Below are 57671 nucleotides of genomic sequence, written 5' to 3' on the forward strand. Positions count from 1 at the left end.
GTGTGCTTGGACGTCGAACACTCCCAGCCGGCGATGAAGCCTGCGAAGGCGTCGATGACGAAGGCCCTGTAGGCGAACGTGCCGGCGGCCAGCCGCACATAGGTGAAATCCGCGACCAGGAGCCGGTTCGGTGCCGGCACCCGGAACTGCCGGTTGACCAGGTCCGGAGCTCGGGTCGCGGACGGGTCGGCGACAGTGGTGCGGACCTTCTTGGCCCTGCTCACGCCACGCCAGCCGTTGAGACGCATCAGCCGCTCGATGGTGCACCGCGCCACCTGGATGCCTTGCCGTTGCAGGTGGGCCCACATCTTCAGCGATCCGTACAGCGACTCCGGCGGGCGTCGGCCGTCGGAATCGGGTTCGTAGCACCCGGCCAGGATCTCGGTGACCGTGGTGTCCCACAGAGCCCGCCGCGACGGCGCCCGCCTGGCCCAGGCGTAGTAGGTTCTCGGGGCGATCGTGCAGCCGTGCGCGGTCAGCGCGGCACAGATCGGAGCGACCCCGAACCGAGCCTTGTGCTCGGCGATGAACTCACAGATCACCGCTGTCGCGGGTCGCTCTCCCGCGCGAAGAAACTGGTCGCTGCCTTGAGGATCTCAATCGTGCGTTCCAGTTCGGCGTTCTTCCGCTTCAGCTCCCGGATCTCCCGCGCCGACTCCGACGACACTCCGACGGCTTGACCGGCATCGATCTGCGCCTGCCGAACCCAGCGGCGCAGCGTCTCGGCCGTCATCCCCAACCGGGCCGAGACCGCCTTGATCGCCGCCCACTCAGAGTCGTAATCGTCAACATGATCGATGACCAGCCGGACCGCCTTGGCACGGGTCTGCTCGTCGTACTTGCTCGGCATGAATGCCACCTTCCCAACGAAGGAGGTGCGCATCAAACCCGGGGTGGTTCAGGCCGCGTGTGCGGCGGGTTGGATCATCTCAAACTCGATGGGTGTGAGTTTGCCGAGGCGGCGTTGTCGGCGTCGTCGGTGGTAGCTGGTTTCGATCCAGGCGACGATCGCGAGTCTGAGTTCGTGGCGGCTGGTCCAGCGTTGCCGGTCGAGGACATTCTTTTGGAGTAGGGCGAAGAAGGATTCCATCGCGGCGTTGTCGCCGCAGGCACCGACTCTGCCCATCGACCCGCGCAGTGCGTGGGCTTTGAGTACGCGGATGTACTTCTTGGACCGGAACTGGCTACCGCGGTCGCTGTGGACGATGAGTCCGGCAGCAGGTGTGCGTTGGGCGATCGCGTTGCGAAGGGCCGACACCGCCAGCTGTGCCTTCATCCGCGAATCGATGGAGTAGCCGACGATCCGGTTGGAGTAGACGTCCTTGATCGCGCATAGATACAGCTTGCCCTCGGCGGTGGCGTGTTCGGTGATGTCGGTCAGCCAGACCAGGTTCGGTGCCGGGGCGGTGAACACCTTCTTCACATGGTCGTCGTGGACCGGCGGGCCGGCCTTACGGTTCAGGCCGCGTTTCTTGGCGTGGACCGACCAGATCCGCTCCTGGCTGCATAACCTCGCAACCCGGTTCTCGCTGGCCACATGGCCTTGGCCTGTGAGTTCGTCGGCGATGAACCGGTACCCGAACGCCGGGTCGTCGGCATGGATGTCACGGGCTGCGTTGATCAGGTAAGCGTTGTCGAAATCTCTTGGTGTGACAGGATCTTTACGCCATTTGTAGAAGGCTTGCTTGGAGAAGCCGAGCACCCGGCAGGTCACCGCGACAGGGACGCTGTCGGCGGCTAGATCGAGGACCAGCGGGTACATCATTTTGGGTTGATGTCGCGGGCGAAGTAGGCCGCGGCCCGGCGCAGGATCTCGTTCTCCTGTTCCAGTTGCCGGACCCGCTTCCTGGCCTCCCGAAGTTCGTCGGACTCGGCCTGGGTCGCTCCGGGCCGGTTGCCGTCTTCGATCTCGGCCAGTTTCAGCCAGCGCCGCAGGCACGATGGAGAGATCCCGAAGTCCTTCGCGATCTGGCTGACCGGCGCCTCACCTTTGCGGGCCAAGGCGACCACATCGCGGCGGAACTCCTCAGGCAACGCTTTCGGCATGACAGACATCCTTCCAGCAAGGACCCAAGTCCTCACAGATCAGGAGTCAACCGAACCGGGGGCAGTCCCTCCGGCCAAGAACCCACTTTGTGCACTGGCCAACCACCCAACGCCCCCACAGACAACCGATTAGCGCACAAAGTCGCCCGAGACGCCGACCTTGTGCACGGGGTAGGCAGGCAAAGGCGCCGGAATCGACCAGTACGTGCTCAAAGTCAGCAGCCGGCCGTGCAGTGCGGGTAGGTGATGCCGCGGCGGGCCGGGCTGGCGGGTATTCAGTGGGGGTGGTGCCCGGGGCTGGCGGGCTGGCGGGCTGGCGGGCTGGCGGGCTGGCGGGCTGGCGGGCTGGCGGGCTGGCGGGCTGGCTGGCGGGCTGGCGGGCTGGCGGGCTGGCGGGCTGGCGGGCTGGCGGGCTGGCGGGCTGGCGGCGGTGAGGGTAGCGAGGTCGGGAGCCTTGCACGTGGGGGTCGGCCGAGCCGTCGGTGTGCGTGAGCATGGGTTGTGGCCGACGTTGTCTGTGCACGTGGGCTGCGACGGCCATGCAACCAGCGCCGCACCATACGAGCGCGGCACCGTACGAGCCCCGGCACCATACGAGCCCGGCAGCGCACGAGCCCGGCACCGCACGGGGGACGGGCACCGCACGAGCCCGGCACCGCACGGGGGACGGGCACCGCACGAGCCCGGCACCGCACGGGGGACGGGCACCGCACGAGCCCGGCACCGTACGGGGACGGCCGCGGCCGCAGCGGGTGAGGTGAGTGTGCTCCTACGCCCAAACGTGGGTGTGCGTAGGAGCGGGTAGGCGGTACAGCCTCGTTTACGCGGCCAGCCCCGCGTCAGGCCAGGCATCAGGCCAGGCGTTCGGCGTGGTTGGTGGCGCGGGTGCGGAGTTCGGTGAGTTGGTCGGCGACTCGGGCTTGGGCTGTGCCGCCTCGGCTGTTGCGGGAGGCGATGGAGCCTTCGACGCTCAGGACGGACCGGACTTCGGGGGTCAGGTCCGGGGAGATGGCCGCCAGGTCCTCGTCGGTCAGATCCCACAGCTCGATGCCGCGCTTCTCGCAGGCCTGGACGCAGGCGCCGGCGAGTTCGTGGGCGACGCGGAACGGGACCTTCTGGCGGACCAGCCACTCGGCGATGTCGGTCGCCAGCGAGAATCCCTGCGGGGCCAGTTCGGCCAGGCGTTCGGTGTCGAAGCGCAGCGTCCGGATCATCCCGGTGAACGCGGGCAGCAGGACCTCGAGGGTGTCGACGGAGTCGAAGACCGGCTCCTTGTCCTCCTGCAGGTCCCGGTTGTACGCCAGCGGCTGGGCCTTCAGCGTCGCCAGCAGGCCGGTCAGGTTGCCGATCAGCCGGCCGGACTTGCCGCGGGCCAGTTCGGCGATGTCCGGGTTCTTCTTCTGCGGCATGATGCTCGACCCGGTGGAGAACGCGTCGTCCAGGACGACGAAGCCGAACTCCTTCGTCGCCCAGATGATCACCTCTTCGGCCTGCCGGGACAGGTCGACGCCGATCTGCGCGGTGACGAAGGCGAACTCGGCGACGAAGTCCCGGGCCGCGGTGCCGTCGATCGAGTTCGGTGACGAGTTCGTGAAGCCGAGCTCGGTCGCGACGTACTGCGGGTCCAGGCCGAGTGACGATCCGGCCAGCGCGCCCGACCCGTACGGCGAGTCGGCGGCGACGCGGGCGTCCCACTCGGCGAGCCGGTCGAGGTCGCGGATCAGCGGCCAGGCATGGGCGAGGAGTTGGTGGGACAGCAGTACCGGCTGGGCGTGCTGCAGGTGGGTCCGGCCGGGCATCGCGGCACCGAGGTGCTGCTCGGCCTGGTCCGCGAGGGTGTTCACCTGGTCGAGGACGAGCCGGGCGATGATCCGGCCGTGGTCGCGCAGGTAGCTCTTGAACAACGTGGCGACCTGGTCGTTCCGGGACCGGCCGGCCCGCAGCCGCCCACCGAGCTCGGGACCGAGCCGCTCCACCAGTCCGCGTTCGAGCGCGGTGTGGACGTCCTCGTCGCCGTCGGCCGGCAGGAACTTCCCGGCCAGCACGTCGGCCAGCAACTGGTCGAGCCCGGCCAGCATCCCGGTCAGGTCGTCGTCGGTCAGCAGCCCGGCCCGGTGCAGCACCTTGGCATGCGCCTTCGAGCCGGCGATGTCGTACGGCGCCAGCCGCCAGTCGAAGTGGGTGGACTTGCTCAGCGCCGCCAGGGCGTCGGCCGGTCCACCGCTGAACCGGCCACCCCACAGGGCAGCACTCTCTCCCGCGCTCATGCCTTCGATCCTCTCAGCGCACCCGGCCGGTGACGCGGGTGGGTCACTTGGTCTCGTCGTGTTTGGCGTCGCTCCGGGCCGCCAGGGCCAGGAAGCGGGCGGCCAGCGCCTCGCCGCCGGTGGGGTTGCGGGACACGACCATCACCGTGTCGTCCCCCGCGATGGTGCCGAGCACGTCGTCCAGACCGACATGGTCGATCGCGGACGCGAAGTACTGCGCGGCGCCCGGCGGGGTCCGCAGGATCACCAGGTTCGCACTGCCCTCGGCCGACACCAGCAGCTCGGACGCGACCCGGGCGAGCCGGGCCTCGAACGCGGCCGCCTCGCCGGCGCGCGGAGTCCGGTCGCCGCCCTCCCCCGGTACGGCGTAGACCTGCTGGCCGGACGCGTCGCGGACCTTGATCGCGCCGATCTCGACCAGATCCCGCGACAGCGTCGCCTGGCCGACGACGAGCCCGGCGGACGCCAGCAGCTCGGCCAGCTCGGTCTGGGAACGGACCGGCTGCCGGCCGAGCAGCTCGACGATGCGCTGCTGGCGCGCGGTCTTGGTGGTCGGGACGGCGATGCTCATGCGGTGAAGTTCCTCGCCAGCAGCCAGGACAGCAACGCCTTCTGCGCGTGCAGCCGGTTCTCCGCCTCGTCCCAGACGACCGACTGCGGACCGTCGATGACGGCGGCGTCGATCTCCTTGCCCCGGTACGCCGGCAGGCAGTGCAGCACGATCGCGTCGGCGGCCGCCTTGCCCATCAGTTGCTCGGTCACCGCATACGGGACGAACGGCGCCTCCCGCTGCTCGGCCTCGAACTCCTGGCCCATCGAGACCCAGGTGTCGGTCGCGACCACGTCCGCGCCGTCGACCGCCTCCAACGGGTCCGCGGTCCAGCCGGCCGAACCACCCGTGGTCGCGGCGATCTCGACCGCCTTGGCCAGGATCGCGGCATCCGGCTGGTACTCGGCCGGCGAACCGATCACGACGTGCATGCCGGCCGTGACGCCGCCGAGCAGGTACGAGTGGGCCATGTTGTTCGCGCCGTCGCCGAGGTAGACGAGCTTCAGGCCGGCCGTCTTTCCCTTGTGCTGCCGGACGGTCAGCAGGTCGGCCAGGATCTGGCACGGGTGGAACTCGTCGGTGAGCGCGTTGATCACCGGGACCCGGGAGGCGCCGGCCATCTCGTCGATCCGGACCTGGCCCGCGGTCCGCCAGACGATCGCGCCGACCTGGCGGTCGAGGACGCGGGCGGTGTCCGCGATCGGCTCACCGCGGCCGAGCTGCGAGGTCTGCGCGTCGATGATCAGCGGGACGCCGCCGAGCTCGGAGATGCCGACCGCGAACGAGATCCGGGTCCGGGTCGAGGTCTTGTCGAAGATCACCGCGACCGTCTGCGGACCGGCCAGCGGCTGGTGCCCGAACCGGTCGGTGCTGAGCTGCTGGGCCAGGGTCAGGACCTCGTCCTGTTCCACCGGGCTCAGGTCGTCGTCCCGGAGGAAGTGTCTGGTCATGGAACCTCCACGGCGTCGAGCAGGGCTGGCAGCGCGGCGACGAAGCTGTCCGCGTCGGCCTTGGTCAGAATGTACGGCGGCGCGAGCCGGAGCGCATCGGGCACCGGGTTGTTGACGATGAACCCGGCCTCCAGCGCGAGCGCGGTGACCTGGTCCGACACCGGCGCGGTGAGCTGGATCGCGAGCAGCATCCCCCGGCCCCGGACCCCGGCCACCAGCGGGTGATCAAGCGCTTGCACAGCCGCCGCGAGATGGTTGCCGACGGCACTCACGTTGGCGAGCAGGCCGTCCCGCTCGATCACGGTGAGGACCGCGAGCCCGGCGATCGCGGCGACCGGGTTACCGCCGAAGGTGGTGCCGTGGTTGCCCGGCTGGAGCAGGTCCGCGGCCGGGCCGAAGCCCAGGCAGGCCCCGATCGGGATGCCGGCGCCGAGGCCCTTGGCCACCGTGACGAGGTCGGGCGTGATGCCGGAGTCGAAGTGCGCGAACCAGTCACCGGTCCGGCCGACCCCGGTCTGGATCTCGTCGATCCACAGCAGCGCGCCGTGCTGCTCGGTGATCTGCCGGGCGGACTGCAGGTAGCCGGCCGGCGGGACGACGACACCGTTCTCGCCCTGGATCGGTTCGAGGATCACGGCCGCCGTCTCGTCGTCGACCGCGGCGGCCAGCGCGGCCGCGTCGCCGTACGGGACGAAGGTGACGTCACCTGGCAGCGGCGCGAACTGTTCGCGGTACGCCGGTTTCCAGGTGACCGCGAGTGCGCCCATCGTGCGGCCGTGGAACGCGCCGACGGTGGAGACGATCTTGGTCCGGCCGGTCCGCCGGGTGATCTTGAACGCGGCCTCGTTCGCCTCGGTGCCGGAGTTGGTGAAGAACACCTTGCCCTCGGCATCGAACAACGACAGCAGCTTCTCCGCCAATGCGATCTGCGGCGCGGAGGCGAAGAAGTTCGACACATGGCCGAGCGTGGCGAGCTGGCTGGTGACCGCGGAGACGACGAACGGGTGGGCGTGGCCGAGGCAGTTCACCGCGAGCCCGCCGAGCAGGTCGAGGTACTTGCGGCCGTCGGCGTCCCACAGGTACGCCCCCTCGCCGCGGACCAGGACGCGCTTGGGAGCGCCGAAGGTGTTCATCAGGGCGGCGGAGTACCGGTCGGTCAGCGCCGCACCCGAGCCGTCGACGGTGAGCAGTTCGGTCATGACGGAATCACCTGGGTCCCGTTCCCCTCGTCGGTGAAGATCTCCAGCAGCAGCGAGTGCGGTACCCGGCCGTCGATCACGGTCGCCCGGGACACGCCGGACTGGACCGCGCGCAGGCAGGCCTCCATCTTCGGCACCATCCCGGCCGCCAGGGTCGGCAGCAGCTCGGCCAGTTCGGCGGTGTCGATCTGGGTGACGATCTCGTCGCTCTCGGGCCAGTTCCGGTACAACCCGGCCACGTCGGTCAGGACGACCAGCTTCTCGGCGCCGAGCGCAACCGCGAGCGCGGACGCGGCGGTGTCGGCGTTCACGTTGTGCGCCTGGCCGTCCTCGTCCGGCGCGATCGTGGACACCACCGGGATCCGGCCGGCGTCGATCAGGTCGACCACCGCCTCGGGCCGGACGTCGACCACGTCGCCGACCAGGCCGATGTCGACCGACTCGCCGTCGACGGTGGCGGTCCGGCGTTCGGCGGTGAACAGGCCGGCGTCCTCGCCGGACATGCCGACCGCGAATGGGCCGTGCGCGTTCAGCAGGCCGACCAGCTCGCGGCCGACCTTGCCGACCAGGACCATGCCGACGACGTCCATCGCCTCCGGCGTGGTCACCCGCAGGCCGCCGCGGAACTCGCTGTCGATGCCGAGCCGGGCCAGCATGTCGCTGATCTGCGGCCCGCCGCCGTGCACGACGACGACCCGGACACCGCAGTGCCGCAGGAACACGATGTCGGAGGCGAACGCCTGCTTGAGCTCGTCGTCGACCATCGCGTTGCCGCCGTACTTGACCACGATCGTCTTGCCGTGGAACTGCTCCAGCCAAGGCAGCGCCTCGGTCAGGACGGCCGCCTTCTCGACGGCGGTGGCGTGCGGGTGGTTGGTGGACCCGTCGGGATCGGTGGGGACTTCCAGCGCGGTCATGAGGAGTAGGCCGAGTTCTCTTCGACGTAGGCGTGGGACAGGTCGGTGGTGAGCACGGTCGCGGACGCGTCGCCGGCGTGCAGGTCGATCACGACGTCGATCTCCGGGCCGCTCAGGTCGGCCTCGGACCGGTCGACACCCTTGCCACCGGCCACACAGATCGCCGCGCCGTTCAGGGTGATGTCGAGCAGCTGCGGGTCGAACACGGTGGGCGCGTTGCCGATCGCCATCGCGATCCGGCCCCAGTTCGGGTCGGAGGCGAAGAACGCGGTCTTGCAGAGGTTGTCCTGGGCAACCACCTTGGCGGCGGCGACCGCCTCGGCCTCGGTGGCGGCGTGCTGGACCGTGATGCTGACGTGCTTGGTGACGCCCTCGGCGTCGGCCTGCAGCTGCTTCACCAGGTCGGCTGCGAGCGTGGTCAGGGCGGCCTCGAACTCGTCCGGGCTGACGGTGACACCGGAGGCGCCGGAGCTGAGCAGGAGCACGGTGTCGTTCGTCGACGTACCACCGTCGACGTCGAGCCGGTTGAAGGTCTTGCCGACCGCGTTCCGGAGCGCGTGGTCGAGGTGCGGCTGGTCGACGATCGCGTCGGTGGTGATGGTGCTGAGCATGGTCGCCATGTTCGGCGCGCACATCCCGGCGCCCTTGGCGAACCCGCCGATGCTCCAGCCGTCCGGGTGGGTCAGGAACGCCTGCTTGGCCACGTTGTCCGTGGTCATCACCGCGGTCGCGGCGGCCAGACTGTGCTCCGGTCCCTCGCCCAGCGCGGCCACGGCCGCTTCGATGCCGGGGAGCAGCTTGTCCATCGGCAGCCGCTCACCGATCAGGCCGGTCGAGCACACCCCGATCTCGGCCGCTCCGACGCCGAGGACCTCGGCCAGCTTCTCGGCCGTCTTGTGGGTGTCCTGGAAGCCCTCCGGTCCGGTGCACGCGTTGGCGCCGCCGGAGTTGAGGACGACGGCCTTCAGCTTGCCGGCCGTGAGCACCTGCTGGGACCACAGCACCGGGGCGGCCTTCACCTTGTTGGTGGTGAAGACGCCGGCGGCGACGTCGTGCGGGCCGTCGTTGACGACGACGGTGAGGTCCGGCTTGCCGGCCGGCTTGATCCCGGCGATCACCCCGGCCGCACGGAAGCCGGCCGGCGCGGTGACTCCGGCGCTCCGATCGACCTGGGTGGGCGGGGTGACTGCGAGCGTCACGGGGCTACTCCTACGAGGGGAAGGGCCAGGGTCTCGTCGAGACCGGCGGCCAGGTTCATGCACTGCACGGCGGCGCCGGCGGTGCCCTTGGTGAGGTTGTCGAGGGCGGCCACGACGACGGCGCGGCCGGTGCGCTCGTCGAGGGTGACCTGGAGCTGCACGGTGTTCGCGCCGAGCGTGGCCTGCGTCTGCGGCCACTGTCCTTCGGGGAGTACGTGCACGAACGGCTCGTCGGCGTATGCCTGCGTGTACGTCTCGCGGAGCTGCTCGGCGGTGGTCCCGGCGGTGACGGGTGCGCTGCAGGTCGCGAGGATGCCGCGGGCCATCGGGGCGAGGACGGGGGTGAACGAGACGCTCACCGGCTGCTCGGTGACCTGGCCGAGGTTCTGCTCGATCTCCGGGGTGTGCCGGTGCACGCCGCCCACGCCGTACGCGGTGGCGGAGCCCATCACCTCGGCACCCATCAGGTACGCCTTCGGTCCCTTGCCCGCCCCGGACGTCCCGCTGACAGCGACCACCACCAGTTGGCCGCTGTCGACGAGACCCGCCTGGACCGCGGGGAGCAGGGCCAGGGTGGACACGGTGGGATAGCAGCCCGGGACGGCGACCCTGTTCGCGCCGCGGAGCTTCTCCCGCTGCCCGGGGAGCTCGGGGAGTCCGTACGGCCAATGGCCGGCGTGCTTGCCACCGTAGAACTCGATCCATGCTTCGGAGTCGGTCAGCCGGAAGTCCGCGCCGCAGTCGATCACGGTGACCTCGTCGCCGAGCTGCTCGGCGATCTCGGCGGACTGTCCGTGCGGGAGGGCCAGGAACACCACGTCGTGGCCGGACAACGTCGCGGCGGACGTCTCTTCCAGGACCCGGCCGGCCAGCGGTGTCAGGTGTGGATGATGCACTCCGAGCAGGCTGCCCGCGTTCCCACCCGCGGTCAGCGCCCCGATCTCCACCCCGGGGTGCGTCGACAGCAACCGGAGCAGCTCACCCCCGGCATACCCACTGGCACCAGCGACCGCGACCCTGAGCGTCATGTGAATGAGTATGTCATGGACTGAAAGAATATCCAACATCCGTCCGCTCTGCGAGAGACCGTACCCGGGCGCCGCTGGATCACTCCGGCTGTGACGCGGGTCATGTCACACCCGGCCGGTGCGGGTTGTCCGGAGAGGGAGCAAGCTGGAGGTACGTGATGACTGTTCGGACTGTGCGAAGGTGTCGCCACAGTGATGCCGACCCTGACTTGGAGCGCGCGGTGACGGAGTACGCAGACACGTTGGCGGCCGAGTTCGCCGAGCGCCGCACGGTCCTGGTCGGCGCCGCGTACCGGGTGGTCGGCAGCGTGGTCGACGCGGAGGACGTGGTCCAGGAGGCGTGGCTGCGCTGGTCGGCGGCGGACCGCGGTGAGGTCCGGGACGTCCGCGCGTACCTGATCCGGATCACCACCCGGCTCGCGCTGAACCGGCTCCGCCAGCAGAAGTCGCGGCGGGAGCAGTACGTCGGGCCGTGGTTGCCCGAACCGATGATCGCGGCTCCGGCCGAGCAGGACCCGGCCGCCCTCGCGGAGCTGGCGGACTCGGTCTCGATGGCGATGCTGGTCGTGCTCGAGACCTTGTCGCCGCTGGAGCGCGCGACCTTCGTCCTGCGCGAGGTGTTCGACCTGCCGTTCAGCGAGATCGCGGAAACCCTCGGGCGCTCCGAGGCGGCGGTCCGCCAACTCGCGCATCGGGCCCGCGCGCATGTGCATGCACGCCAGCCGCGGCATCAGGTGGACAAGGAGCGGCACGGCAAGGTGACCGAGCAGTTCCTGCGGGCGGCGTGGAGCGGCGACGTCCAGGAAGTGGTGTCGTTGCTCGCACCTGACGTCGTCCTGGTCAGCGACGGCGGCGGCAAGAAGAGCGCCGCGTTGCGCCCGCTGCACGGCGCGGAGAAGATCGCCCGCTGGCTGGTCGCGATCGCCACCGACGAGGACCAGGCGGCCCTGTTCGAGATGCGCCGGATGGTGGTCAACGGCGAGTTGGCCTTCGTCGCGTACGACGGTGACGAGGTGGACAGCGTCGGCTACTTCGACCTCGACGAAGCCGGCCTGATCAGCACCATCTACGTCGTCCGCAACCCCGACAAGCTCACCGGCATCCCGACCCGCGACCAACTCGGCTGAAAGACCCCCTCGTTGCCGCGTCGGTCGTTGCCTGGTGCACTGGGGTGGAGGGGGGTCGCGATGACGACTGACGAGGTACGCACGCGGAACAGAGCGGTCTGGGCGGCGGGGAGCTGGGACGACATCGCCGAACTGGTCAAGGGGGTCGGGCCGAAGCTGCTCGACCTGGCCGAGGTGGATCCAGGGATGGAAGTCCTGGACGTCGCCTGCGGGTCCGGGAGCTCGGTCGCTGTCCCGGCGGCGGAACGCGGAGCGCGGGTGGTGGGTTCGGACCTCACCCCGGAGCACTTCGACGCGGCCGAGCGGCGGGCGACGGCGGCCGGCGTCGTCGTCGAGTGGGTCGAGGCCGACGCCGAGGACCTGCCGTTCGAGGACGGCCGGTTCGACCGGGTGCTCTCCACCTTCGGGCACATGTTCGCGCCCGACCAGGACCGCGCCGGCGCCGAACTGGTCCGGGTCTGCAAGCCCGGCGGTTCGATCGCGTTGGCGACCTGGACACCGGACGGGTACGGCACCGCACTGCTCGACGTGATCGGCCGGCATCTTCCGCCCGCACCGGGGAGCCGGTCGCCCGGGCGCTGGGGTGATCCGGACGAGGTCCGGCGGCTGCTGCCCGGGCTGGAGCTCACGTTCCACCGGGACCAGGTGGACTTCCGGGCGCCGTCGGTCGACGAGTTCGCCCGGTTCTACGACGAGAAGTTCGGCCCGTTGGTGATGGCCCGGCAGGCGCTCGGCCCCGGCTGGCCGGCGTTGCGGGACGACGTGCTCGCCTTCGACCGGGCCTGCAACACCGCGTCCGACGGCTCCTTGCACATCGTCGGCGAGTACCTCGTCACCCTCGGCGTGAAGCCGGCGACCGGTTAGGCTACTTGCAACTCGGTCGCATCTGGGAGGGCCTGTGGAGTACGTTCTGATCGCGCCGGACGCGGTATCGGATCCCGGTTTGCGGGCTGATCTGCTGGATACGTGGGTCGCCGTCACGGATGCAGGGGGCAGTGTCGGGTTCACTGCGCCGGCACCGGTGAACCGGGTTGCCGAGACGCTGGAGCTGGCGTTGGAGCGGGTGGCCGCAGGGACCGACCTGCTCGGCGTACTGCACAACGGGGAGCGGTACGTCGGGATGGGGTTGCTCGTCGCGAACAGCGGGCTGCTGAGTACGCACTGGCGGACCGTGTTGCGAGTGATGGTGCACCCGAAGTACCAGGGCGGCGGGTCGGGGCGGTTGCTGATGGACGGGCTGCGGCGGAGTGCGGTCGAGCTCGGTCTGGAGCAGTTGATGCTGACGATTCGCGACGGCAACACGCTCGAGGGGTTCTACCAGAAGCTCGGGTACCGGATCGTCGGCAGCCACCCGCGCGCCGTTCGCGTCGCGCCGGACGACTACCGCGACGAGATCATGCTGGTCACGGACCTCCGCTGAGGCTTCCGCGGGTCGAGGGCGAGGCACCGGCCGGGCCCCGCTCCTCAGCAGGTCCCGGCCGGCGCGGTCTCGCCGCCGACCCGGCGTCCGCTACTGGCGTCGGCTTCGGTAAGCCACGGTGAGCAGGGTGACGCCGAGGGCGGCCAGCAGGGTTCCGAGGGTGAGCAGCATGACGGGAGGACCTCCGGTATCGGGGAGGGGGCCGGAGGCGGCGACCGGGGTGATGGCCGGGGCCGGGCGAGCCCCGACGGTGACCTTGACGTGGGACTCGACGGTGACGCCGTTCGTGTCGGCCACGCGGTACAACTGCTTCGCCGTACCGCGGAAGCCGGGGGCTGGGACGAGCTGGATCGTGCCGGCGGTCCCCACGGTCCACACGCCCGTCCCGGCGACCTCCACCCGCTTCGCGCAGGTCGCCGAGTCGGTACGCAGACAGACGCTCGCGCGGTCCCACTCGGCGCCGTCCGTCGGTGCGTCGTTGAGCAGCGGGTTCACCACGACCGGGTTGTCCGGCGTCCCGGTCCCGCGGTCCGCGGCCGCCTTCGCGCCGAGCGGACCGTCGACGGTGACCTCCATCCGCGCGGTGTCGGAGGTGCCGTTCGCGTCGGTGATCCGATAGGTGATCGCGCGGGTGGTCCCGGTGAATCCCTTCGCCGGGGCGAACGCGACCGTGCCGTCCGGCTTCGCGGTGAACGTCCCCTCCCCCGCCACCGTCACGGCCGTCTTCTCCTTGCTGTCCACGGGATCGCGGAGCAGGACAGACGTCACCGTCAACGGCGCCGACGGATCCCCGGCCTTGTCGTTCGCGAGCACCCGCAGCACCACCGGGACGCCGTACGCGGTCCGCGCCTCGTCGTCGGCGGCCATGGGCCGGACCGGGACCACGGTCACCGACACGGTCGAGCGGGCCGCGTTCCGGTTGGTGTCCTTCACTTCGTACCGGACGGGCGTCGCGGATCCGGTGAACCTACGGTCCGGTGTCACCGTGAGCTTGCCCCCGGCAACGACGTACGCGCCCTGGCCCGGGACCGTCAGCCGGTCGACCAGGTCGCCACGTGGATCCACCAGCAGCACCGAGGCCGGGTCGAGCGAGGCACCCGCACCGGCCCGGTCGTTCGTGAGCGGGTCGATCGTGACGGAGCGGGCCTGCTTGGTCTCGACGACGTCCGGGCGAGCGACCGGCCGCGCTCCCACCGTCATCGTGAGCATCGCGGTCGCCGTGGTGCCGTTGCGGTCGGCCACCTGGTACGAGACCGGTGTCGCCGCGCCCGTCCAGCCGGGCACCGGGGCGAACCGCACCCCGCCGTCGGGCTGGGCCGTGTACGTACCCTGCCCTGCAACCTGCACCGACGGGACCGGATCACCTGTCGCCGCGTCGACCAGGCGGACGCTCCCCGGGACCAGCGGAGCCGTCGGATCACCCGGCTTGTCGTTGGCGAGCACATCCACGGTGAGCGCGCTGTCGTACGCCGTGGTCGCCGCGTCGTTCACCGGGGTCGGCACGATCGCGTCGACCGTCACGGTAAGCGTCGCCGCTGCCTCGTTCCCGCTGGTGTCGCGCACCTGGTACGAGACGGAACTCGGGCCGCTGTACGACCGGACCGGGGTGAACGTGATCTTCCCGGTCACCTCGTCGACCTCGAACGTGCCCTGCCCGGCGACGGTGACCCGGCGACCCCACGCGCGGTCGGTGCCGAACATCCGCACCGACGCCTTCTCCAGCTGCGCGTCCGTCCCGGGCACGTCGTTGCCGAGCGGGTCCACCGTGACCTTCACGTTCTGCTTCGTCGTAGCCGTGTCCGGCTTCGCCTGCGGGCCCTTCCCGACAGTGAGGAAGAGCAGCCCTTCCGCCGTGGTCCCGTTGTCGTCGGCCACTCGGTACGTCGCGGGGGTCGTCACGCCCTGGTAGTCCTTCGCCGGGCTGAACGTGATCGCGCCGCCCTCACCGACGACGTACGTCCCCTCCTTCGGCTGCGTCACCTGCTTCCGGTAGCCACCGTCGGCCGGATCCTTGAGCAGCAGGCTCGCCGGGACCAGCGGCGCACTCGGGTCGCCCGGTTCGTCGTTGGCCAGCACGTTCACCGTGATCGGCCGGTTGAACGGGGTGATCCCGCTGTCGTCCACGGTGAACGGGTCGATCGCGACCACCGTCACCGCCAGCGTCGAACTCGCCGTACTCCGGTGCGAGTCGGTGACCTGGTACTTCACCGGGTGCGCCTTGCCACGGAACGCGGGCACCGGGTCGAACACGATCATCCCTGTCGGCTGGACCGTGTACGTGCCCTGGCCGGGAACGGTGAGGGTCTTGCCCCAGTCGCCGCCGCGGAGCACCGCCGATCGGAGGACGACCGTGGCCGCGTCCAGCTTGGCGTCGGTGCCAGGGCTGTCGTTGGAGAGCACGTTGACCGAGACGGTGACGTCCTGCCGCGTCGACGCCGTGTCCGGTCGCGCGATCGGCGGTGCGCCGACCGTGATCCGGAGGACGGCCGTCGTCGTGGTGCCGTTGCGGTCAGCCACCCGATACGTCAGCTCGGTCGCGGATCCGGTGAACGACGGCAGCGGATCGAAGACCACGGTCCCCGCGCGAACCGTGAACGTGCCCTCCTTCGGCAACGTCACCGCGGTCTTGAACGCGCCGTCCGCGGGATCCTTCAGCACCAGGCCGGCCGGGACCAGCGGCGCGCTCGCGTCTCCGGCCTTGTCGTTCGCCAGCACCTTGACGGTCGCCACCGTGTCGTACGGCGTGGTCGTGTTGTCGTCCACGGCCACCGGCTGCACCGCGGCGACCGTGATCGCGAGCGTCGAACGCGCCGGCTGACCGAACCGGTCGGCGACCCGATACCCGATCCGCGTCGCCGCCCCCGTGAACGCGGGCCCCGGGGCGAACCAGACCCGCCCGTCGGGCATCACCTGATACCGCCCTTGGCCGGCCACGGTGACCAACTTCTTCGGCGAACCGTCGGCCGGATCCACGAGGACCAAGCTGGCCGGGTCGAGTGCGGTGCCGCGGCCGGCCGTGTCGTTGGCCAGCGGTTGGAGGGTGACGGGGACGCCCTGTTTGGTGGACACCTCGTCGGGTTCGGCGGTCGGCGGGGACGGTTTCGCGATCGTCACGGTGAGGGTCGCCCGGGCCGTGGTGCCGTTCACGTCGGTGACCGAGTACGTCAGCGCGGTGCCGACTCCGGTGAAACTCGGCAGCGGGTCGACCTCGACGGTGCCGTCGGCCTGTGCCTTGTAGGTGGCCTGGCCCGCGACGGTGACGACGGATTTCGCCCCGCCGCCTACCGGGTCGATCAGCCGCACGCTGCTCGGGACCAGCGGGACCGCGGGATCACCGGACGTGTCGTTCGCGAGGACGGACACGGTGATCGTCTTGTCGTACTCCGTGGCCGCGGTGTCGTCGGTCGCGTCCGGCTGGACCCGGTCCACCTCGACGGTGAGCATGGACCGCCCGACCGACCCGTTGCCGTCGGCCACCTGGTACGCGACCGCGGTGGCCTTGCCGTGGAAGGTGGGCACCGGATCGAACCGGATCCGCCCGTCCGGCATTGCGGCGTACCGGCCCTGACCGGGGACGACCAGCGAGGTCCCCGGCGTACCGCGGGTCGGTGGGACCAGCCGGACCGAGCCGGGGACCAGGGTCGACCCGGTCGGCCCGGGCTTGTCGTTGTCGAGCACCGGAACCGAGATCGGCCGGCCCTGCGGGGTCGTCACGGTGTCCGGGTTCGCCACCGGCGGACCCGGGGCCGCGACCGACACGACGAGCTCGGCGCGGGCGGGAGTGCCGTTCTTGTCCAGCACCTGGTAGGTCAGCGCGGTCGTGCTGCCCTGGAAGCCACTGACCGGGCTGAACGTCACCTTGCCGTCGAGGACCTGGTAGTTGCCTTCGCGGCTCACCGTCACCTTGTCGGCCGGGTTGCCGGTCGCCGGATCCACCAGCCGAAGGGTCGCCGGGTTGAGCGGGGCGTCCGCGGATCCCGGGAGATCGTTGTCGAGCACGGACGCGACGACCGCGGTGTCGAACGGCGTCCCGACCGAGTCGCCCAGTGCCTTCGGCGTCACCGCGGTCACGGTGACCAGCAGGGTCGATTCGGCGGTCTGCTTCGTGCTGTCGGTGACGCGGTACCCGATCGTGGTCGCGACGCCGGTGAAACGCGGCAGCGGGACGAAGTCGACCACACCGGCCGGCTTGACCGTGTACGTGCCCTCGGCCGGGATCGTCACTTTCGGCTTGAACTTCGCGTCGGCCGGATCGCGGAGGACGAGCGAGCGCGGGTCGAAGGTGACACCGGCGGCCGGCTTGTCGTTCGTGAGTGGTCGCAGGGTGAGGCTGACATTCTGCGCCGTGGTCGCGGTGTCCGGGGTGGCCACCGGCTTGTCCGGCAGCGCGACCGTGACGGTGTAAAGGGCGGTCGCCGTGGCTCCGTTGCTGTCGGCAACGCGGTACGTCACCGGCTTGCCGCGACCGACGAACCCGGGCACCGGGTCGAAGTCGATCCGGCCGTCCGGTTTCGCCACGTACTTGCCCTGGCCGGCGACCGCGATCCACTGCTTGCACGTGTCCCCGGCGACGAGACAGAGCGAAGCGGGCCGCAACGGCGTACTCGGGTCGCCCGCCCGGTCGTTGCCGAGCACATCGGTCGAGACGCCCGTGTCGAACGGGGTGGTCGCCTGGTCGTCGGCCGCGACCGGCGGAGGCGGCGGCGCGATCACGACGAGGTGGTCCTCGACCTCACCGGCGTCCGCAGCACCGGTCGGCGACTCCACTTGGGCGGCCGTGTAGCCGACCCGGACTCGCGCGGACGTCGTACCGGGCTTGGGGCGCGGGAAGTCGGACCAGTTCAGCGTCGCCGCACTCTGCCCGGCCGCGAACGTGGCGCAGGACCGCTCGGCCGGCTGGAACTTGCCGTCGCCGTCGAGGTCGATCCAGCCGCACACCCGGCCCGGCTTCGACGCGCCGCTCAGCGTCACCGGCACGGAGTACGACTTGGCGGTGACGAGCAGGTGCTCGAAGGTCGCACCGTCGTCACCCGCGTCGGGCATCGCCGGGCCGGCGGTCGCGTTGGCGACTTCCGCGTTGTCCGCGGTCGCCTCGGCGCCGAGCCGGACGTCGCTGAGGACGGACCAGGCCGCGCCGTACGACGCGGGCGCGTCGCCGAAGTCCTCGCCGGTCGACGCGACGATCGAGAAGACGTCGCCGGAGGTGGGCGTGTTGAACGCGGGGAGCTTCGGGTTCTTCGTGAACACCGCGGTGACGTCGAACGCGACCGACGTGACGACACCGTTCACCTGGACCGACCCGCAGGCCGCCGTCGCCGAGGCTTCCGGTCCGCCGCCGGTGTCGGTGTTGACGCAGTTCGGTCCAGCGTCGGGGTTCGCGGCCGTGATCGTGTCGGAGGTGACGGCCAGGTTGTTGCCCTGGCCCACCTTCCGCAGGCTCAGCCCGGCCGTGGCCAGCTTCAGCACGGAGTGCAGCTCGGACTGAGCGCTCGGCCGGCCGTTCACCGTCCGGGTGGCCGCGCCGCCGATCCCGGCCAGGTGCAGGACCGGATCACGGACCGGCTGGGAGAACGTGATCGTCACCGTGCCCCGGTCACCGCAGCTCCCGGTGGCGGCGCACGTGCCCGTGTTCACGACGAGATCCTGGGCCGGCGTGGTCCGCGCGATCGCCGGCGCGTACGTCGTGGCGGTGGTGCCGCGGACTCCGGCGGTCGTTGCGTCCAGCAACTCGGTCGCGCCACGGACCGCGATCGTCTGGGTGAGCCGGGAACCCGGCATCGTCGCGGTCGCGGTGTCGCCTTGACCGAACGGCGCGACCGGCACCTGGTATGCGGTGGCCGTCGGCGCGCTCACGGCCAGGACCAACACGACGGCGAGCCATCGCCCGCCGGACTTCCACCCCGCCATCCGGCCCCTCCCGAGCACGCACGTCAGCACTTGCGACGGCCTCGGGGCGAAACGGGCCAGCGTAGAGCTAACGCCCGACGCGAGCCCGATGTTACGGGGTCGGCAGCTCGTAGATGCGGACCATGCCGATGCTGTGTCGCCGCTGAGCGAGGTGGTCGAGCGCGGGCGAGACGGGTCCGTCGTGCAGATCCGCGTAGAGCCAGCGCACCCGGTAGTGGTCGCGTAACCGCTCCAGGGCGGCGGGGCTCGGTTGGTAGAGGGCCCGCTCGGTCGCGGCGACGCGGTCCGGCCACGGTGAGGGCTGCTCGGTGTAGCGCCGGCCGTTGACGTTCTGCCGGGCCATCGCCTCCTGCGTGTACGCCCAGCCCTCGATCAGGGCGCGCCGCCCGCCGATCCCGCTGACCACGTACCCCCGCGCGTCGCAGCCCGGCCGTTGCGGACCCGGTGGACGGCAGTAGGTGTTCGTGGCAACGACGTCGGTGGGGCGGGCGTTCTGTGCGAGCCAGAGCGCCGCGTCGGCCTCGTCCGCGGAGACGCGCCACGGGGCGGCGGAGAAGGTCTGCGCGTGATGTCCACCCAAGCGGCGCACGTTGATGGCGGTGGTGGTTGCCGTCGGCACCAGGAGGACGGTGACGAGCGCGATGATTCCACCGAGTCCCGCGAGCCGGGGCCAGCGGCGGGTCAGTACGGGCCAGAGCAGGACGACGACCACGGTGAGCAGCGCCACCGCGATCATCGGACGCGCGACAGTGAGCAGCCGGTCGAGCTGTGGACCTGTCGGACGTCCCTTTGTCCAAAGCAGCGCTGCTCCGTAGCTGATCGCGAGCCCTGTGGACACGGCGGCGACCAGGAACGCGGTCCGCCGTCGGTCCTGCACCTGACGCATCAGGGTTGCTGCCAGCCAGGCCAGCGCCGCCAGACTGAACGGGACCACGCTGCGCACGAAGTACGACTCGCTGGCCGACGGGTGGTCGACCAGCAGGAAGCCGGCCCACCCCGCGACCAGTCCGCCGAGCAGGAACCAGCCGAGCGGATCGCAGCGCAGCCGGCGGTTGCCGAGCACGGCGTACCCGGCGAGCGCGGTGGCCTGCGCGATCAGGAGAAGTCCGAGGATGACCAGGCCACCGATGACGGACAAGGTACGGCCCGACGCGAGGGCGGGGAGGAGCAGTCCGCCTTCGCCGGCCCTGGTCGCGTCCGCGGTCGCCGCGCGGTACCCGGCTTGGAGTTTGACCACGGCGAGGAACTGGACGCCCGATCCGCTCGTGCTGCCCGCGACCGTGAGCATCGTGCCGACGCCGGACGCGACCAGCAGCGCGCCGGCGACGACGAACCGACGCGGCAGCCTGCGATCGCGGACGAGCAGGAAGAGCGCGGCCAGTCCGACGGCACCGATCAGGATCGGCAGGATGGTCGGCTTCGCTCCCCCGCCGACCAGGGCGACGGCGATCGCGAGGATCCACAGTCCCTTCGGCTGGCGGCCGCGGAACAGCAGCTCGACCAGGAACACGGCCGCGACCGTCCCTGCGAGCAGGCCGAACGTCTGCGACGGGCTGATGAGGCTCAGCGGCGGCCAGAGATCGACCGAGTTGCCGACGAGCAAGCCCACCTGCGGACCGGCCAACGCCGCCGCCGCGAGGACGCCCGTCCACCACGCGCGGCTGATCGTCCGGGCCAGGGTCGCGCAGACCAGCAGAGCGACGACCAGAAGCGGGATCAGCCAGAGCCGGTAGAGCACCAGGATCGGCGAGAGCTTCGTGATGTCGACCGCGGCGGCCATGTCGGCGTTCGCGAACCAGTGGTAGTCGAGCGACTCCCCGGCCACCTGCGGCAACTGCGGCGGCACGGAACGGACCAGCTCGTTCACCATGGACAAGTGGTAGAGCAGGTCCGGGTAGTACGCGACCCCGTCGGGCGGCATCGGGTGGTACGCGAACACGCCGAACGTGGCTCCGCCGACCGCCACCGTGGCGGCGATGACCAGGCCCCACGTCCACCACAACGGGAGCGGCTGCGGTTCGGTGATCCGCCAGTGGGCGCGGAGCGCGGGTAATGCCGCAAAGACGGCGAGCAGGGTGAGCGGCCAGGCGATCAGCGCGCTCTGGATGCCGAGTGCGGTGAACAGCGCCCACCCGGCGAGCTGGAACGCGCAACCGACCACGGTGCCGAGCCCCACGTCCTCGGCCCAGTTGCCGGTGCTCCGCCAGAGCGCCCGGAGCAGCAGGACGCCGGGGAGCACCAGGCAGCCCGCGAAGTACAGGGCGTAGCGGAGCAGGGCTCCCGGTGGTACGCCCGTGCTGAGCAGGCCGGCGACCGCGACGACGAGGGGAAGGGCCCAGGGCAACCATCGCGCGGTGGGCCGCCTCGTGACGGTGACCGGTGTCGCGGTCAGCGTGTCCATGGTGATCAAGCTCGGAGCGTTTCCCGCACGAGCGGCTGATGCCCCGGATCCTCCAGGCTGTCGTAGCCGACCAGGAACTTCGGCCGCTTCTGACTCGACTGGAACAACCTGGCCACGTACTCCCCGAGCAGTCCCAGGCACAGCAACTGCAGGGCGCCGATGACGCACACCGCGAGCACCGTGGAAGTCCAGCCGGGGATGCTCTGCCCGGACACCTTGATCACCAGCGCGCCGATTCCGAAGCCGACCGACAGCAGTCCGCCGAGCAGGCCGAGCCACGTCGCCAGCCGCAGCGGCGCCGCCGAGAACGCGGTGACGCTGTCGAACGCGAGCCGGAACATCTTGCTCACCGTGTACTTGGTCGCCCCGGCCGCACGCTCGGCCCGCGCGTACTTCACCTCGGCACTCGGGAATCCCAGCCACGGAATCACCAGCCGGAACACGCGACCGTCCTCGGGCAACGCGTTCACCGCGTCCACCACGCGCCGCGAGACCAACCGGAAGTCCCCCGCGTCGAACGGGATCTCCCGACCGACCAAGCGGCACATCAGCCGGTAATACAGCCGCGCCGTCGTCCGCTTGACCCAGGTGTCGGCCGATCGGTCCGACCGGACGCCGTACACGACGTCGACGTCCCGCTCGCGTGCCGCGGTGAGCATGTCGGCGATGACCTCGGGTGGATCCTGCAGATCGGCGTCGATCGTGACGAGGTACCTCCCACGGGCGCGGCGGAATCCGGCCGACAACGCCGCCTGGTGCCCGGAGTTGCGGAGCAGGCGGACCAGGCGGAGCTGAGGCCAGTCGTCCGCGGCCGCGAGCAGTAGCGAGGCGGTCGCGTCGCGGGAACCGTCGTCGACGACGAGCAGTTCGTAGCTCGGGCCGAGTCCGTCGAGCAGTGGGCGCATCCGGGCGAAGAACATCGGCACCACCTCCTGCTCGTCGTACATCGGCACCACGACGGAGAGCTCCGGATCCGTGTCCCGCATGTCCCCCGCAACCCCCTGGTGCTGGTCTCGACCACCTCATCCGAAGGAACGCCGAGAAACCGGTGATATTCACGACCGTGGCCGAACTGGCGGCGACTTGCCACCCATTCGCAACACACCACGCCTCAGAGAGACGACCCACGAGCCCGGTTGGTTGTCAGCGGACCCGGCTTCGGCTGCTGCGATGAGTGGATCAGGGTGCGGAAATGGCTACCGCGCCGGTGCGCCGGGGGTCGCCGACGGCGCGGAGGCCGTCGGCCGGGTCCCAGAAGGCGGCCGCGACGCCGCCGAAGTACATCGAGTGCGGTGGCATCGGCCGGGTCGGCAGATTGGTCGACCCGGAGACCGGCAGGTCGTCCTCGAAGTCCACCACCACGTCCTGGCGGACCCGGACGTGCAGCCGCGGATGCTCGACCGCCTCCTCCAGCGACAGACCACCGTGCGTGTACAGCGCGTAGACCTGCGCGATCGCGGTCGGGATCCGGTCCGACCCGGGCGAGCCGAGTGCGAGCATCGCCCCGTCGCTGTCCCGGCGGGCGACGCTGGGGGCCATGTTCGAGGTGAGGCGGGTGCCTGGGGCGAGGCTGTGCGGACCGCCGTACACGAGCTCCTGCTCACCGAGGGCGTTGTTCAGCCAGATGCCGGTCCCCGGGGTCATCACGCCCGACCCGTACCCGGACGAGACCGTGATCGCGCAAGCGTCGCCCACGTCGTCGACCACCGAGACGGTCGCCGTACTCGGTGAACCGAGCGCGCGTGGATCCCCGGCCGAGGCGAGGTCGAGCAGCTTCTCCCCCGCGAGCCGGCGGACGTCCTCGTCGCCGAGCTCGGCGAGCCGGCGACCGAGGACGGCGTGCTGGACCTCGATCAGCCGCTCCAGCTCGGTCTGGCCCCAGCCACCCTGCGCCGGGACACCGTCGAGCAAGGCGAGCATCGCCGCCGCCGCGACCCCACCGACGGCCGGTGGCGGATTGGTCGCCAGGCTCCAGCCGTTCTGCTTGACCACCAAGGCCGGGCGGACGACGGCCTCGTACGCGGCCAGGTCCTCGGCGGTCAGCAGGCCGTCGTTCGCGGCCATGTCGTGGACCAGGTGCCGGGCCAGCTCACCGGTGTACATCGTCTCGGCGCCCTCGGCGGCGATCAGCTCGAGCGCCTCGGCCAGCTCGGGGATCACCACCAGCGACCCGGCCTTGAGCACCACGCCGTCGTCGTCGTGCACGACCCGGTGACTCGGCCGGTGCCAGCCGAAGATGATGTCGTGGGTGAAGCCGAGGTAGTACCCCGACGTACGGCTGAGCGTGAATCCCTCACGGGCGACCTCGATCGCCGGCCGCACTACCTCGTGCCACGGCGCCTTGCCCGACCGCTGGTGGGCCAGGTCGAGCGCCTTCATCCCACCCGGCGTCGCGACCGAACCATGGCCGACCGTCGTGGTGGTCCCGCCGCCGTAGTCGGTGGTCACGTCCCAGACCCCACGGCCGAACCGGTCGGCCGGAAGTCCACGGCCGGGCATCTCCACCCAGCCGTCCACGGTCACCGGCGCGCCGCCGGCCACCTGCAACGTGACGAACCCACCCGACGCGGGCGAGACCACGCCGATCTCGTTCACCATCGTCACCAAGGTCGCGGCGATCGCGGCGTCCACCGCGTTGCCGCCCTCGGCAGCGACCCGCACCCCCGCGTCGGCGGCCGCCCGGTTCGGCGCGGCGACCGCCACCCGCGGTGTCTTCGCGGAGCGGGGATGGTTCATGGTCAGCCGACTCGCTGGACGGCGCCGAAGCGGTCGACGGTGACCTGGACCGCGGCCTGCCGGGCCTCGGCGACCTCGGTCTCGGTGAGGGTGCGGTCCGGGGCGCGGAACCGGAGCGCGAACGCGAGCGACTTCTTGCCCTCGCCGATCTGCTCGCCGGTGTAGAGGTCGAACAGCCGGATCGACTCCAGCAGCTCGCCGGCGCCCTCGACCAGCGCCGCCTCCACGTCCGCCGCGGAGACGTCGGCCGCGACGATCAACGCCACGTCCTCCTTCGCCACCGGGTACGACGAGAACGGGTGCGCGGTGACCGACTCCGGACCGGCCTCGATCAGCGCGTCCAGGTCGAGCTCGAGCGCGCTCGACCGGGCCGGCAGCCCGAACGCCTGGCAGACCTTCGGGTGCAGCTCCCCCGCGTGACCGACGACCTTGCCGCCCACGGACAGCTCGGCGCACCGGCCGGGGTGCCACGGCGCCAGCTCGACGTTCCGCAGGACCGGCTCGACGCCGACCGCGGCCGCGACCGTCCGGGCGACCTGCACGGCCTCGGCCCAGGTGACCGGCTGGCCCTTGCCCCACCAGCCGGCGGGGACGCGGGATCCGGTCAGCACGGCGCCGAGGTGGAGCGGCTGCTCCGGCAGCGCGGCGTCGAGGGCCGCGATCTCCTCGTCGCTCGGCCGCCCCGCGACCGAGGGCAGCGGGGCCGTCTTCGCGTCCGGGCGCGGCTTGAAGACCAGGCTGGTCTGGTAGATCGCCAGATCACCGGCGCCTCGTCCGACGTTGCGCTCGGCCGTCCGGAGCAGGGTCGGTAGCAGCGTGGTCTGCAGCGACGGCTCCTCGTCGGACAGCGGGTTCACCAGCTTGACCGTCGTGCGGCGCGGGTCGTCCGCGGGCAGCCCGAGCGCGTCGAAGTCGGCCTCGCCGGTGAACGGGTACGCCACCACCTCGGTGAAGCCGGCCCCGACCAACGCGGTCGCGACCCGGCGGCGCCGCCGCTGCGACACGGTCAGCCCTTGACCACCAGGCGCGGCCGGCAGGATCGACGGCACGTTGTCGTACCCGTACAGCCGGATGACCTCTTCGGCGAAATCGTTGGGGTCCCGCAGATCCGGGCGCCAGGTCGGCGGCGTCACCGTGATCAGGTCGGCTGCCACGCTCGCGCCGACGGCCAACGGGGCCGGCTCCGCACCGGCCGCGGCGGGCACCACGGTGCAGCCGACCGACTCGAGGTGCCGGACCGATTCCTCGGCCGAGATCGGTGCGCCGGCGACCAGCGTGGCGTGGTCGGCCCGGAGGGTGACCGGCTCGGGCAGGGCCTGGGTGTCGACGACGGTCTCGTCGGGCTCGATCGTGCCACCGGCCAGTTCGGCGAGCAGGTCGGCGACCCGCTGCGCGGCGTACCGCGGCAGGGCCGGGTCGACGCCACGCTCGAACCGGCGGGACGCCTCGGACGACAACTTGTGCCGGCGCGACGCCCGGGCGATCACGATCGGGTCGAAGTGCGCCGCCTCGATCACCACGGTGGTGGTCGAGGCGGAGATCTCGGTGGACGCGCCGCCCATCACGCCGGCGATCCCGATCGGGCCGGAGTCGTCGGTGATCAACAGGTCCTCGGGGTCCAGCTCACGGGTCTGGTCGTCCAGCGTCATCAGCTTCTCGCCGGCACTCGCCCGGCGGACCACGATCGCGCCGCTGAGCCGGTCCTTGTCGTACCCGTGGATCGGCTGGCCGAGCTCGAGCATGACGTAGTTCGTCACGTCGACGCCGATCGAGATCGGGCGCATCCCGGCCGCGATCAGCCGGCGCTGCAGCCACCGCGGGGACAGCGCCTTGGGGTCGATCCCGGTCACCGTCCGGGTGACGAAGACGCCGCAGCCCTCGGCGTCGTCCACGCGCACCGCGTACCCACCCTCGCCGGCGCCGGTGAGCTTCAACGCGGCCGGGTCGGTCAGCGGCACGCCGTACGCCGTGGCGGCCTCGCGGGCGACGCCGCGGATCGACAGGCAGTAGCCGCGGTCCGGGGTGACGGCGATGTCCAGGGTGTCGTCGCGCAGCCCGAGCAGCTCGATCGCGTCGTCACCCGGGGTCGCCTCGCCCGGCTCCAGGACGACGATGCCGTTCGAGCCGTCGTCGCCGAGGCCGAGCTCGGTGCTGGAGCAGATCATCCCGTTCGAGACGTGGCCGTAGGTCTTGCGCGCGGAGATCGCGAACCCACCCGGCAGGACCGCGCCCGGCAGCACGACGACGACGAGGTCACCGACCTCGAAGTTGTGCGCGCCGCAGACGACCCACTGCGGCTCGTCGGCGCCGATGTCGAGCGAGACCCAGCGGATGGTCTTGCCGTTCTTCTGCGGCTCGTTCTCCAGCGTGAGCACCTTGCCGACCACCAGCGGACCGGTCAGGTCCGACTCGTCGACGGTCTCCACCTCGAGGCCGGCCCGGATCAGCTTCTCGGCGACCTGGCGCCCGGTCACCCCGGCCGGCAGCTCGACGTACTCCCGAAGCCATGACAGTGGGACCCGCATCAGATCTCCATCCCGAACTGGCGGCTGAACCGCACGTCACCCTCGACCATGTCCCGCATGTCCTCGACCCCGTTGCGGAACATCAGCGTCCGCTCCAGGCCCATCCCGAAGGCGAAGCCGGAGTACCGGTCGGTGTCGATCCCGCAGGCCCGCAGGACGCGCGGGTTCACCACGCCGCAGCCGCCCCACTCGATCCAGCCCTCGCTGCCGCAGGTCCGGCACGGGCGGTCCGGGTTGCCGACGGAGGCGCCGCGGCAGACGAAGCACTTCAGGTCCACCTCGGCCGACGGCTCGGTGAACGGGAAGAAGTTCGGCCGGAGCCGAGCCTCCAGTCCCTCGCCGAACATCGAGACGACGAAGTGGTCCAGCGTGCCCTTCAGGTGGGCGAGCGTGATGCCCTCGTCCACCACCAGGCCCTCGACCTGGTGGAAGACCGGCGTGTGGGTCGCGTCCAGCTCGTCGGTCCGGAACACCCGGCCCGGGCAGATCACGTAGATCGGCGGCTTGCGGGTCAGCATCGAGCGCGCCTGCACCGGCGAGGTGTGGGTCCGCAGCACGGTGCCGGCGCCGGCCGGCTCGACGAAGAAGGTGTCCTGCATCTGCCGCGCCGGGTGGTCGGGCTGGAAGTTCAGCGCGTCGAAGTTCAGCCACTCGGCCTCGACCTCGGGGCCCTCGGCGACGTCCCAGCCGAGCGCGGTGAAGACGTCGGCGACCTGCTCCGAGATCAGCGACAGCGGGTGCCGGGCGCCCAGCTCGGGGGTGTGCCACGGCAGCGTCACGTCGACCCGCTCGGTGGCCAGCATCCGCTCCTCGTGCTCGGCCTCGAGCACGGTCAGCCGGGTCGCGTACGCCTCGGTGATCGCCTTCCGGGCGGCGCCGATCCGCTGGCCGGCCTCCTTGCGGCCCTGCGGCGGCAGCGCGCCGATCTCCCGGTTCGCCAGCGCGATCGGCGAGCGGTCGCCCAGGTGGGCCTGCTTCGCCTCCTGCAGAGCGGGCAGGTCGGCGGCGGTGCGGAAGGCGTCGAGAGCCTCGTCGCGCGTCCGTTCGACCTCGTCGGCGTGCAGAGGTGTCACCTCGACGGGGTCGTAGTTCTTGTTGGGACCGGACATCGCTCCCTTTCCCGGCTGATCGCCTGCTGGTTCGAAAACTGCTGCTGGCAGTCTAGGAACCCCCGGCCCCGGAGCGTGAATCGGTCGTCCACAGGCTGACTCCGCAACCGTCCGGAGTCAGGCCGCGACCAAGCCCGTCCGGGCCTGGGCCGAGGTCGGCCCAGGCCCGGAGCGCGGTCAGCGGCCGATCGTCGAGCGGGCCGCGGCCGAGCGGACGGCCTCGCCCTCGGCCGGGCTCAGGACGTCATCGGCGACGAGCCGGTCGGTCACTGCGACAACCGCCCGTACGTACGTCCCGTGGTCGCGCCACTTCGCCGCCGGGTCCGGCAACTCGTCGATCACGGTGCAACCAGGCCGGGCGAACCGGTTGGCCACGCGGCTGTCCACGTCACCCGTCCACACGGTCGCTCGCAGGTCCGAGCCGGGACACGCGTCGGCGGGCGGGACGTACGAGGCGAGGTTGGTCGGGTTCGTCTTCCCGTCCGGCCGCAGCAAGGAGTAGTAGGTACCGTCCGGGGTCGCGGTCAGCCGGTTCAGCCCGCGGTCCCGCAGGACCTCCACCGACCCGGCCAGGCTGTCCACCACGAACAACCGGCCACCGGTGACGCCGTACAGGTACCCGTCTCGCCAGGAGAGCGCGCCGTCCGCCGCACCGGTCGTACCGTCGAACACCTTGATCCGCCGCTGCACCGTGCCCGTCGCCGGATCCACCACGAACACCGTGCCGTCCGCGAGCCCCCACAGCCGCCCGTCCGGTCCGACCGTGAGTTCGTTGATGCTCTTGGCACCCGGGACCGGTACCAGCTCGGCCGTCTTCGCCCCGGTCGCCGGGTCCGCCCGGAACAGCACCGCCTCGGTCGCGCGCGGCTCGGTTCCCTGGCCGCTGTCGACGCTCGAGCCGGCCCACAGCCCGGACGTGGTCGGCTGGATCGCGGCGACCGTCTGGTCCACGACGATGTTGCGGTACACCGACAACGCCCCGTTGGCCAGGTCGTACACGGTCAGCGCGCCCCCGTACTCCCCGTAGCCCGGCGTGGTGCCGACGTAGACCTTGCCGTCGGACGGGACCACGGAGACCGGGCGGTTCTGCAGGTGGCTGTCCACCAAGCTGAACAGGATGCGCGGGTTCGTCGCGCTCTCGGGGACATGCGGGTCCCAGACGGACAGCCGGCCGTACGGGTAGATCCCGACGTACAGCTTCCCGTCGTCGCCCCAGGCCCAGCCCTCGACCTGGCCCTGCCGAGTCGCGGGCGCGGTGACACCGGTCGCCGGGTCGTACGTCCCGGTCGAGCCGTTGAGGAACGCGTTCACCAGGACCTTGCCGTTGGACGGGTCCGCGATCGCGTGCATCAACGGCACCGGTACGTACTGGAACGGCGAGCTCCATTGCGCGAAGGCGCCACTCCCCGGGTCGTACCGGAAGGTGCCACCCGAATAGTTGCCGCCGAGTCCGTACAGCACCCGGCTGCCGTTCTCGGTGACCCAGCCGTACCCGATCGCGGCGCCGCGCGTGACCTTGACGGCCGGAGTCACCGCGCCGACGGTGTCGGTGGCCACGTCGTACCGGGTGAGCACGGTCGCGTTGGTGAAGTAGACGGCCCCGCCTTCGCCCGGCGAGACACCGCGTGCTCCGATCGGGTAGTCGGTGACCTGGGACCCGGTTGCGGCGTCCGTGAACGTCACCTGCTGTCCGGTGGCCGCGTCGAAGACGGTGAGTCGTCCGCTCACGTTCGCGAACACCCGGCCGTCGGCGTAGTCGAGGTCGCTGATCTCCTTGCCAGCCAGGCTCGCCGGGGTCAGCTCCTGCTTGTCCCCGGTCGCCAGGTCGATCCGGAACAGCTTCGCCTTCGGTGTGGCCAGCCCGACGAACAGTGCGTTGCGGTCCGGGTCGTACGTCGTGGACCGCGCGTACTGCTGAACCGTGTCGAGCGAACCGTAGTCCGTCACGTCACCGGTGGCCGGGTCGTACCGGAAGGCGTGCGCGTTCGGGTACGTCCCGCCGTACACGACCCCGTTGGGTCCCGCGCTCAGCCCGTAGACGAACGACTCCCCCGCGATCGGCTGACCCAGATCGGTGACCGTCCCGGTGTCCGGGTGGTAGCGGTACAGGCGGGCGTTCGAGTAGCTGCCCACGTACACGCTGCCGTCACTCGCAACCGTGATGCCCCAGGCGCCGGCGGCACCGGGCAACGGCACGGCCCTCACCAGCTCGCGGGTGCGCACGTCGACCACGTTGAGCTGCGCGTCCTCTCCCGCTGGAACGGCGTAGACCACGTCGCGCCCGTTCTCGTGACCGAACGCGCCCTCCATCACGGTCAACGAGGTGAGGGGTGCACCGAGGTCCTGGATCACGTCGTCCTCGACAGCGGCGGCCGTGGATCCGCCGACCAGGAGCGCGGTAACAGTGAGCAGAGCTACGCCGATTCGTCTCATCACAGCTCCACCCGGTAGAGCTCGGCACCGTCGCCGAGGAAGACCCGGCCGTCCGGATGGACCGCGAGGTACTGCGCCTGCTGCCGCACCACCTCGGTGATGCTCAGGTCGGACCGTGGGATCCGCAGCAGCACCTGCCCGGTGTGGACGAAGAAGGCGTCCCCGGCCGCGTGGTACGCGAGCCGCCCACCACTCGCCGGCAACGTGACCGACCTCGTGATCGTCTGTGTGGCCACGTCGAACTGGAACAACCGGCCGCCCGCCAGACCCCACAGCGCCCCCGCGGAGTCCACGCACAGCCCGTCGATCACCTTCGCACCGGCGACTGGGACCAGCTGGAACGTCGTCGTCCCGGCGGCCACGTTCCAGCCGAACAACCGGGCCTCGGTCTGCGTCGGCGGTGGCACCGAGTACCCACCGTGGATGGACGTCCCACCGACCACCAGGCCGCCCGCGTACGCGAGCGCGACGATCGACTGGTCGGTCACCACCGGGCGGTGGACCTGCGCGGCCCGGGTCGCCTTGTCGACCAGGACGAGCGCGCCGCCGAGGGTGGTGTTCGGCATCGTCCCGTACGCGATGTGCGTCCCAGCGTCGACACTGGTCCGCGCGCGCACCTGGTCCTGCGCCTTCAGGTCGCTCACCTTGACCGGGTTCTCCGGGGCGCCCGCGGGACCCGGGGAGTACTCGGGGCTGTTCCACGGCGCGGTCGGGTCGTACGCGTAGAACCGCGAGTCGGGGTAGCAGCCGATCCACACCGTGTCGCCCAGGTCGAGCACGCTCTCGGTCTGCGCGAACCGCTGGAAACCGGGCTGCCCGGTCGCCGGATCCACCTGCGCGATACCCCCGTTGAGATACCCACCTGCCCACAGCCGGCCGGTGGTACCGACGGCCAACGACGCGAGCGGGATGGGTTCGCCGGTGACGTCGGTGCCGCCGACGTCGGAGCGGCCGGTCTTCGGGTTGTAGCGGAACAGCTCGCCCCGCCACAGCATCCCGACCAGGGTCTGTCCGGGCCAGTCGGGGTGCCGCAGATCGACCCAGCCGATGCCGCGGTTGTTCACCACCCGGCCGGCGAACTTCAGCCCGGTCGGGTACTCGGTGCCGTGGCTCGGCTTCAGCCCGGTCAGCTCGCCGTTGCGGGTGTAGTAGACGAGCCCCTTCGGCCCTGGTTCGGACACGTCCAGCCCGGCGACTCCGTCGAGCACCTGGCTCCACCGTTGGCCCTTGACGTCCCAGATCGCCAGCTTGCCGCTGATGGCCGAGCCGATCCGCGCGTACACCCTGCCGTCGTAGGCGTTGAGGTCGTACACGGGAACCCCGACGCCGTCACCCACCTCGGCGGGCAACGGCAGCTCCCGCTTGGCTCCGGTGGCGACGTCGATCTCGAAGACGTGCGCGTCCGGCTGCGACCCGACGTACAGCTTCCCGTCGAGCAGAGCGATGCTGCGCGCGTACTCGATGCCCGGTGCGAGCTGTCCGTAGTCCCGGACCTCACCGGACGGGTGATAGCTGAAGACACGGGCCCCCGGGTACGTGGCGCCGTACAGCACTCCGTCGGCGTCCACGGCGAGACGCCAGATGTAGGTCTGGTTCGGCAAGGGGCGGCCGAGGTTCTCCACGGGGCTGTTCGGGCCCGGGCGACGCCGGTGCAGTGTTCCGGTGTTGTACGCGCCCACGTACACGGTGCCGTCCGGTGCGACGACCACGGCGTACGAGCCGGGCGCGCCGTCGATCACCTGGGACGACACGACTTTGCGGGTGAGCGGGTCGATCGCTACGAGATGCGCGGGCTCACCGGAGGCCGCGGACCACATCACCGGACGTCCGTCGGGACCAGGGCCGATCGCACCTCCGATCAGCAGGACATCGCGCAACGGCACACCCAACGGGGTGACCGTGGCGGTGGTGGCAGCACTGGCGGTCGCGGTCCCGAGCAACGAGGTGGCGGGGACGGCGAGCGCGGCGTACTGGAGGAAACGGCGGCGCGGAATCATGGCGGGCTCCCTGCGGCGGCGGATGCCCGGACGCTATAACGGTCATGTCCGTAATGTCCAGAGGTGACGCCCGAAACTCTCCGCGATCAGCCGGCCGGCGCCCGGTACGCCGCGGCGAACTCGGCGCCGTCCCACCCGGAGAAGACGTCGTCCAATGCGTCGATCGCGACCCAGTCACCGCCGTCGGCCGCCGACTTGGCCACCGCGAGCACGAGCAGGTCGGGCTCCACCAGCGCGGTCGGCGAATACGGTGCCGCCGCACCGTCGAGCAGCTGGCCCAGAACCTCGCCCAGGAAGGGTTTGTAGAGCCCACCCGCGTTCGGTCGAAGGTGCTCGACCCCCGACTCCGTCACGATCGTCGCGTGGTACGGGTACCCCGGCCGAGGCGGTCGGACGTCGACGACCACCTCGGTACCGCCCGTATGCCGCAGCAGCCCGCGCAACCCCGAACCGTCCAGCGCCCGCGCCGCGGTGAACCCCGGACCGAGCACCGCCTGCGCCAGCGACACCGCGTGGACCCCGTAGTAGAAAGGGTGCCCAGCACAACCAACGAGGACGGACGACGGCGCCGGACCGTGGTACCGCCGCCGCCAAGCGACCGCCTCGGGCGCGCACCGCAAGGAGGAGCCGCCACTGATCGGCTGACCCGCCTCGGCCCGCCTGGCGAGTTCGCGGAGATCACCGACGCGTCCCGCGAGCGGCTTGTCCAGCAGCACGGCCGTCCCCGCGTCCAGCAGATTCAGCGCGAGCCGGTACCGCCGGTCCCAGTCGCAGCCGAGCAACAGCGCCACGTCGGCCACCTCCGGCAACTCCGCCGCGTCCGTGAGTACGCGGGCAACGCCGTACTCGGCGGCGAACTCCTCCGCGTACCCGGCGGGGCGCACCACACCGGAGTCGAGTACGGCCGTGACCTCCCGACCGAGCTCGCGCAGCAGCGGCACGAACGCGGCGGGGTGAGAGGTGTCCAGCTCGACCAGGGCGACGCGACCACCGGACGTCATCGGAGCTCTCGGCTCGCCAGCCGATCCATGGCTCGCAGCAACTCGTCCCGCTCGGCCGGATCCGACGGCGGGCCGTACGGGTCGTGGCAGAACTCCGGGTCCAGGATCCCTTCCCACGCGGCGATCCAGGCCATCCGCTGGACGTACCCCTCCATCGGTGCGCGGAAGACCAAGGCGGCGAGCTGGTCGAGTCGGGTGGACGCGGCAACGAAGTCGTCGTACCGGCCGTCGTTCCACGCCTGGTTCACCGCGACGCTCCACGACGGCACAGCCGCGGCCAGACCGATGAGCATGCCGCGGGCGCCCCACATCAGCGAGGGACCGAGCATGCGGTCCTCCCCGGTGAGCAGGAGGGCGTCCGGGTTCGCGGTGCGGCACCCGGCGATGAGGTCCTGGCAACCGATCGCGTCGTCGAGCAGGGCGAGCTTCAGCCCGACCACGCCCGGCACCGTGACCAACCGAGCCGCCGTGGCCGCGTCGTACTGGTTCCCGCTCGCCTTCTCGTACAGGGCGAACGCGATGACGGGCAGACCGGTTTCCGCGGCGAGCCGCTCGTGCAGTTCCACGACGGCCCGGTCGTACTCGGGAACACGCGGCGGCGGGAAGCAGAGCAACGCGGACGCCCCCGCGGCGACCACGGGCTCCGCGTTCCGCAGCAGCGCGCCCACCGGATCGGCGAGGTCGGCTCCCGCCGGGATCCCGACACCGGCGACCAACGGCAGCTCGCTCGCGACCCGGTACGCGGCCACCACCTCGGCCCGCCGCTCGTCCGGCAACCACGGCCCCCGGCCCGTGTGCACGCACACCGCCAGCGCCCCCGCACCACCACCAGCCAGCGCCCCGGCGTACCCGGCGACCGCGTCGATCCGTACCGCGCCGGCCGCGTCGAACGGAGTCAGCGCCGCCGCCGTGACGCCGCTCCGGAGCGTCTCGACGACGGTTTCGGTCACGGCCGTTGCCGGGGTTCGTAGCATGGGGTCAGTGTTCCGGACGGGTGCGAGCACGTCGAGCGCGGACCCGGCCGGGACCCGGTTGGGGCACGCCCGGCGAGCGGTCTTGCGAGCGGGATGCGATCCGGTGAGACTGAGCCCGCCGGACGGCAACTGATGATTCCGACGACACGGGAGGGCGACGCGGATGGTGACGACGATCGGCATCGTCGGTCCGTCGGACCTGGTCACCTCCACCAGCCGGATCTGCGCGAACCTGCCCGGGGTCGAGGTGGTCCCGCTGAAGTACCGGCGCGAGACCGACACCCCGAAGGTGCTGGCGGACGCCCCGGCGAGTATCGACGCCTGGCTGTTCACCGGGGTCGTGCCGTACCAGATCGCGGCCTCGCACGACCTGCTCGACCGGCCGGCCGCGCACGTCGAGTACACCGGCGCGACGTTGCTCCGGGCCCTGGTCCAGCTGCTCCGCGAAGGGCGCGACGTGACGTCGATGAGCATCGACGTCCTGGACGAGGCACAGGTCCGCGAAACCCTCGAGGAGGTCGGCCTGCCGACCCGCGGCGTCCGTGTCCTGCCGTACCGGCCAGGCCTGGACTCCGAGGACGTGGTCGCCTTCCACCGCGAAGCCCGCGATGAAGGTGCCACCGTGGCGGTGACGTGCCTGCGCTCGGCGTACGAGAAGCTCCGCGTCGAACAGACGACCATCCGCCTGGCCCCGTCGGTGCACTCGGTCCGCTCCGCGGTGAACGGGCTGCTGCTGACCCACGGAGCGCTCCGCAGCGACGACGCGCAGATCGCGCTCGGGCTGGTGGAGATCGCGGCCAAGGGCGAGGACGCGCTGAAGCGTGAGGTCGGGTCGCTGGGCGGGAGCGTGGTCCGGTACGACGACAAGCGCTTCCTGATCGTGACGACGCGGGGGCCGCTGGAGCAGGCGACGGCGTCGTTCACCGAGCTGGGCATGCTGACGCATCTGAAGGAGCGCTTCGGGCCGGTCCGCATTGGGTTTGGCATCGGCGGCTCCGGGGCGGAGGCGGAGGCGCTCGCACGTCGGGCGCTGGGACGTGCGCGGACGGCAGGGCGTACGGCGGCGGTTGTGTCGCTGCGGAACGACATCGACATCACCCTGGTCGGCGGGGCGGCACCCCGTCCGCTGCAGCGGGCGCAGTTGCAGTTGCTCGCCCAGCGCGCGGGGCTCTCCAAGGCGACGCTGGAGAAGCTGCAGGAGCTGGTCCGAGCGACCCCGGGCGGCGGCCTGACCACCCGAACGCTGGCGGAGCACCTCGGAGTCCAACCGCGCACAGCCCGCCGAGTTCTCAACCGCCTCGAAAGAGCAGGCGTAGCAGACGCCACCGGAACCCAAATAGGCACCGGCAGCGGCCGCCCCCTCGTCGTCTACCGCGTGCACCTGTAGTTCTCGTGCCGTTCGACAGGAGATAGTCGGCAACCTGAGCCGAAAACTCACCGAGCCCGCTGACCGGCACCCAGCCACAACAACCACCTCCTGTCCAAGGACACACCTGCTGTCACCCATGCGCGTTGGCGCTCGGTGGAGACCCCTAACGTGCAGGCTTGCGCGGGATACTTGGGTTGATCTGTTGACGGCCGGATCGGGGCCGGGTAATTTCAGCCAGGACCGTAAAACCTGCCGCGCCGTCCCCGGAGGCCTTGTGTACAAGCGGTTTGCGTTCACTTCCCTCGCCGTTGCCCTGATCCTGACCACCGCGCCGAGCGCCGCGACCGCGGGCACCCCGTCCCCCGTCACGGTCGACAACCTCGGACCCGCGTCCGCCGTGACCTCGACCAGCGTCGCCGAGCAGGTGGGCGACCGGATCTGGACCGCCACGTCCGGGGTGTCGCCGGTCCAGGTCGGCGCCTTCGACCCGGTCACCCAGACCGTCGACCGGAAGATCGCCCTGCCGACCGGCGCCGGGTCCTGGGCCATGACCCATGTCGGCACCGACCTCTACGTCGGGCTCTACACCCCCGGTGACCTCTACAAGATCGACACCACCACTGGGTCGTTGAGCAAGGTCGCCCAGTTCGGCTCGTTCATCTGGTCGATCGCCGCCACCCCGGACGGCAAGATCGTCGCCGGCACCTACCCCGACGGCGGCGTGCACGAGTACGACCCGTCCACCGGCGCGACCAAGTCGTACGGTGCCGCGTTCGCCGGTGAGCAGTACGTCCGCAGCATCGCGGCCGACGCGGACACCATCTACGCCGGGGTCGGCACCAAGGCGCACCTGGTCGCGATCGATCGCGCCACCGGGGATCGGCGGGACGTGCTGCCCGCCAAGTACGCGGACCGGACGTTCGTCGCCACGCTCGCCCTGGAAGGTGGGAAGCTCGCCGCGGGCCTCTCCCCGACCGGCACGATGCTCGTCTTCGACACCGCCGACCTGGCGAACCCGGTCGAGGTGCAGACGCCCGGCGGCGACCAGTACGTCACCGCGATCACCGTCGACGAGCCGACCGGGGACGTCTATCTCGGGACCCGGCCGTCGGGCACCTTGTACCGCTACCGCGACGGCGCCCTGCAGCGTCTCGGGTCCCCGTACGACGGGGCGTACTTCAACCGCATCTTCGTGGCCGGGTCGACGATCCGGGCCGAGTTGACCAGCCAGGTGGTCACGTACGACGAGGCCGGCGGGACGTTCAGCGGCGTGGACCTCGGCACCGCGGGACTCCCGCCGGCCCCCGAGCAGGCGATGGGGATCGCGGCAACTCGCGACACGGTCCTGGTGAGCGGTAAGGCCGGGATCCAGGTGCACGACCTGCGGACCGGGACGAACAGCCGCGCGTTCCTGCCCGGCGAGGCGAAAACCCTCACCCCGGTCGGCCGGGAGGTCTACCTCGGCGTGTACACGCTGGCCCGGGTCTGGTCGATGAAGCCGGACGGCACCGATCTCCGCGAGCTCGGCCGGATCGAGAACGAGCAGACCCGCCCGACCGACGACGCGTACGACGAACGCTCCCGCACGCTGCTGATCTCGACCGAGCCCGACTACGGCAAGTACGACGGCACCCTGACCGAGCAGCACGTGGATACCGGGCAGCGTGAGGTCCATCGCGGCGTGGTCCCGAAGCAGTCGGTCCGCTCGGTCGGCACCCAGGACGGCATCGCGTACCTCGGCGGCGCGACCCGCAACAGCCTCGGCACCACCCCGCTCTTGCCGGAGGCAACCGTCGTCGCGTTCGACCTGCGCCGCAACCGCACGCTCTGGGAGGTCGCCCCGATCTCCGGAGCGCAGACGTACAGCGACGTGATCCCGTACCGCGGCCGGCTGTACGTGACGACCGATGACGGCCGCCTCGCCGAGCTCGATCCGCGCACCGGCAAGGTCCTCAGCACCCAGACCATCGGGACCGGGCAGAGCCGCCTCGCAGTCGCCCGAGCGGGCCTCTTCGGCACGGACAGCAAACGCGTCTTCCAAGTCGTCCCGAAGGGCTCGGCGGCGCCGGAGGTCCGCACTGTCCTGGACGGTCTCAACACGCAGATCTACGGCTACCCGCTGATCACCGCGTCGCACACCGGCGACGCGCTCTACACGATCAAGGACCGCGACCTGATCCGCGTCGGTAACCTCCCGAGCGGAGCGGACCGATGACGGGCCGCATCTCGCGCCGCACCCTGCTCGCGGGCGCCGCGGTCGCCGGGGCCACCTCAGCGCTCCCCCTGCCGACGGCCGGCGCAGCATCGACAGCAGCACCGATCGACGGTTCCACGTTGCCCCGCTTCGGTCCGGCCTGCCTGACCGCGGCTGTGGTGGCGATGGCCGTCCTCGACGGGCACGCGTACGTGATCACCCGCGGGATCGTGCCGCCCAAGCTCGTGGACATCGACCTCGCCACCCGGCGGGTCAGCCGGACGATCGACCTGCCGGTCGGTGAAGGCGGCTGGGGCATCACCGTTGCCGCTGGCAAGATCTACGTCGGGTTGTACCCGGTCGCCGACGTGTACTGCTTCGACCCCGTGACCGCCGCGATCACCCGCGTCGGCAGTCTCGCCGGAGCTGGCGGCTTCGTCTGGGACCTGACCACCGCACCCGACGGTCAGGTGTTCGCGGTCAGCTACCCGAACGGCGCCGTCTGGCAGATCGACCCCACCACGAACACCCCGACCCAGCTCGGCGCCCCGGTCCCGGGCGCGCAGTACGGCCGGTACGTCGGCGCGGCCGGCTCCTTCGTGTACGCGGGGATCTACACACCGTCCCAGCTGGCCGGATACGACCGGACCAGCGGGAGCTTCCGCGACCTCACCCCGGAAACGTTGCGGGGGAAGAACTTCGGCCCGTTCACCGCGACGACGGACCGTGTCTACGCCGGATGCAGCGGTGCCCTCGTCAGCATGGACCTCGACGGCGGCAACGTCCACGTCGTACCGCTGCCCGCCGGCGAGAACACGGTCGACGCCATCGCGGTGACACCCGACGGGACCGCGTACGTCACCACCCGCGGCTCCGGCACCGTGTGGTCCTGCGGTCCGGCCGACACCAGCCTCACCGCGGTCGCCACCCCGGCAGCGGCCGACGAACACCGACGTCTCGTCCTCCTCGACGACACCACGTTGCTCGGCTCGACCGGCTCGGGGGTGCTCTGGTGGCTCGACGTCAGCACCGGGGAGTACGAGCTGCTCGATCTCGTCGACGCGGGCTTCGTCCCGGCCGCCGACAAGCCGCAGTCGATCGAGCTGGGGATGCCGCATCTGTACGTGGGCGGTCACTGGGTCGTCACCGAGCACTCGACCTCCGATCGGACCAGCCGTCGCATCCGCGTTCCGGGTGAGGCGAAGACCCTGACCTGGACGGGCGACCACCTCTACTCGGCGCTGTACCCGAGTACCGAGGTGGTCCGGATCGACCCGCGGACCAAGGAGGTGCACAGCTTCGGGTTGATCGCGAACGGGCAGACCCGGCCGTGGCAGGCGGCGTACGACGAGGGGACCGGGCTGCTCGCGATCGCGTCCGCGCCGGGGACCGGCAAGCTGGTCGGCGCGCTCACCCTGCTCGACGTCCGCACCGGCACCCTGGACGTGTACCCGAACCTGTTGCCCGACCAGAGTGTGATGACCGTGGCGATCGCGGACGGCATCGCGTACGTCGGCGGGGACGTGGTCGGTGGTGGCGGGATCACCCCGACCCGGACGTCGGCCGCGATCGGCGCGTTCGACCTGCGCCGGCGCAAGCTGCTGTGGACGGCCGAACCGCTCGCCGGGGAACGCTCGATCCAGAGCGTCGCGGTCCTGGACGGCGTCCTGTACGGCGTCCTCAAACGCACCAGCGGCGGCTGGTTCACCGTCGACCTCACCACCGGTGCCGTGGTCCGCGGTACGAACAAGCTCTCCGGGTACGGCGAGATCTTCGTCCACCAGGGCGGTGTCTACGTCGAGACCAACTTCGGCGGCAACCTCTACCGGCTCGGCCGGAGCGAGGCGGAGCTGCTGGTGAACAAGCTCGGCGACGGCTGGTACACCGTGCCGCAGCTGTCCCCGGTCCGCGGCCGGCCGACCCACCATGCGTGGGGCTTGGCCGACCGCGACCTCGTCCAACTCCCGTTGCGCTGAGCAACCAAAAGGGTGCCACCGCGGAGGTCAGCCCATCCGGGCCAAGGCCTCCGCGGTGACCTCGAACCGCAGCGCGTCGCCGGCGGCGTACCGCTCGAGCTCGTCGGCGACCAGCTCACCCATCTCCAGATACCCCTCGACGGTCCCGGCCGCGCGATGCGGAGTGAGCAGCACGTTCGGCAGACCACGCAACGGGCTGTCCACCGGCAACGGCTCCTCGTCGAACACGTCCAGCGCGGCGTCGATCCGGCCACTCCGCAACTCGTCGAGCAACGCGTCCGAGTCGATCAACCAGGACCGCGCCGTGTTCACCAGCGACGCCCCGTCCGGCATCAGCGCCAGCTCGCGTCGGCCGATCATCTCCCGGGTCTCCGGCAACGTCGGCGCGTGCAGGACGACGGCCCGGCTGGTCCGGAGCAACTCGTCCAGCTCGACCCGGCGTACTCCGAACGACGCCGCCCGCTCGTCGGTCAGATACGGGTCGTACACCACCACCTCGGCGCCGAGCGCGACCGCCATCGCGATGTACTCCGCGCCCGTCCGGGACGCCCCGACCACGCCGATCCGCGACCCGGTGATCCCGTGCTGCGGCGGCGCCGCGATCGCGTCCGTCCAGGTGGCCCCGGCGTGCATCGCGTGGTCGTACCGGTGGATGCGGTGCAGCATCGTCAGCGTGAACGCGAGCGCGACCTCGGCGACCGGCCGGGCCATCGCCTGACCGACCTGGGTGATCCTGATGCCCCGGTCGAACACGGCGTCGGTGACGAAGTGCTTCACCGACGAGGCGCTGTGCGCGATGAGGCGGAGCCGCGGCGCGTGCGCCAGGACGTCCGCGGTCATCGGCACCGCGCCCCACGAGGTGATCAGCACGTCGGCCTCCGGCAACGCCTCGACCAACGACACCGCGTCCCGTGGATCGTCGAGGACGCGGAGGTCGGCGAGTGCCTCGATCCGGCCCCAGTCGGCCGGTGCGAACACCATCTCCCGGAACGACGGCGTCGCCGCCATCACGACCCGCAGCATTCAGAACTTCCCGTCCCGGACCTGGAACTTCGTCGGCTTGTCCCAGACGACTCCGCCGCGCGCGATCCAGTCCGCCTGCCAGTCCAGCAGGGTCTCGATCCCCGCGTCCGGCAGACCGAACAGCTCGTGACACCGGGACGCGTCGTTCAGCAACGCGGTCGGTGCCTCGGTGCCCTTGAACTCCGGCTCCACGCCGAGCCGCCGGCCCGCCTCGACCGCGAGCTCCCGGACCGACAACGTCTCCGGCCCGGTCAGGTTCAGGACGAACTGCTCCGGCGTCGCGTGCAACAGGGACCGCAGCGCCACCTCGTTCGCGTATCGCTGCCAGACCACGTTCACAGCGCCCGTGGTGACGTCGACCGGGATCCCGTCCCGCACCTGCGAGAACACGTCCGCCAGCACGCCGTACCGGGGCTCGACCGCGTAGTTCAGCCGGATCACCGACAACGGCGTGCCCCACGTCTCCGCGGCGTACCCGAAGACACGCTCGCGGCCGAGGCAGGACATCGCGTACTCACCGACCGGGCCGAGCTGGTCCGCCTCGGTACTGCCGCCCTCGGTGATCGGGACCAGCGGGTACACGTTGCCGGTGGAGAACGCCGCGATCCGGGCGTCCCGGTACCGGGCGGCGGCGAGGCCGGCGACGACCGAGTTGGTCTGCCAGAGCCGGCCGGGCGCTCCCGACGTACCGAACTTCGCGCCGACCATGAACACCACGTTCGCGGCGTCCGGCAGCTCGTCGAACGAGTCGTCGGACAGCAGGTCGAACGCGACCGTGGTGACGCCGACCGCCTCCAACCCGGCCCGCACCTGCTGGTCGCTCCAGCGGGACACCGCGAGCACCCGGCGATGCCGGCCACCCGCCTCGTCCAGTGCGCGCCGGGCCAGCAGGCACAGACTCGGACCCATCTTGCCGCCGGCGCCGAGCACGACCAGGTCGCCCTCCAGCCGGCCCAGGTCGGCGACCAGGTCGGCCGACGGGGTGGCCAGCGCGGCCTCCAGCGCAGCTTCGTCCTCGAACAATGTCGTTCCCTCTCAGCCTTTGAGTCCGGACATGGTCGCGCCCTCGGTGAAGTGCCGCTGGGCGAACAGGTAGGCGACGAAGATCGGTGCCAGTGCGACGACCGAGCCGGCCATCGCGACACTCATCGGCACCTTGTCCTGCATCAGCCCGGCGATCCCGGTGGTCAGCATCTGCATCTCCGGCGACTGCGCCACCACCAGTGGCCAGAGGAAGTCGTTCCAGTGCCACAGGAACACGAACAACCCGAGCGTCGCCAGGATCGGCTTGCACAGCGGCAGCACGATCTGGGCGAAGATCCGGAACTCCGAGGCGCCGTCGACCCGGGCCGCGTCGAGCAGCTCGTCCGGGATGCCGCGGATGAACTGCCGCATCAGGAACGTCGCCTGCGCGTTCGCCAGCGTCGGCACGATCAGGCCCCAGTACGTGTTCACGCCGTCGGCCTTGGCCACGATCACGAACAACGGGATCAGGGTGATGTGGTACGGCACCATCAGCATCCCGAGGAACGACCAGAAGATCACGTTCTTCCCGGGGAACCGCTTCTTGGCGAACGCGTACCCGGCCATCGACGACAGCAGCAGCACGAAGACGACGCTGATCCCGGAGTACAGCAGCGTGTTGAGCGCCCACCGGATCACCTGGTTGCCCTGCAGGACGCGGGCGTAGTTGTCCAGGGTCAGGTCGTTCGGCACCAGGCTGCCCGGGAAGAACAACCCACCGTTCGGCTTCAGCGACAGCACCACCATCGCGTAGAACGGGAACAGCGTCGCCAACGCGCCGACCGTCAGCAGGATCCCGGTGAGCACCCGCCCGACGCCCTGCGGCGCGAACGGGCTACGGCCGGTACGCCCGGGTGGTGCGGCGGCCGGCTGGTCCGCCGGAGTGGTGGGACCGAGGTCGGTCTGGGTCAGAGTGGACATGTCAGTCGCTCCCCCGGTCCAGGATCAGCCGCTGCACCAGCGAGATCACCAGCACCAGCGCGAACAGCGCCAGCGCCACCGCGGAGGCGTAGCCGAAGTCGAAGAACTTGAAGGCCTGGTCGTACAGCATGTAGCCGAGCGTGTAGGTCGCCTTGACCGGACCGCCGCCGGTCATGATGTAGACGGCGTCGAAGACCTGGAACGACCCGATCACCTCGATCACGCCGAGGAAGAAGAACACCGGGCGCAGCTGCGGCAGGGTGATGTGCCGGAACCGCTGCCAGGCGCCGGCGCCGTCCATCATCGCCGCCTCCTCGAGCTCACGCGGGATGTCCTGCAACCGGGCCAGCACGATCAGCATGTCGAAGCCGAACCGGCCCCAGATCGCGACCGCCGCGATGGCGACGATGGCCAGCACGTCGTTGGTCAGCCAGGACCCCTCGGACAGCCCGATCGAGCCGAGCAGCCGCGGCACCGCGCCGTCCGCGCTGAAGATCCAGATGAAGACGACACCGGCCAGCACCAGCGAGGTGATCACCGGCAGGAAGAACGCGGCCCGAAAGAACCGGACGCCGCGGAACGACCGCCGGACCAGCAGTGCCATCCCGACCGCGACGGCGACCAGCACCGGGACGGAGACCACGGTGTAGATCAGCGTGACCTTGAGCGAGTGCCAGAACAGGCCGTCGTGGGCGAGCCGCTCGAAGTTGTCGAGCCCCTTCCAGCGGAACCCACCACCCAGCGTGTACTTGCCGAACGCGAGCCCGAGCCCGCCGAGGAAGGGCGCGAACCGGAAGAGCAGGAACAGCACCAGCATCGGCAGCACGAAGGCGGCGCCGACCAGCGCCTCCCGCCGCCGGAGGCGACGGGAGGCGGGCCGGCCCGCAGCGAGCAGGGAAGCCATCAGCGGCTCAGCGCGCCAGGACCGGCTCGGCGGCCTTGGCCCCGTCCTTCATCGCCTGCTCGGCCGACTTCTTGCCGAGCACGACGGCCTGGATCTCCGGCGCCAGCACGGCCTGTACCTCGCGGGCGTGCGCGACCCGCGGGCCGACGTTGACCAGCGGCAGGAACGGCTCGGCCTGAGCCTCGGGGGAGCCGGCCGGGAACGGCGCCGGCGCGCCCTCCTTCGGCGGGTAGAAGTTGGAGAACTTGCCGATCGCGGCGAGCACCTCGTCGGTGGTGACGAACTGGGTCCAGGCGGCGGCCAGCGACTTGTTCTCCGAGTCGTTCAGGATGGTGAAGGACCCGACCGTGCCGTAGGTGGCTTCGGCCTTGTTCTTCAGCGGCGCGGTGACCACGACGTCCTTGCCCCACACGGTGGCCAGCTCGGTCGGGGTGCTGTAGTAGACGCAGCCGACCTGCCGGCGGCCGACGACGGTCTGCTCGGCGGGCAGGTTGCCGGCCGCCTCGTCCCGCTTCACGTACCCCTGGGCCGCCAGGTCGCCGAGGAACTTGGCCGCCTCGGCCATCGCCGGGCTGTCGATCGTGGACTTGCCCGCCTCGTCGAACGGGGCGCCACCGGCCTGCCAGACCCACGGGTAGAAGGTCATGTTCAGCGTCGCCTCGGTCGAGCCGATGATGTGCGTGACGTACTTGCCCTTGGCCTTGAACTTCGGCCCGAGCGCGGCCAGCTCCGCCCAGGTGGTCGGCGGCTTGTCCACCCCGACCTCCTTGAGCACCTTGGCGTCACACACGCCCGGCACCACGGACATCAGGATCGGGGCGCCGTACGTCTTGCCGTCGTGCGTGACCGCGTCCAGCGCGCTCTTGCGGTACCCGTCCTTGCTGACCACGTCGTCCAGCGGCTCCAGCACCTCCTGGGCGCGGAACTGGGCCAGCTCGTCCGGGATCATGTAGACCACGTCCGGCGCCGTGCCACCCGCGATCGCGGTGGTCAGCGCGGTGTCGCGGTCCTTCCACGGCTTGATGTCGACCTTGACCTCGGCCTTCGGGTACTTCGCCTTGAAGGCCGCGACCTGGCCCTCCCAGAACTTCTTGTCCGCGTTCTCGTCGGCACCCGGGGACAGCGGGTACGCCCGCATCGTGATCGAGCCGCTGACCTCCTCGCCCTCCTTCGGTGCCGCGACCGAACCGCCGTCGCCGCACGCGGCCACCAGACACAGGGCAGTCAGGCCGACGCCGGCCCTGCTCGCCGTTCTCCGCCAGGACATTCGGGCACCTCCAGCTCAGGGGGATTACGGTCAAGACCGTAGAGCCCGAAACCGGGCGCGTCAACGACTTGTCGCAGCTGTTTTCAGAACGTTGACAGGGCCCGGGTAGGGCAATTACGGTCATTGCCGTATCTAGCCGCGGGACCCGACCGGGCCCGCAACACGTTTCCTCCGCCACGAGTCCCGGGACGGTTCGATGCCCTTGTCTGCCGCGCTCTCCACCACCGCCGCCGCGTCGGCCACTCCGTCACCGGCCACCCGCCCCGGCCCGCCGGACGAGGTGGCCGCGCTGCTCCGCGACGGGTGCGTGATCCCGGCCCACCCGTTGGCGCTGGACGAGCACCGCCGGATCGACGAACGGCACCAGCGTGCCCTCACCCGGTACTACCTGGGAGCGGGCGCCGGCGGCCTGGCGGTCGGCGTGCACACCACCGAGTTCGCCATCCGCGACCCCCGGTGGAACCTGCTCGAGCCGGTCCTCGCCCAGGCCGCCGACACGGTCCGGACCGAGGCGGGCCGTCCGGTCGTGATGGTGGCCGGCGCCTGCGGTGAGACGGCGGCCGCCGTCCGCGAGGCCGAGCTGGCCGCCGACCTGGGGTACCACTACGCGTTGCTGAGCCCGGGCGGCATCGCCCACCTCAGCGAGGACGAGCTGGTCGAGCGGACGGCCGCGGTCGCCGAGGTACTGCCGGTGATCGGCTTCTACCTGCAGCCCGCGGTCGGCGGTCGCTGGCTGTCCGCGCGGTACTGGTCCCGGCTGGCGGAGATCCCTGGCCTGGCCGCGATCAAGGTGGCGCCGTTCGACCGGTACGCCACGCTCGACGTCCTGCGGGCGGTCGGCAGCTCGGGGCGGAGCGACGAGATCGCCGTCTACACCGGGAACGACGACAACATCCTGCTGGACCTGCTGACCCCGTTCGAGTTCACCATCGGCGGTGAGACCGTGCGCAAGCACGTGGTCGGCGGGCTGCTCGGGCAGTGGGCGGTGTGGACGCGGGCCGCGGTCGAGCTGCTGGACCGGACCCGGGCCGCTCGCGCCGGCGCGTCCGAGGACCTGCCCGCACTGCTGACCCTCGCGGCCCAGCTGACCGACGCGAACGCCGCGGTCTTCGACGCCGCGAACGAGTTCCACGGCTGCGTGCCCGGAATCAAGGAGGTACTGCGCCGGCAGGGTCTCGTCGCCGACCGGCGCTGCCTGGATCCGGCCGAGGACCTGTCCCCCGGCCAGGCCGAGGAGATCGACCGGGTGGTCGCGGCGTACCCGTGGTTGACCGACGACGAGTTCGTCGCCGAGCATGTGGACGGCTGGCTGGCCTGAGCGCCGGATGGCCCGGCGCGCGTGGTTGTCATGAGCATCGACCGGAGGACTGTCCCGATGGACGAACCCACCATCCGCCTCGCCCGCGACGGCGGCACCCCTGTCCGTACCACCCCGCTGCCGTCGGTGATGAACGCCACTGGCCGCCGCTTCGGCGACGAGGAGGTCAAGGCCGTCGAAGGTGTCCTGCGCAGCGGCATGCTCTCGTCCACCTGGGGCACCGAGGTACCCGCGCTGGAGCGGGAGTTCGCCGCCCTGATCGGGACCAAACAGGCGGTCGCCTGCAGTTCCGGGACGGCGGCGCTGCACCTGGCCGTCGCGGCCGTGAATCCGGAGCCGGGCGACGAGATCATCACCACCCCGATCAGCGACATGGGCACGGTCTTCCCGATCCTGCTGCAGAACGCGGTGCCGGTGTTCGCCGACGTCGATCCCGTCACCGGCAACCTCGACCCGGCCGCCGTCGCCGCCGCGATCACGCCACGGACCAAGGCGGTCCTGGCCGTGCACCTGTTCGGCAAGCCGGCCCCGATCCACGAACTGCGCGAGCTCTGCGACCGGCACGGGATCCTGCTGATCGAGGACTGCGCGCAGGCGTACCTCGCGGCGGCCGGCGACGCGTTCGTCGGCCGGATCGGGCACCTCGGCTGCTTCAGCCTCCAGCAGACCAAGCACATCAGCGCCGGCGACGGCGGCCTGGTGGTGACCGACGACCCGGCGCTGGCCCGGCGGATGCGGCTCTTCGCGGACAAGGGCTGGCCCCGCGACACCAACGAGCGCACCTACCTCTTCCTCTCGCTGAACTACCGGATGACCGAGCTGGTCGGCGCGGTCACCCGGGCCCAGCTGGCCCGCCTGCAAGGGGTCGTCGACGATCGCCGGACCGCGGCCGCCCGGGCCACCGCCGGTCTCAGCGGACTGGCCGGAATCACGCCGCCGCCGGACAACGGCGACCACGTGTACTGGCAGTACCCGCTGATCCTCGATCCGGCCGTCGCAGGGGACCTGCACGAGTGGGCGACCGCGTTGACGGCCGAGGGGATCCCCGCGAACGGCGGGTACCTCACCAGCCCGTTGTACGGCGCGCCCGCGCTGCGCGACCGGGTGACGTACGGCGCCTCGCAGTACCCGCTGGCCGACGTCGAGTACCCGCCGGGGCTGTGCCCGAACGCCGAGGAGCTGATCAACCGCCGGCTCCTCGTCCTGCCCTGGAACGAGAACTACACCGAGTCCGACGTGGACGACGTGGTCGCCGCTGTCCGCAAGGTCCACGCCGGACTGGTGACCGCATGAGCGACGCGCCCATCCTGCTCGACTGCGACCTGCTCGTCGGCCATGACGTGACCACGGGTCGCTGGTCCCGGCCCGACGCGGTGCAGGAGGTGCTGAAGTCGACGGGGATCTCCGGCGGCCTCGTGACCAGCCTGCGCGCCGTGCACTTCGACGTACCGAGTGGGAACGCCGAGGCCGCTGAAGTTGCTGCCAGCAACAACTGGACCGCTTGCCCGGCTTTGGATCTGCGCGACGCGCTGGGTGCCGAGCGGGAGCTGGAACGGCTGCTGGCATTGCCGGACGAGACCCGCCCACGAGCGATCCGGCTCGCTCCGACCCTGCAGAACGTGGAGCCGGTGTACCCCGCGTTCGGCCATGTCGTGAAGTTGCTGGTGGCCGCGGATCTCACCGTGTTCGTCGAAGGGGACGTGCGGACGGTGAGCGCGCCGTTCCGCGGGATCGGGGCGCGGGTGGTGTTCCTGGACACGCACTTCTACCACCTCGGCGACTTCGTCGTGCTGGCTCGCGAGGAGGCCGGGTTCGCCGCCTCGACGCGGATGCTGACCGGGCCGGACTCGCTGGAGATCGTCGCCGCCGAGGTCGGGGCGGAGCGGCTGGTGCTCGGGTGCCGGACGCCGTTCCACGAGACGCACTCGGTGGTCCGCCGGTTGCTGACGTCCAAGCTGAGCCCGGCGGAGATCGCGCTCGTCGGCAGCCACAACCTCGACCGTCTGCTGGAGTCCGCGTGATCGTCGACGTCCATGCCCACTGGGGCCCGTGGTTCTTCTCGATGGACGTCGGCAGCATCGACGTCAACGTCGACCTGCTCGACCGGTTCGGCATCGACGTGCAGCTGGTCTCCGCGATCGAGGGCATCGTGTACGACGCCCCGGCCGGCAACCGGTCCCTCGCCCCGCACCTCGACCTGGATCCCCGGTTGCGCGGCATGGTCGTGGTGGACCCGCGCCGGCTCGACGAGGCCCGCGCGGACCTGACGACGTACCTGGCCGGTGACGGGCGGCGGCGGTGGGTGGGCGCGAAGATCCACACCGACTACAGCCGGACCCCGATCGACTCGGCCGGGATGCGGGCCGCGGTCGAGCTGACCACCGAGTTCGGCCTGCCGACGCTGGTGCACACCTGGGGACCGAACGTGGTCGACCTGGCCGACCTCGCCGCCCAGGTCCCCGGCGCGCGGGTGATCGCCGGGCACATGGGCGCGTCCGGCTGGCCGCTGGTCGCGCGGGCCGCCGAGCGCTGTGACCGGATCTGGTTCGAACCGTGCTGGTCGGCGCCCGAGGCGGGCCGGATCCGCTGGGTCCTCGACCGGGTCGGCCCGGGCCGGTTGATGTTCGGGACCGATGCGACGTTGATCGACCCGTCGGTCGCCTTCGGCGCGATCGAGGCCGCCCGGCTGGACCCCGCGGAGTACGCGGCAGTGATGGGCGAGACGGCGACGGAGTTGTTCGGGCTCTGACGTCACCGGGCGGCGTCCGGGCTGCGGTAGGGCGTATGCGGCACAATCGGAGCATCTTCCGACAAGCCGAAAGCAGCCAGGTATGACGAACGCGCCGGTGGACCTCACCGATCCGGCCAGCAGCGAATCCCCGACCCAGTCCGGCGAACCGGGACGGGGACTGCGTTGGCTGCTCGCCGTCGGTGGCGCGATCGGGTTCCTGGCCGCGTTCGTGCTGACGGTGGAGCGGTACAAGCTGCTCGTCGACCCGAACTACGACCCGACCTGCAGTATCAACACGGTGCTGTCCTGCGGCTCGGTGATGACCAAGCCGCAGGCCGCGATCTTCGGCTTCCCGAATCCGTTGCTGGGGATCGCCGGGTTCGCGATCGTCACCACGATCGGCGTGGTGCTGCTGACCGGGGCCCGGCTGCCGCGCTGGTTCTGGCTCGGGCTGCAGGGCGGCGTGACCGCGGCCGCGGTACTGATCCACTGGCTGATCTACCAGAGCATCTACAGCATCGGCGCCCTCTGCCCGTACTGCATGGTCGTCTGGGCCGTGACGGTGCCGATGTTCTGGTACGTCTCGCTGTACAACCTCCGCGGGACCGCGGTCGCCCGGTCGATCGGCCGGTACCACGCGGTGGTGCTCGCCGCCTGGGCGCTCTTCCTCACCGGGATCATCGTCACTCGCTTCGCGGTCGGGAACTGACCTCCGCGAACTCCTTCTCGACGGCGCCCCGTTTCCGCGGCAGGACCACCAGCGCGACCACGGCACCGAGGCCCGACCCGACCAGGCCGGCGGTCATCGAGATCGACATCGCGTCCGCGAACGCCGACCGGGCCGCGTCGGCGAACGCCGGTCCGAGGGCGAGCGTCTCCGCGATCGAGCCGCGCGCCGCCTCGGGGACCGAATCCGGCAGCGCCGCCGAGTACGCGGCCGCCAGCACGCTGCCGAGGACGGCGATCGACAGCGCCGCCCCGGTCTGCTGGACGGTGTCGTTCATCGCCGAGCCGACGCCACGGTGCTCGGCGGGGACGGACTGCATCAGCAGGGTGTACGCGGCCGGCCCGGCCAGACCCGCGCCGACGCCCATCACGAGCAGCCCGAGGATCAGCAGGCCGTAGCCCGACGACACGGTGACCTGGGTCAGGATGCCGAAGCCGACGGCGATGACGGCCAGGCCGGACGCGATCAGGGTCCGATCGGCGAGCTTCTTGCCGAGGGTGGCGCCGAGCCCGTTGAAGAGAGTGGCCGCGACCGCGTACGGGATCAGGGCGAGGCCGGCCTTCAACGGGCCGTACCCGAGGGCGAACTGCAGGTACTGGGTCAGCGCGAGCATGAGGCCGCCCGCGGTGAACGACAGCAGCACGATCGAGAAGCTGGTGCCGCTGAAGTTCCGGTCGCGGAACAGTTCGAGCGGGACCATCGGGTGCGCGCTCCGGCGTTCCCACAGCGCGAACCCGACCAGGGCGAGGCCGCCGACCAGGAGGCCGCCGAGCACCTTGGCCGAGCCGAAGCCGTCCGCCGGGATGCAGATGATCGCCCAGACGACCGCGGTCATCCCGATCATCGAGAGCACCGCGCCGGCCGGATCGACGGCCCGCGCGGGGCCCTTGGACTCGGGGATCAGGGCCAGCGTGCCGATGATCGCGAGCACCGCGATCGGGACGTTCATCAGGAAGATCGAGCCCCACCAGAAGTGGTTCAGCAGGAACCCGCCGATCGTCGGGCCGGCCACCACCCCGACCATCGCGACGGCCGACCAGCCGGCCATCGCCTTGCGCTGCTCCTCCGGCGGGAACACGGTGAACAGCAGCGACAGCGTGCTCGGCATCAGCAGCGATCCGCCGACGCCCATCAGCGCGCGGCACGCGATCAGCTGCCAGGGCGTCGTCGCCAGCGTCGCGAGCAACGACGCCGCCCCGAACAGGACGAGCCCGATCAGCAACATGCGGCGCCGGCCATACCGGTCGGACAGGCTTCCGGCGGTCAGCAGCAGCCCGGCGAAGACCAGGATGTAGGCGTCGATGATCCACTGCACGTCCGCCGGGGTGGCGGACAGGTCACGCATCAGCGACGGGATGGCCAGGTTGAGCACGGTGTTGTCGACGACGAGCACCAGCAGGCTCAGACACAGGATCAGCAGGATCAACCACCGCTTCGGATGACCGGCGGCGGGACCTGACTCGAACGATGTACTAGTCACTCGCACACTGTACGACACACTCGAACGCCGTACTAGTGCCTTATAGGATGGCGGGTATGACAGACTCGATCTGGACCCGGCGCCGGACCGCGCCGCCGCCGCGGGAGGGCCTCAGCGCGACCCAGATCGTGCGGACGGCGATCGAAGTACTCGACGCCGAAGGGCTCGCGGGTCTGAGCATGCGGAAGCTGGGCAGCCGGCTGGGCGCGGGCGCGACGAGTCTGTACTGGCACGTGCAGACCAAGGACGACCTGCTCGAGCTGGTGATCGACGAGATCTTCGGCGAGGTCGACGTGCCGGAGCCGGAGCTGGCCGGCTGGCGGCCCGGGGCGGTGCTGTTCGCCCACAGCCTGCGGCACACCGTGCTCCGGCATCCTTGGTTGCCCGAGGTCATCTACACCCGGCCGAGCATCGGGCCGAACGCGGTCGCGCTCGGGTCCCGCGGGCTGGCGTTGTTCGCGGCCGCGGGATTCACCGGTCTCGCGATCGACTACGCGATGGGCAGCGTGATGTCCTACGTGTTCGGCCGGACGAACCCCGAGGCGGTCTGGCGGGAGACGATGCGGCGGTCGGGGAAGACGACCGAGCAGTGGGTCGACGATGTCCTGGCGGACGCGCTGCCGGCCTCGGCCGACAGCCCGGAGATGCAGGAGTCCATCCAGCGCCGGCGGGTGGATCAGGACCAGTTGCAGGCCGATGCGTTCATGTTCGGGCTGGACTGCCTGCTCGACGGCCTGGAAGCGCGGCTCCGTACCGAGGCGTGACGCTCAGGCTCGGCGCTCAGACGTTCGGAGCTCAGGCTCGGCGCTCGGGCTTTGGGGTTGGGGCTCGGCGCTCGGGCTTGGCGTTGGCCTGGGTTCAGGCTTGGCGTTGGGCGCGGGCGGAGGCGTAGAGGCAGACGGCGGCCGCGGTGGCGAGGTTGAGGCTTTCGGCGCGGCCGTAGATCGGGACCTTGACGGACCGGTCGACGATCGCGTCGATCCCGTCGGGCAGGCCGTGCGCCTCGTTGCCGAACAGCCACACGGTCGGCCGGGTCAGGGTGCCGTCGGCGATGCACTCGTCCAGGTCGGCCGCTCCGTAGCCGTCGGCGGCGAGGACCTGGAAACCCTGTTCGCGCCACGCCTTCGCGGCCGCGGTGATCTCGACCTCGGTGGCGATCGGGACGTGGAAGATGCTGCCGACGCTGGCCCGGACCGCCTTCGGATTGTGCGGGTCCACCGACTCCGCGGACAGCACGACCGCGTCCGCGCCGGCCGCGTCCGCCGTCCGGATCAGGGTGCCGGCGTTGCCGGGGTCGCGGACCTGGAAGCCGACCGCGACGAGGCGCGCGCCGGGGCGTACCGCCTCCTCCAACGGGACGTCGACGAGTGAGCAGACGGCGACCACGCCCTGGGAGGTGACGGTCTCGCTCAGCGCTTCGATCGCGGCCCGGTTCACCTCGTACCACGGGACGCCCGCGACGTCGGTGAGGTCCCGCAGGTCGCGGTGCCGGGTGGCGACGTCGGGTTCGGCGTACACCTCGACGACGAGTTCGCGGTGTTCGAGGGCTTCGCGGACCGCCTGCGGGCCCTCGACGAGGAACCGGCCGGTCTTGCGCCGGAACGCACGAGTGGCGAGCCTGCGGGCCTGCTTCACCCGCACGGAGTGTGCGGTCAACAGACCCGGGCTCGCCACTGGTGCTTGTGTTACCGGGTGCCGGTCAGGCGGCAGCGTCGCTCTTGGCGTTCACGTCGGCCGGCAGGGCGGCCTTGGCCACCGTGACCAGCGCGGAGAACGCCGCGGCGTCGTTGACGGCCAGGTCGGCCAGGATCTTGCGGTCGACCTCGACCTCGGCGAGCCGCAGGCCCTGGATGAACCGGTTGTAGGTCAGGCCCTCGGCGCGGGCCGCCGCGTTGATGCGCTGGATCCACAGCTTGCGGAAGTCGCCCTTGCGCGCCTTGCGGTCACGGTAGGCGTAGACGAGCGAGTGGGTGACCTGCTCCTTCGCCTTCCGGTACAGCCGCGAGCGCTGGCCGCGGTAGCCGCTGGCCTGCTCGAGCACGACCCGGCGCTTCTTGTGGGCGTTGACCGCCCGCTTCACGCGTGCCATGAGGTGTTACTCCTTGTATTTCTGCGCCGGAAGAGGGGGTCCACTCGGCGGGGTGTTCGGGGAAAGGGCGGGATGTACTGCCGTCCGGGAAGCTCAGAGACCGAGCAGCTTCTTGGCCTTCTTGGCGTACGACGGCGCGACCTCGACGGTGCCGGACAGGCGCCGCTTGCGCTTGCTCGACTTCGCCTCGGCGAGGTGGCGGATCCCGGTCTGCTCACGACGGATCTTGCCCGACCCGGTGACCCGGACCCGCTTCTTCATCCCCGAGTGGGTCTTCATCTTCGGCATGGCTATGTACTCCTGGTTTCTTTCGTTGACTCGACTGGTGGGCGGCTCCGGCCTCGCGACCGGAGCGGCACCTCACTCCGGGTCGAGGTTGTCTGCCGGACCCTTCGGCTTGCGGGTCGCGCGCTCGGCCTCGTGCGCCTGGGCCTGCTCGGCCCGCTCGGCGCGCTCGGCCTGCTGGTCGGCCTCACGTTCGGCCTGCCGCTTCGCCTTGTCCGCTTCCACGTCCACGCGCGCCTCGGACTTCTTCTTGTGCGGTCCGAGCACCATGATCATGTTCCGGCCGTCCTGACGCGGCGACGACTCGACGAAGCCGAGCTCGCTGACGTCCTCGGCCAGCCGCTGCAGCAGCCGGAACCCGAGCTCCGGACGGGACTGCTCACGACCACGGAACATGATGGTGATCTTCACCTTGTCCCCGGCCCGCAGGAACCGAACGACGTGACCCTTCTTGGTCTCGTAGTCGTGCGGGTCGATCTTCGGCCGCAGCTTCATCTCTTTGATGACGGTGTTCGTCTGGTTCCGGCGGGACTCGCGCGCCTTCTGCGCGGTCTCGTACTTGTACTTGCCGAAATCCATCAGCTTGCACACCGGCGGGCGGGCCGTGGCCGCAACCTCGACCAGGTCCAGATCGGCTTCCTGGGCCAACCGCAGTGCGTCCTCGATCCGGACGATGCCTACCTGCTCACCGTTCGGTCCGACCAGTCGCACCTCGGGAACGCGGATGCGCTCGTTGACGCGCAGTTCAATGGTGATGGGTCCTCCTGGGTTGTTCGTTCTTGGTGCCACCTCGTGGATGCCCGGTGAACTCCGCCGAGAACGACAAAGGCCTCCGTGCGATCCACACGAAGGCCCAATTCCCAGATCGACGGCCGTACCGCCCGTCTCCGGGAGATCCGCCGTACGATACCTCAGTCCACCGGCCGTGCGGCCGGGAAGACTTCGGTGTGACCGGGACCCGCCGACTGTCCATCGACTGGGTGGGAGGTGGCCCTCCGCTTAGACCTGAACCACCGGGAGCCACCGGGTATTCCACCCAGAACCCACCGCCGGACCAGATCGGTCGCCGTGCAAGAGTAACAGCATGAACGACCAAGTCTCCACTCCGCCCGACCCGAGCGAGAACCACCCCAGCACCGGCCCCGAGACCAGCGCCGAGACCGGCCCTGACACCGGTACCGAGACCGGCGCTGAGACCGGCGCTGAGACCGGCGCTGAGACCGGTACCGAGACCGAGGCGGCGCGGACCCCGGATCCGCTGTCCACGGTGTCCCGTGACATCGCCGAGGTCCCGAGCGTGGAGATCATCTCGACCGCCGCCCTCCACCTGATGAGCGCCGCCGCGGTCAACCTCGGCCTGGCCGAGGACCTCCCCGACCACCTCGACCTGGACGAGGCCCGCTCCCTCATCACCGCCCTGGCCGGCCTCCTCGACGCCTCCGCCCAAACCCTCGGCCACCACCACGCCGCCCCCCTCCGCGACGGCCTCCGCACCCTCCAACTCGCCTTCAAGGAAGCCAGCACCATCCCCGACGACCCAGGCCAAGGCCCCGGCGAGAAGTACACCGGCCCAGTCCACCCCACAGCCTCCCGCCGCTGACCACCGCCGGCCGGCGCCACCCGGTGCCACCCGGTCTGGCTGAGGCCGGCTGCTCGGTTACCGGCCGGTCTGGGACGAGGCATCCCGCCGGGTGACCGCGCGACTGGCCGGGCTGAGGGCGGCCGGGGCTGAGGGCGCGCCCGCGCTGCAAGGTGGAAACAAATTCGCCGATAGCGACGAATAGTTTCCACCAAGCAGCCGCCCAGCCCTCACACAACTCCACCCGCGCCCCCGCCACCACCTCCAGCGCCCTCGCCGACACCCCTCCCCACCCCGCACGGGCACTTTGTGCGCGGCCCAGCCAGTACCGCGCCCACGCTCTGACCGGCCAGCGCACAAAGTCGAGCTACCGCCCGGCTGCGGCCGAGGCGAGCGCGGGTGAGGCGAGGGCGGGGCGGGGGTAAGGCGGAGGGGTAGGGGTAGAGCGGGGCGGGGCGAGGGCGGGGTTGAACAAGAACTGGGGACCTGGCACAGGCCACGTGGTGTTCACGGTGCCGGTCACCTGGACGCAGTGTGTGGCCGGCAGCTTTCGGCCCACCCACCGGCTGTCCGCCCCACACACCACGTACTCAGCCTTCTTTGTGCGCGGCCCAGCCAGTACCGCAGCCGCGCTCTGGCCGGTCGGCGCACAAAGTCGAGCAACCGGCCGGCTCGGGCGGGGGGCTTGAACAGGAACTGGGGACCTGGGACAGGGCACGTCGTGTTCATGGTCCCGGCTTCCTGGACGCAGTGGCCGGACGGGCCGCGTTCTGACTGGCTCTGGCCGGACGGGCCGCGCCCCGGTCGGCCCTGGCCGGCCGGGCGCCTTTCGGGCGGGCTGGGGGCATGGACTTCTTTGGGGTGGGCGGGAACCCTGCTGTTGAGGGGATTTCGGTTCCGGGGGTGGGGTATGAACAGGTGGTCCAGTGGGGAGCTCGAGGCTGTGAATGCCGGGGACGAGATCCGGATCGCGCCTCGGCGGCGGGACGGGTCGATGAGTAAGCCGAGACGGGTTTGGGTCGTGCGGGACGGGGACGACCTGTACGTCCGGTCGGTTCGCGGCGCGGACGGGGACTGGTACAAGAGCGCGTGCCGGACAGCGCAGGGCCACTTCCGGGCGGCCGGGATCGACATCGACATCGCGTTCATCCCGGAGCCGGACGTCGACCTCAACGATCGCCTCGACGCCGCCTATCTCGACAAGTACGCCCGCTATCCGGCCAACGTGGTGAACCCGATGGTCGCCGACCATGCCCGCACCACCACGCTCCGCCTGGTCCCCGATCGGCAGTAGCGGGCGCAGTCACCGCACAGGGCTGTCGAGGCCGTCCAGGAAGTCGCGGACCAGGGGGACGACCTCGTCCAGGTGGGTCTCGAGCAGCCAATGACCGCCGCCGAGCAGATGCAGGTCGGCGTCCGGCAGGTCCCGGTGGTACGCGCGGGCCGATGGCTCGGGCATGTACCCGTCGTGGGGCCCCCAGACGATCAGTGTCGGCGGCCGGTGGTCGCGCAGGTACGCCCGTTCGCGCGGCATCCAGTCCAGGGTCGACGGCTGGTCCTCGAGCAGGCGGACCAGGTTCGCCCGCCGCTGCGGGGTCGACATCAGCGTCCAGTGCAACGTCCACAGGTCCGGGCTGATCCGATCGGCGACGTCGTCCGGCAGCTCGCCCGCGAACTCGTCCCGGAACCCCTCCAGGCTGACGTGTTCGGCGTACGCCCTGCGCGCGTCCGGCCCCGGGTTGTCCCACAGCTCTTGCAACTTGCCGTACTTCGGCCCGAACGCGTCGTCGTAGATGTCCCCGTTCTGGATGATCAGGCCACGCACCCGCTCCGGAGCCGCCAGCGCGAGCCGGAACCCGAACTGCGAGCCGTAGTCGTGCAACCAGATCGCGTACCGATCCAGCCCCATCGCGTCCACGAAATCGGACAGAAACCCCGCGTACGCGTCGAACGTGTACCCGAACTCCCCCACCGGCGGCGTCGAGCTGTACCCGAACCCCGGCAGATCCGGCGCCACGGTCCGCCACCGATCCCCCAGAGCCGGCATCAACCCCCGGTACACGAAAGAAGACCCGGGATAACCGTGCGGCAACAGAAGAACAGGCCCATCAACGGGCCCGGCTTCCCGGTAGAAGACCTCGACCCCACCCACAAGAATCCGCCGGTGACGCACAGCAACACCCGAAGACATCCCCCCACCCTGCCACAGCCTCCGCCTAGCTCAATCGGTACGAGCACGGGCTAACTGTCGGACGGTCGTGATGGACTACGTCGCGATGTCGACCTGGGGGTGACGAGTGATCACGTTGATGAGTGGTCCGGCGGAGGTCCACTACGGACAGATCTATGTTCTCAGCGGTCCGGACCTACCGGACATGGACGGCTGCTTCGACGGTCAGCAGAACGGGTTGTGCGGCGTCGCCGTGCCTGGGCTGGTGTTCCTGCGGACCGGATTGCACACGGGTTCGGTCGGTTTCGAAGTCGAACTCCACGAGCAGGAGCCGCCGCTCGACGACAGCTGGGAGGAGATCGTCGAGGCGTCGTTCCACCCGCGGGCCGCGACAGTACTGGAGTACTGGGGTGGCGAAGGCCGGTGGCCGCTCGCAGTCGACACGCGCAGCTACCGGGTCCGGTACGCCGGCCGGGGGATGCAGCAGGCCAACGACCTCACCTTGCTGGAGGACGAGGCGTTGCTCGACTCGTACCTGCTGCAGTTCTGGCCGGCGGAGCCCAGCCCGGATCGGGTGGTGAAGCAGACCACTCAGGTCGCCGCCTACTGGCACAAGACCGCCAGGGACAGCCCGACGCCGGAGGAGCGAGCCGAGCGGCGGCGCCTCGCCCAGTTGGAGCGAGAGCGCGCGCTGGAGCAGGAGAGCATCGAAGGGCTGAAGGAGATCTGGGGTGGCCGGCTACCCAGCGAGCGGCTCCTCGAGAACGGTTGGGTCGGACGCCAACTCTCACGACTCGATCCGCTGCTCGCCCACGAGCTGGACGATCTC

Annotated in this window: 45 protein-coding genes (2 of these 45 only partly in view); 15 read left to right on the forward strand and 30 right to left on the reverse strand. The window is 70.8% G+C overall.

Annotated features, from left to right (window positions below; genetic code table 11):
* From FB561_RS35085 to argC, 9 genes are all read right to left on the reverse strand, one after another.
* Positions 1–850 (reverse strand): IS3 family transposase gene (locus tag FB561_RS35085; protein WP_145814385.1). Its coding sequence is split into 2 segments (ribosomal slippage): positions 1–577 and positions 577–850, totalling 1272 coding nucleotides (it extends 421 nt beyond the left edge of the window); the frame shifts between segments, so codons are not numbered across the junction.
* Positions 851–898: 48 nt separating this feature from the next.
* A protein-coding gene (locus FB561_RS35090) for an IS3 family transposase (RefSeq protein WP_145811074.1) occupies positions 899–2046 on the reverse strand; the annotation gives its coding sequence in 2 pieces (ribosomal slippage) (positions 899–1776 and positions 1776–2046; 1149 coding nt in all).
* A gap of 851 nt (positions 2047–2897) precedes the next feature.
* On the reverse strand, positions 2898–4313 hold the full coding sequence (gene argH, locus FB561_RS35100; protein ID WP_145814387.1) for an argininosuccinate lyase: 1416 nt from the start codon (positions 4311–4313) through the stop codon (positions 2898–2900).
* A gap of 43 nt (positions 4314–4356) precedes the next feature.
* A complete protein-coding gene (locus FB561_RS35105; protein WP_145814388.1) occupies positions 4357–4884 on the reverse strand; it encodes an arginine repressor in 528 nt (175 codons plus the stop codon).
* Entirely contained in the window at positions 4881–5813 is a 933-nt protein-coding gene (gene argF, locus FB561_RS35110) for an ornithine carbamoyltransferase (RefSeq protein WP_145814389.1), read from the reverse strand. The genes FB561_RS35105 and argF overlap by 4 nt, the downstream gene beginning before the upstream one ends.
* The gene (locus FB561_RS35115; RefSeq protein WP_145814390.1) at positions 5810–7012 is read right to left on the reverse strand and encodes an acetylornithine transaminase; all 1203 of its coding nucleotides are present in this window, start codon (positions 7010–7012) and stop codon (positions 5810–5812) included. Before FB561_RS35115 ends, argF begins: the two co-directional genes overlap by 4 nt.
* Complete coding sequence (argB, locus tag FB561_RS35120; protein WP_145814391.1) at positions 7009–7929, reverse strand: acetylglutamate kinase; 921 nt, start codon at positions 7927–7929, stop codon at positions 7009–7011. The genes FB561_RS35115 and argB overlap by 4 nt, the downstream gene beginning before the upstream one ends.
* Complete coding sequence (gene argJ, locus FB561_RS35125) at positions 7926–9128, reverse strand: bifunctional glutamate N-acetyltransferase/amino-acid acetyltransferase ArgJ (RefSeq protein WP_145814392.1); 1203 nt, start codon at positions 9126–9128, stop codon at positions 7926–7928. The genes argB and argJ overlap by 4 nt, the downstream gene beginning before the upstream one ends.
* Positions 9125–10156 carry an N-acetyl-gamma-glutamyl-phosphate reductase gene (gene argC, locus FB561_RS35130; protein ID WP_145814393.1) on the reverse strand — a complete coding sequence of 344 codons (1032 nt, stop codon included), beginning with the start codon at positions 10154–10156 and terminating at the stop codon, positions 9125–9127. The genes argJ and argC overlap by 4 nt, the downstream gene beginning before the upstream one ends.
* Before the next feature lie 221 nt (positions 10157–10377).
* Here argC and sigJ point away from each other — a divergent pair, with 221 nt between their 5' ends.
* From sigJ to FB561_RS35145, 3 genes are read left to right on the forward strand one after another with little or no spacing between them, the layout of a single operon-like run.
* On the forward strand, positions 10378–11283 hold the full coding sequence (gene sigJ, locus FB561_RS35135) for an RNA polymerase sigma factor SigJ (protein WP_238335312.1): 906 nt from the start codon (positions 10378–10380) through the stop codon (positions 11281–11283).
* 60 nt (positions 11284–11343) lie between these two features.
* Complete coding sequence (locus FB561_RS35140; RefSeq protein ID WP_145814395.1) at positions 11344–12147, forward strand: class I SAM-dependent methyltransferase; 804 nt, start codon at positions 11344–11346, stop codon at positions 12145–12147.
* Positions 12148–12181: 34 nt separating this feature from the next.
* Positions 12182–12703 carry a GNAT family N-acetyltransferase gene (locus tag FB561_RS35145; protein WP_145814396.1) on the forward strand — a complete coding sequence of 174 codons (522 nt, stop codon included), beginning with the start codon at positions 12182–12184 and terminating at the stop codon, positions 12701–12703.
* Between the two features lie 90 nt (positions 12704–12793).
* On the opposite strand, the gene FB561_RS35150 is transcribed toward FB561_RS35145, so the two are convergent.
* The 10 genes from FB561_RS35150 to FB561_RS35195 form a co-directional block, all read right to left on the reverse strand.
* On the reverse strand, positions 12794–18610 hold the full coding sequence (locus tag FB561_RS35150; protein ID WP_145814397.1) for an Ig-like domain-containing protein: 5817 nt from the start codon (positions 18608–18610) through the stop codon (positions 12794–12796).
* Positions 18611–18701: 91 nt separating this feature from the next.
* Positions 18702–21011 carry a hypothetical protein gene (locus FB561_RS35155; protein ID WP_145814398.1) on the reverse strand — a complete coding sequence of 770 codons (2310 nt, stop codon included), beginning with the start codon at positions 21009–21011 and terminating at the stop codon, positions 18702–18704.
* Between the two features lie 5 nt (positions 21012–21016).
* The gene (locus FB561_RS35160) at positions 21017–21997 is read right to left on the reverse strand and encodes a glycosyltransferase family 2 protein (protein WP_145814399.1); all 981 of its coding nucleotides are present in this window, start codon (positions 21995–21997) and stop codon (positions 21017–21019) included.
* A gap of 193 nt (positions 21998–22190) precedes the next feature.
* Complete coding sequence (locus FB561_RS35165; RefSeq protein WP_170284940.1) at positions 22191–23747, reverse strand: gamma-glutamyltransferase; 1557 nt, start codon at positions 23745–23747, stop codon at positions 22191–22193.
* 2 nt (positions 23748–23749) lie between these two features.
* Complete coding sequence (gene pheT / locus FB561_RS35170) at positions 23750–26272, reverse strand: phenylalanine--tRNA ligase subunit beta (protein WP_145814400.1); 2523 nt, start codon at positions 26270–26272, stop codon at positions 23750–23752.
* Positions 26272–27381, reverse strand: a complete 1110-nt coding sequence (pheS, locus tag FB561_RS35175; RefSeq protein WP_145814401.1) for a phenylalanine--tRNA ligase subunit alpha — start codon at positions 27379–27381, stop codon at positions 26272–26274. The genes pheT and pheS overlap by 1 nt, the downstream gene beginning before the upstream one ends.
* A 177-nt stretch (positions 27382–27558) precedes the next feature.
* On the reverse strand, positions 27559–29814 hold the full coding sequence (locus FB561_RS35180; protein ID WP_145814402.1) for a DUF6923 family protein: 2256 nt from the start codon (positions 29812–29814) through the stop codon (positions 27559–27561).
* Entirely contained in the window at positions 29814–31811 is a 1998-nt protein-coding gene (locus FB561_RS35185; RefSeq protein WP_145814403.1) for a hypothetical protein, read from the reverse strand. The genes FB561_RS35180 and FB561_RS35185 overlap by 1 nt, the downstream gene beginning before the upstream one ends.
* 86 nt (positions 31812–31897) lie before the next feature.
* Positions 31898–32812 (reverse strand): Gfo/Idh/MocA family oxidoreductase, encoded by a 915-nt coding sequence (locus tag FB561_RS35190; protein WP_145814404.1) that lies wholly within the window; start codon positions 32810–32812, stop codon positions 31898–31900.
* Positions 32809–33786 carry a dihydrodipicolinate synthase family protein gene (locus FB561_RS35195; protein ID WP_170284941.1) on the reverse strand — a complete coding sequence of 326 codons (978 nt, stop codon included), beginning with the start codon at positions 33784–33786 and terminating at the stop codon, positions 32809–32811. The genes FB561_RS35190 and FB561_RS35195 overlap by 4 nt, the downstream gene beginning before the upstream one ends.
* A 163-nt stretch (positions 33787–33949) precedes the next feature.
* Between FB561_RS35195 and FB561_RS35200 the strand changes: the two genes are divergently transcribed.
* From FB561_RS35200 to FB561_RS35210, 3 genes are all read left to right on the forward strand, one after another.
* A complete protein-coding gene (locus tag FB561_RS35200; protein WP_145814406.1) occupies positions 33950–35173 on the forward strand; it encodes a helix-turn-helix domain-containing protein in 1224 nt (407 codons plus the stop codon).
* 256 nt (positions 35174–35429) lie between these two features.
* Positions 35430–37370 (forward strand): outer membrane protein assembly factor BamB family protein, encoded by a 1941-nt coding sequence (locus FB561_RS35205; protein ID WP_170284942.1) that lies wholly within the window; start codon positions 35430–35432, stop codon positions 37368–37370.
* Positions 37367–39325: an NHL repeat-containing protein gene (locus tag FB561_RS35210; RefSeq protein ID WP_145814408.1), complete on the forward strand. Its 1959-nt coding sequence runs from the start codon at positions 37367–37369 to the stop codon at positions 39323–39325. The genes FB561_RS35205 and FB561_RS35210 overlap by 4 nt, the downstream gene beginning before the upstream one ends.
* Positions 39326–39352: 27 nt before the next feature.
* On the opposite strand, the gene FB561_RS35215 is transcribed toward FB561_RS35210, so the two are convergent.
* The 5 genes from FB561_RS35215 to FB561_RS35235 are packed head-to-tail and all read right to left on the reverse strand — an operon-like array spanning position 39353 to position 44463.
* Positions 39353–40348 (reverse strand): hydroxyacid dehydrogenase, encoded by a 996-nt coding sequence (locus tag FB561_RS35215; RefSeq protein WP_145814409.1) that lies wholly within the window; start codon positions 40346–40348, stop codon positions 39353–39355.
* The gene (locus tag FB561_RS35220; protein WP_145814410.1) at positions 40349–41371 is read right to left on the reverse strand and encodes an NAD-dependent epimerase/dehydratase family protein; all 1023 of its coding nucleotides are present in this window, start codon (positions 41369–41371) and stop codon (positions 40349–40351) included. It abuts the gene before it with no gap.
* 12 nt (positions 41372–41383) lie between these two features.
* Complete coding sequence (locus tag FB561_RS35225) at positions 41384–42292, reverse strand: carbohydrate ABC transporter permease (RefSeq protein ID WP_145814411.1); 909 nt, start codon at positions 42290–42292, stop codon at positions 41384–41386.
* Position 42293: 1 nt separating this feature from the next.
* Positions 42294–43196 carry a carbohydrate ABC transporter permease gene (locus tag FB561_RS35230; protein ID WP_145814412.1) on the reverse strand — a complete coding sequence of 301 codons (903 nt, stop codon included), beginning with the start codon at positions 43194–43196 and terminating at the stop codon, positions 42294–42296.
* Between the two features lie 7 nt (positions 43197–43203).
* The gene (locus tag FB561_RS35235; RefSeq protein ID WP_145814413.1) at positions 43204–44463 is read right to left on the reverse strand and encodes an ABC transporter substrate-binding protein; all 1260 of its coding nucleotides are present in this window, start codon (positions 44461–44463) and stop codon (positions 43204–43206) included.
* A gap of 196 nt (positions 44464–44659) precedes the next feature.
* Between FB561_RS35235 and FB561_RS35240 the strand changes: the two genes are divergently transcribed.
* The 5 genes from FB561_RS35240 to FB561_RS35260 all read left to right on the forward strand — a co-directional run bounded on the left by FB561_RS35240 (position 44660) and on the right by FB561_RS35260 (position 49221).
* Complete coding sequence (locus FB561_RS35240) at positions 44660–45781, forward strand: dihydrodipicolinate synthase family protein (protein ID WP_145814414.1); 1122 nt, start codon at positions 44660–44662, stop codon at positions 45779–45781.
* A 57-nt stretch (positions 45782–45838) separates the two neighbouring features.
* Positions 45839–47074 carry a DegT/DnrJ/EryC1/StrS family aminotransferase gene (locus FB561_RS35245; protein WP_145814415.1) on the forward strand — a complete coding sequence of 412 codons (1236 nt, stop codon included), beginning with the start codon at positions 45839–45841 and terminating at the stop codon, positions 47072–47074.
* The gene (locus tag FB561_RS35250) at positions 47071–47802 is read left to right on the forward strand and encodes a hypothetical protein (protein ID WP_145814416.1); all 732 of its coding nucleotides are present in this window, start codon (positions 47071–47073) and stop codon (positions 47800–47802) included. The genes FB561_RS35245 and FB561_RS35250 overlap by 4 nt, the downstream gene beginning before the upstream one ends.
* Entirely contained in the window at positions 47799–48530 is a 732-nt protein-coding gene (locus FB561_RS35255) for an amidohydrolase family protein (RefSeq protein ID WP_145814417.1), read from the forward strand. The genes FB561_RS35250 and FB561_RS35255 overlap by 4 nt, the downstream gene beginning before the upstream one ends.
* A gap of 82 nt (positions 48531–48612) precedes the next feature.
* A complete protein-coding gene (locus FB561_RS35260) occupies positions 48613–49221 on the forward strand; it encodes a vitamin K epoxide reductase family protein (RefSeq protein ID WP_145814418.1) in 609 nt (202 codons plus the stop codon).
* Here the strand turns inward: FB561_RS35260 and FB561_RS35265 are convergent.
* Positions 49196–50719 (reverse strand): MFS transporter, encoded by a 1524-nt coding sequence (locus FB561_RS35265; protein ID WP_238335313.1) that lies wholly within the window; start codon positions 50717–50719, stop codon positions 49196–49198. The genes FB561_RS35260 and FB561_RS35265 overlap by 26 nt on opposite strands.
* Before the next feature lie 56 nt (positions 50720–50775).
* Between FB561_RS35265 and FB561_RS35270 the strand changes: the two genes are divergently transcribed.
* A complete protein-coding gene (locus tag FB561_RS35270) occupies positions 50776–51483 on the forward strand; it encodes a TetR/AcrR family transcriptional regulator C-terminal domain-containing protein (RefSeq protein WP_238335314.1) in 708 nt (235 codons plus the stop codon).
* A gap of 94 nt (positions 51484–51577) precedes the next feature.
* Here the strand turns inward: FB561_RS35270 and FB561_RS35275 are convergent, their stop codons facing one another.
* The 4 genes from FB561_RS35275 to infC form a co-directional block, all read right to left on the reverse strand.
* Entirely contained in the window at positions 51578–52393 is an 816-nt protein-coding gene (locus FB561_RS35275) for a TrmH family RNA methyltransferase (RefSeq protein WP_145814420.1), read from the reverse strand.
* Positions 52394–52418: 25 nt separating this feature from the next.
* Entirely contained in the window at positions 52419–52808 is a 390-nt protein-coding gene (rplT, locus tag FB561_RS35280) for a 50S ribosomal protein L20 (protein WP_145814421.1), read from the reverse strand.
* A gap of 93 nt (positions 52809–52901) precedes the next feature.
* Positions 52902–53096, reverse strand: a complete 195-nt coding sequence (rpmI, locus tag FB561_RS35285; protein WP_145814422.1) for a 50S ribosomal protein L35 — start codon at positions 53094–53096, stop codon at positions 52902–52904.
* 72 nt (positions 53097–53168) lie between these two features.
* Positions 53169–53882, reverse strand: a complete 714-nt coding sequence (infC, locus tag FB561_RS35290; RefSeq protein ID WP_145814423.1) for a translation initiation factor IF-3 — start codon at positions 53880–53882, stop codon at positions 53169–53171.
* A 295-nt stretch (positions 53883–54177) separates the two neighbouring features.
* Here infC and FB561_RS35300 point away from each other — a divergent pair, with 295 nt between their 5' ends.
* Positions 54178–54693 (forward strand): DUF1844 domain-containing protein, encoded by a 516-nt coding sequence (locus tag FB561_RS35300; protein ID WP_238335315.1) that lies wholly within the window; start codon positions 54178–54180, stop codon positions 54691–54693.
* 889 nt (positions 54694–55582) lie between these two features.
* Positions 55583–55966: a DUF2255 family protein gene (locus FB561_RS35305; protein WP_145814424.1), complete on the forward strand. Its 384-nt coding sequence runs from the start codon at positions 55583–55585 to the stop codon at positions 55964–55966.
* 9 nt (positions 55967–55975) lie between these two features.
* Here FB561_RS35305 and FB561_RS35310 read toward each other — a convergent pair whose 3' ends face one another.
* Positions 55976–56863 (reverse strand): alpha/beta fold hydrolase, encoded by an 888-nt coding sequence (locus FB561_RS35310; protein ID WP_145814425.1) that lies wholly within the window; start codon positions 56861–56863, stop codon positions 55976–55978.
* 118 nt (positions 56864–56981) lie between these two features.
* Between FB561_RS35310 and FB561_RS35315 the strand changes: the two genes are divergently transcribed.
* Positions 56982–57671: the 5' portion of a hypothetical protein gene (locus FB561_RS35315; protein WP_145814426.1), read on the forward strand. 399 nt of this gene lie beyond the right edge of the window; the window shows 690 of its 1089 coding nt (coding positions 1–690); it begins with the start codon at positions 56982–56984; its stop codon lies beyond the right edge, outside the window.

Source organism: Kribbella amoyensis (assembly GCF_007828865.1).
Taxonomy (GTDB): Bacteria; Actinomycetota; Actinomycetes; order Propionibacteriales; family Kribbellaceae; genus Kribbella; species Kribbella amoyensis.

Excerpts from the sequence above, each read along its gene's own strand:
- argH (WP_145814387.1), bottom strand. The coding sequence starts at position 4,313 with ATGAGCGCGGGAGAGAGTGCTGCCCTGTGGGGTGGCCGGTTCAGCGGT.
- FB561_RS35105 (WP_145814388.1), bottom strand. The coding sequence starts at position 4,884 with ATGAGCATCGCCGTCCCGACCACCAAGACCGCGCGCCAGCAGCGCATC.
- argF (WP_145814389.1), bottom strand. The coding sequence starts at position 5,813 with ATGACCAGACACTTCCTCCGGGACGACGACCTGAGCCCGGTGGAACAG.
- FB561_RS35115 (WP_145814390.1), bottom strand. The coding sequence starts at position 7,012 with ATGACCGAACTGCTCACCGTCGACGGCTCGGGTGCGGCGCTGACCGAC.
- argB (WP_145814391.1), bottom strand. The coding sequence starts at position 7,929 with ATGACCGCGCTGGAAGTCCCCACCGATCCCGACGGGTCCACCAACCAC.
- argC (WP_145814393.1), bottom strand. The coding sequence starts at position 10,156 with ATGACGCTCAGGGTCGCGGTCGCTGGTGCCAGTGGGTATGCCGGGGGT.
- FB561_RS35140 (WP_145814395.1), top strand. The coding sequence starts at position 11,344 with ATGACGACTGACGAGGTACGCACGCGGAACAGAGCGGTCTGGGCGGCG.
- FB561_RS35150 (WP_145814397.1), bottom strand. The coding sequence starts at position 18,610 with ATGGCGGGGTGGAAGTCCGGCGGGCGATGGCTCGCCGTCGTGTTGGTC.
- FB561_RS35155 (WP_145814398.1), bottom strand. The coding sequence starts at position 21,011 with ATGGACACGCTGACCGCGACACCGGTCACCGTCACGAGGCGGCCCACC.
- FB561_RS35160 (WP_145814399.1), bottom strand. The coding sequence starts at position 21,997 with ATGCGGGACACGGATCCGGAGCTCTCCGTCGTGGTGCCGATGTACGAC.
- FB561_RS35165 (WP_170284940.1), bottom strand. The coding sequence starts at position 23,747 with ATGAACCATCCCCGCTCCGCGAAGACACCGCGGGTGGCGGTCGCCGCG.
- pheT (WP_145814400.1), bottom strand. The coding sequence starts at position 26,272 with ATGCGGGTCCCACTGTCATGGCTTCGGGAGTACGTCGAGCTGCCGGCC.
- pheS (WP_145814401.1), bottom strand. The coding sequence starts at position 27,381 with ATGTCCGGTCCCAACAAGAACTACGACCCCGTCGAGGTGACACCTCTG.
- FB561_RS35180 (WP_145814402.1), bottom strand. The coding sequence starts at position 29,814 with ATGAGACGAATCGGCGTAGCTCTGCTCACTGTTACCGCGCTCCTGGTC.
- FB561_RS35185 (WP_145814403.1), bottom strand. The coding sequence starts at position 31,811 with ATGATTCCGCGCCGCCGTTTCCTCCAGTACGCCGCGCTCGCCGTCCCC.
- FB561_RS35190 (WP_145814404.1), bottom strand. The coding sequence starts at position 32,812 with ATGACGTCCGGTGGTCGCGTCGCCCTGGTCGAGCTGGACACCTCTCAC.
- FB561_RS35195 (WP_170284941.1), bottom strand. The coding sequence starts at position 33,786 with ATGCTACGAACCCCGGCAACGGCCGTGACCGAAACCGTCGTCGAGACG.
- FB561_RS35200 (WP_145814406.1), top strand. The coding sequence starts at position 33,950 with ATGGTGACGACGATCGGCATCGTCGGTCCGTCGGACCTGGTCACCTCC.
- FB561_RS35210 (WP_145814408.1), top strand. The coding sequence starts at position 37,367 with ATGACGGGCCGCATCTCGCGCCGCACCCTGCTCGCGGGCGCCGCGGTC.
- FB561_RS35215 (WP_145814409.1), bottom strand. The coding sequence starts at position 40,348 with ATGCTGCGGGTCGTGATGGCGGCGACGCCGTCGTTCCGGGAGATGGTG.
- FB561_RS35225 (WP_145814411.1), bottom strand. The coding sequence starts at position 42,292 with ATGTCCACTCTGACCCAGACCGACCTCGGTCCCACCACTCCGGCGGAC.
- FB561_RS35230 (WP_145814412.1), bottom strand. The coding sequence starts at position 43,196 with ATGGCTTCCCTGCTCGCTGCGGGCCGGCCCGCCTCCCGTCGCCTCCGG.
- FB561_RS35235 (WP_145814413.1), bottom strand. The coding sequence starts at position 44,463 with ATGTCCTGGCGGAGAACGGCGAGCAGGGCCGGCGTCGGCCTGACTGCC.
- FB561_RS35240 (WP_145814414.1), top strand. The coding sequence starts at position 44,660 with ATGCCCTTGTCTGCCGCGCTCTCCACCACCGCCGCCGCGTCGGCCACT.
- FB561_RS35245 (WP_145814415.1), top strand. The coding sequence starts at position 45,839 with ATGGACGAACCCACCATCCGCCTCGCCCGCGACGGCGGCACCCCTGTC.
- FB561_RS35250 (WP_145814416.1), top strand. The coding sequence starts at position 47,071 with ATGAGCGACGCGCCCATCCTGCTCGACTGCGACCTGCTCGTCGGCCAT.
- FB561_RS35260 (WP_145814418.1), top strand. The coding sequence starts at position 48,613 with ATGACGAACGCGCCGGTGGACCTCACCGATCCGGCCAGCAGCGAATCC.
- FB561_RS35270 (WP_238335314.1), top strand. The coding sequence starts at position 50,776 with ATGACAGACTCGATCTGGACCCGGCGCCGGACCGCGCCGCCGCCGCGG.
- rplT (WP_145814421.1), bottom strand. The coding sequence starts at position 52,808 with ATGGCACGCGTGAAGCGGGCGGTCAACGCCCACAAGAAGCGCCGGGTC.
- rpmI (WP_145814422.1), bottom strand. The coding sequence starts at position 53,096 with ATGCCGAAGATGAAGACCCACTCGGGGATGAAGAAGCGGGTCCGGGTC.
- FB561_RS35300 (WP_238335315.1), top strand. The coding sequence starts at position 54,178 with ATGAACGACCAAGTCTCCACTCCGCCCGACCCGAGCGAGAACCACCCC.
- FB561_RS35305 (WP_145814424.1), top strand. The coding sequence starts at position 55,583 with ATGAACAGGTGGTCCAGTGGGGAGCTCGAGGCTGTGAATGCCGGGGAC.
- FB561_RS35310 (WP_145814425.1), bottom strand. The coding sequence starts at position 56,863 with ATGTCTTCGGGTGTTGCTGTGCGTCACCGGCGGATTCTTGTGGGTGGG.